At 69.8% G+C, this 57540-nt stretch carries 54 protein-coding genes and 3 pseudogenes (2 of these 57 running past the window's edge); 30 read left to right on the top strand and 27 right to left on the bottom strand.

Features of this window, described 5'->3' with window-relative positions:
- The 11 genes from ACODT5_RS41800 to ACODT5_RS41750 all read left to right on the top strand — a co-directional run.
- Positions 1-752, top strand: partial view of an anthranilate synthase family protein gene (locus ACODT5_RS41800; RefSeq protein WP_422524184.1) — the 3' portion only. The gene continues 1153 nt to the left of window position 1, outside the view; only the last 752 of its 1905 coding nucleotides appear in the window; its start codon lies off the left edge, out of view; its stop codon occupies positions 750-752.
- Positions 749-1096, top strand: a complete 348-nt coding sequence (locus ACODT5_RS41795) for a hypothetical protein (protein WP_422524183.1) — start codon at positions 749-751, stop codon at positions 1094-1096. Before ACODT5_RS41800 ends, ACODT5_RS41795 begins: the two co-directional genes overlap by 4 nt.
- Complete coding sequence (phzG, locus tag ACODT5_RS41790) at positions 1093-1713, top strand: phenazine biosynthesis FMN-dependent oxidase PhzG (protein WP_422524182.1); 621 nt, start codon at positions 1093-1095, stop codon at positions 1711-1713. Before ACODT5_RS41795 ends, phzG begins: the two co-directional genes overlap by 4 nt.
- A gap of 45 nt (positions 1714-1758) precedes the next feature.
- Positions 1759-3597, top strand: coding sequence for an asparagine synthase (glutamine-hydrolyzing) (asnB, locus tag ACODT5_RS41785; RefSeq protein WP_422524181.1), 1839 nt, complete (start codon positions 1759-1761; stop codon positions 3595-3597).
- 22 nt (positions 3598-3619) lie between these two features.
- Positions 3620-4111, top strand: coding sequence for a PhzA/PhzB family protein (locus tag ACODT5_RS41780; RefSeq protein ID WP_422524180.1), 492 nt, complete (start codon positions 3620-3622; stop codon positions 4109-4111).
- Positions 4112-4193: 82 nt separating this feature from the next.
- Positions 4194-4604 (top strand): VOC family protein, encoded by a 411-nt coding sequence (locus ACODT5_RS41775; RefSeq protein ID WP_422524179.1) that lies wholly within the window; start codon positions 4194-4196, stop codon positions 4602-4604.
- A gap of 145 nt (positions 4605-4749) precedes the next feature.
- Entirely contained in the window at positions 4750-5769 is a 1020-nt protein-coding gene (locus ACODT5_RS41770) for a methyltransferase (protein WP_422524178.1), read from the top strand.
- 15 nt (positions 5770-5784) lie between these two features.
- Positions 5785-6270: a DUF488 family protein, N3 subclade gene (locus tag ACODT5_RS41765; protein WP_422524177.1), complete on the top strand. Its 486-nt coding sequence runs from the start codon at positions 5785-5787 to the stop codon at positions 6268-6270.
- Entirely contained in the window at positions 6267-7979 is a 1713-nt protein-coding gene (locus tag ACODT5_RS41760) for an asparaginase domain-containing protein (RefSeq protein ID WP_422524176.1), read from the top strand. The genes ACODT5_RS41765 and ACODT5_RS41760 overlap by 4 nt, the downstream gene beginning before the upstream one ends.
- 38 nt (positions 7980-8017) lie before the next feature.
- Positions 8018-8869: a PhzF family phenazine biosynthesis protein gene (locus ACODT5_RS41755; protein ID WP_422524175.1), complete on the top strand. Its 852-nt coding sequence runs from the start codon at positions 8018-8020 to the stop codon at positions 8867-8869.
- 131 nt (positions 8870-9000) lie between these two features.
- Positions 9001-10356 carry a replication-associated recombination protein A gene (locus tag ACODT5_RS41750; protein WP_422524174.1) on the top strand — a complete coding sequence of 452 codons (1356 nt, stop codon included), beginning with the start codon at positions 9001-9003 and terminating at the stop codon, positions 10354-10356.
- A gap of 59 nt (positions 10357-10415) precedes the next feature.
- Here ACODT5_RS41750 and ACODT5_RS41745 read toward each other — a convergent pair whose 3' ends face one another.
- Positions 10416-10811, bottom strand: coding sequence for a RidA family protein (locus tag ACODT5_RS41745; protein WP_422524173.1), 396 nt, complete (start codon positions 10809-10811; stop codon positions 10416-10418).
- Positions 10812-10949: 138 nt separating this feature from the next.
- On the opposite strand from ACODT5_RS41745, the gene ACODT5_RS41740 reads away from it, so the two are divergent.
- Both ACODT5_RS41740 and ACODT5_RS41735 read left to right on the top strand, forming a co-directional pair.
- On the top strand, positions 10950-11933 hold the full coding sequence (locus ACODT5_RS41740; RefSeq protein WP_422524172.1) for a helix-turn-helix transcriptional regulator: 984 nt from the start codon (positions 10950-10952) through the stop codon (positions 11931-11933).
- 196 nt (positions 11934-12129) lie between these two features.
- Positions 12130-13446: a M28 family metallopeptidase gene (locus ACODT5_RS41735; protein ID WP_422524171.1), complete on the top strand. Its 1317-nt coding sequence runs from the start codon at positions 12130-12132 to the stop codon at positions 13444-13446.
- A 63-nt stretch (positions 13447-13509) separates the two neighbouring features.
- On the opposite strand, the gene ACODT5_RS41730 is transcribed toward ACODT5_RS41735, so the two are convergent.
- The 4 genes from ACODT5_RS41730 to ACODT5_RS41715 all read right to left on the bottom strand — a co-directional run bounded on the left by ACODT5_RS41730 (position 13510) and on the right by ACODT5_RS41715 (position 16780).
- The gene (locus ACODT5_RS41730) at positions 13510-13926 is read right to left on the bottom strand and encodes a hypothetical protein (RefSeq protein ID WP_422524170.1); all 417 of its coding nucleotides are present in this window, start codon (positions 13924-13926) and stop codon (positions 13510-13512) included.
- Positions 13923-14126, bottom strand: a complete 204-nt coding sequence (locus ACODT5_RS41725; protein WP_239516343.1) for a ribbon-helix-helix domain-containing protein — start codon at positions 14124-14126, stop codon at positions 13923-13925. The genes ACODT5_RS41730 and ACODT5_RS41725 overlap by 4 nt, the downstream gene beginning before the upstream one ends.
- 133 nt (positions 14127-14259) lie before the next feature.
- Positions 14260-15504, bottom strand: a complete 1245-nt coding sequence (locus ACODT5_RS41720; RefSeq protein WP_422524169.1) for a LolA family protein — start codon at positions 15502-15504, stop codon at positions 14260-14262.
- 265 nt (positions 15505-15769) lie between these two features.
- The gene (locus ACODT5_RS41715; protein WP_422524168.1) at positions 15770-16780 is read right to left on the bottom strand and encodes a polyprenyl synthetase family protein; all 1011 of its coding nucleotides are present in this window, start codon (positions 16778-16780) and stop codon (positions 15770-15772) included.
- A 223-nt stretch (positions 16781-17003) separates the two neighbouring features.
- On the opposite strand from ACODT5_RS41715, the gene ACODT5_RS41710 reads away from it, so the two are divergent.
- Together ACODT5_RS41710 and ACODT5_RS41705 are read left to right on the top strand one after the other, a co-directional pair.
- Positions 17004-18521, top strand: coding sequence for a peptide MFS transporter (locus tag ACODT5_RS41710; protein ID WP_422524167.1), 1518 nt, complete (start codon positions 17004-17006; stop codon positions 18519-18521).
- Between the two features lie 47 nt (positions 18522-18568).
- Positions 18569-20575, top strand: coding sequence for a CocE/NonD family hydrolase (locus ACODT5_RS41705; protein WP_422525195.1), 2007 nt, complete (start codon positions 18569-18571; stop codon positions 20573-20575).
- Between the two features lie 44 nt (positions 20576-20619).
- Here ACODT5_RS41705 and ACODT5_RS41700 read toward each other — a convergent pair whose 3' ends face one another.
- The 3 genes from ACODT5_RS41700 to ACODT5_RS41690 are packed head-to-tail and all read right to left on the bottom strand — an operon-like array spanning position 20620 to position 21852.
- Positions 20620-20814 (bottom strand): DUF397 domain-containing protein, encoded by a 195-nt coding sequence (locus tag ACODT5_RS41700; protein ID WP_422524166.1) that lies wholly within the window; start codon positions 20812-20814, stop codon positions 20620-20622.
- Positions 20815-20833: 19 nt separating this feature from the next.
- Entirely contained in the window at positions 20834-21028 is a 195-nt protein-coding gene (locus ACODT5_RS41695; RefSeq protein WP_422524165.1) for a DUF397 domain-containing protein, read from the bottom strand.
- Positions 21025-21852 carry a helix-turn-helix domain-containing protein gene (locus tag ACODT5_RS41690; protein ID WP_422524164.1) on the bottom strand — a complete coding sequence of 276 codons (828 nt, stop codon included), beginning with the start codon at positions 21850-21852 and terminating at the stop codon, positions 21025-21027. The genes ACODT5_RS41695 and ACODT5_RS41690 overlap by 4 nt, the downstream gene beginning before the upstream one ends.
- 106 nt (positions 21853-21958) lie before the next feature.
- Here ACODT5_RS41690 and ACODT5_RS41685 point away from each other — a divergent pair, with 106 nt between their 5' ends.
- Genes ACODT5_RS41685 through ACODT5_RS41675 form a run of 3 tightly spaced genes read left to right on the top strand, consistent with a single transcriptional unit; the run spans position 21959 to position 22754 of the window.
- Positions 21959-22192 carry a hypothetical protein gene (locus ACODT5_RS41685; protein WP_422524163.1) on the top strand — a complete coding sequence of 78 codons (234 nt, stop codon included), beginning with the start codon at positions 21959-21961 and terminating at the stop codon, positions 22190-22192.
- Entirely contained in the window at positions 22189-22431 is a 243-nt protein-coding gene (locus ACODT5_RS41680; protein ID WP_422524162.1) for a hypothetical protein, read from the top strand. The genes ACODT5_RS41685 and ACODT5_RS41680 overlap by 4 nt, the downstream gene beginning before the upstream one ends.
- On the top strand, positions 22428-22754 hold the full coding sequence (locus ACODT5_RS41675; RefSeq protein WP_422524161.1) for a hypothetical protein: 327 nt from the start codon (positions 22428-22430) through the stop codon (positions 22752-22754). Before ACODT5_RS41680 ends, ACODT5_RS41675 begins: the two co-directional genes overlap by 4 nt.
- A gap of 97 nt (positions 22755-22851) precedes the next feature.
- Here the strand turns inward: ACODT5_RS41675 and ACODT5_RS41670 are convergent, their stop codons facing one another.
- Positions 22852-23283 carry a hypothetical protein gene (locus tag ACODT5_RS41670; RefSeq protein ID WP_422524160.1) on the bottom strand — a complete coding sequence of 144 codons (432 nt, stop codon included), beginning with the start codon at positions 23281-23283 and terminating at the stop codon, positions 22852-22854.
- A 795-nt stretch (positions 23284-24078) separates the two neighbouring features.
- On the opposite strand from ACODT5_RS41670, the gene ACODT5_RS41665 reads away from it, so the two are divergent.
- Positions 24079-24345, top strand: a complete 267-nt coding sequence (locus tag ACODT5_RS41665) for a hypothetical protein (RefSeq protein ID WP_422524159.1) — start codon at positions 24079-24081, stop codon at positions 24343-24345.
- A gap of 19 nt (positions 24346-24364) precedes the next feature.
- Here the strand turns inward: ACODT5_RS41665 and ACODT5_RS41660 are convergent, their stop codons facing one another.
- Positions 24365-25174, bottom strand: a complete 810-nt coding sequence (locus ACODT5_RS41660) for a Cof-type HAD-IIB family hydrolase (protein ID WP_422524158.1) — start codon at positions 25172-25174, stop codon at positions 24365-24367.
- A gap of 141 nt (positions 25175-25315) precedes the next feature.
- Here ACODT5_RS41660 and fahA point away from each other — a divergent pair, with 141 nt between their 5' ends.
- The 9 genes and pseudogenes from fahA (at position 25316) to ACODT5_RS41615 (ending at position 37522) form a co-directional block, all read left to right on the top strand.
- Positions 25316-26551 (top strand): fumarylacetoacetase, encoded by a 1236-nt coding sequence (fahA, locus tag ACODT5_RS41655; protein ID WP_422524157.1) that lies wholly within the window; start codon positions 25316-25318, stop codon positions 26549-26551.
- A gap of 150 nt (positions 26552-26701) precedes the next feature.
- Positions 26702-27500: pseudogene (locus ACODT5_RS41650) on the top strand (GntR family transcriptional regulator).
- A gap of 208 nt (positions 27501-27708) precedes the next feature.
- Positions 27709-28920, top strand: a complete 1212-nt coding sequence (locus ACODT5_RS41645; RefSeq protein WP_422524156.1) for an IS4 family transposase — start codon at positions 27709-27711, stop codon at positions 28918-28920.
- Positions 28921-29417: 497 nt separating this feature from the next.
- On the top strand, positions 29418-31226 hold the full coding sequence (locus ACODT5_RS41640) for an FG-GAP-like repeat-containing protein (RefSeq protein ID WP_422524155.1): 1809 nt from the start codon (positions 29418-29420) through the stop codon (positions 31224-31226).
- A gap of 831 nt (positions 31227-32057) precedes the next feature.
- Positions 32058-32417 (top strand): annotated as a pseudogene (locus ACODT5_RS41635) (DUF6192 family protein); the annotation flags it as partial.
- A 4-nt stretch (positions 32418-32421) separates the two neighbouring features.
- The gene (locus ACODT5_RS41630; RefSeq protein ID WP_422524154.1) at positions 32422-32850 is read left to right on the top strand and encodes a RacP protein; all 429 of its coding nucleotides are present in this window, start codon (positions 32422-32424) and stop codon (positions 32848-32850) included.
- A 58-nt stretch (positions 32851-32908) separates the two neighbouring features.
- Positions 32909-33651 (top strand): annotated as a pseudogene (locus tag ACODT5_RS41625) (IS5 family transposase); the annotation flags it as partial.
- A gap of 77 nt (positions 33652-33728) precedes the next feature.
- On the top strand, positions 33729-35021 hold the full coding sequence (locus tag ACODT5_RS41620; protein WP_422524153.1) for a tyrosine-type recombinase/integrase: 1293 nt from the start codon (positions 33729-33731) through the stop codon (positions 35019-35021).
- A 143-nt stretch (positions 35022-35164) separates the two neighbouring features.
- Positions 35165-37522: a tyrosine-type recombinase/integrase gene (locus ACODT5_RS41615; protein ID WP_422524152.1), complete on the top strand. Its 2358-nt coding sequence runs from the start codon at positions 35165-35167 to the stop codon at positions 37520-37522.
- Between the two features lie 8 nt (positions 37523-37530).
- Here ACODT5_RS41615 and ACODT5_RS41610 read toward each other — a convergent pair whose 3' ends face one another.
- The 3 genes from ACODT5_RS41610 to ACODT5_RS41600 form a co-directional block, all read right to left on the bottom strand.
- Positions 37531-37860: a hypothetical protein gene (locus tag ACODT5_RS41610; RefSeq protein ID WP_422524151.1), complete on the bottom strand. Its 330-nt coding sequence runs from the start codon at positions 37858-37860 to the stop codon at positions 37531-37533.
- A gap of 69 nt (positions 37861-37929) precedes the next feature.
- Complete coding sequence (locus tag ACODT5_RS41605; RefSeq protein WP_422524150.1) at positions 37930-38535, bottom strand: DUF3885 domain-containing protein; 606 nt, start codon at positions 38533-38535, stop codon at positions 37930-37932.
- 349 nt (positions 38536-38884) lie between these two features.
- Complete coding sequence (locus ACODT5_RS41600; RefSeq protein WP_422524149.1) at positions 38885-39358, bottom strand: PH domain-containing protein; 474 nt, start codon at positions 39356-39358, stop codon at positions 38885-38887.
- Between the two features lie 365 nt (positions 39359-39723).
- On the opposite strand from ACODT5_RS41600, the gene ACODT5_RS41595 reads away from it, so the two are divergent.
- Entirely contained in the window at positions 39724-40323 is a 600-nt protein-coding gene (locus ACODT5_RS41595) for a hypothetical protein (protein ID WP_422524148.1), read from the top strand.
- Positions 40324-40423: 100 nt separating this feature from the next.
- Here ACODT5_RS41595 and nuoN read toward each other — a convergent pair whose 3' ends face one another.
- The 14 genes from nuoN to ACODT5_RS41525 are packed head-to-tail and all read right to left on the bottom strand — an operon-like array spanning position 40424 to position 56358.
- Positions 40424-42043 (bottom strand): NADH-quinone oxidoreductase subunit NuoN, encoded by a 1620-nt coding sequence (gene nuoN / locus ACODT5_RS41590; protein WP_422525194.1) that lies wholly within the window; start codon positions 42041-42043, stop codon positions 40424-40426.
- A gap of 38 nt (positions 42044-42081) precedes the next feature.
- On the bottom strand, positions 42082-43698 hold the full coding sequence (locus ACODT5_RS41585) for an NADH-quinone oxidoreductase subunit M (RefSeq protein ID WP_422524147.1): 1617 nt from the start codon (positions 43696-43698) through the stop codon (positions 42082-42084).
- Position 43699: 1 nt separating this feature from the next.
- Positions 43700-45640 carry an NADH-quinone oxidoreductase subunit L gene (gene nuoL / locus ACODT5_RS41580; protein WP_422524146.1) on the bottom strand — a complete coding sequence of 647 codons (1941 nt, stop codon included), beginning with the start codon at positions 45638-45640 and terminating at the stop codon, positions 43700-43702.
- Positions 45641-45649: 9 nt separating this feature from the next.
- Entirely contained in the window at positions 45650-45949 is a 300-nt protein-coding gene (gene nuoK / locus ACODT5_RS41575) for an NADH-quinone oxidoreductase subunit NuoK (RefSeq protein ID WP_112449176.1), read from the bottom strand.
- Positions 45946-46758: an NADH-quinone oxidoreductase subunit J gene (locus tag ACODT5_RS41570; RefSeq protein ID WP_422524145.1), complete on the bottom strand. Its 813-nt coding sequence runs from the start codon at positions 46756-46758 to the stop codon at positions 45946-45948. The genes nuoK and ACODT5_RS41570 overlap by 4 nt, the downstream gene beginning before the upstream one ends.
- A complete protein-coding gene (gene nuoI, locus ACODT5_RS41565; RefSeq protein ID WP_422524144.1) occupies positions 46755-47372 on the bottom strand; it encodes an NADH-quinone oxidoreductase subunit NuoI in 618 nt (205 codons plus the stop codon). Before nuoI ends, ACODT5_RS41570 begins: the two co-directional genes overlap by 4 nt.
- Positions 47365-48735 (bottom strand): NADH-quinone oxidoreductase subunit NuoH, encoded by a 1371-nt coding sequence (gene nuoH / locus ACODT5_RS41560; RefSeq protein WP_422524143.1) that lies wholly within the window; start codon positions 48733-48735, stop codon positions 47365-47367. Before nuoH ends, nuoI begins: the two co-directional genes overlap by 8 nt.
- Positions 48732-51239 (bottom strand): NADH-quinone oxidoreductase subunit G, encoded by a 2508-nt coding sequence (locus ACODT5_RS41555; protein ID WP_422524142.1) that lies wholly within the window; start codon positions 51237-51239, stop codon positions 48732-48734. The genes nuoH and ACODT5_RS41555 overlap by 4 nt, the downstream gene beginning before the upstream one ends.
- Positions 51236-52585 (bottom strand): NADH-quinone oxidoreductase subunit NuoF, encoded by a 1350-nt coding sequence (gene nuoF, locus ACODT5_RS41550; protein ID WP_422524141.1) that lies wholly within the window; start codon positions 52583-52585, stop codon positions 51236-51238. Before nuoF ends, ACODT5_RS41555 begins: the two co-directional genes overlap by 4 nt.
- Positions 52585-53340 (bottom strand): NADH-quinone oxidoreductase subunit NuoE, encoded by a 756-nt coding sequence (gene nuoE / locus ACODT5_RS41545; RefSeq protein WP_422524140.1) that lies wholly within the window; start codon positions 53338-53340, stop codon positions 52585-52587. The genes nuoF and nuoE overlap by 1 nt, the downstream gene beginning before the upstream one ends.
- Positions 53337-54692: an NADH-quinone oxidoreductase subunit D gene (locus tag ACODT5_RS41540; RefSeq protein ID WP_422524139.1), complete on the bottom strand. Its 1356-nt coding sequence runs from the start codon at positions 54690-54692 to the stop codon at positions 53337-53339. Before ACODT5_RS41540 ends, nuoE begins: the two co-directional genes overlap by 4 nt.
- On the bottom strand, positions 54692-55432 hold the full coding sequence (locus tag ACODT5_RS41535) for an NADH-quinone oxidoreductase subunit C (RefSeq protein WP_422524138.1): 741 nt from the start codon (positions 55430-55432) through the stop codon (positions 54692-54694). Before ACODT5_RS41535 ends, ACODT5_RS41540 begins: the two co-directional genes overlap by 1 nt.
- On the bottom strand, positions 55429-55983 hold the full coding sequence (locus ACODT5_RS41530) for a NuoB/complex I 20 kDa subunit family protein (protein WP_243339941.1): 555 nt from the start codon (positions 55981-55983) through the stop codon (positions 55429-55431). The genes ACODT5_RS41535 and ACODT5_RS41530 overlap by 4 nt, the downstream gene beginning before the upstream one ends.
- 15 nt (positions 55984-55998) lie before the next feature.
- Positions 55999-56358 (bottom strand): NADH-quinone oxidoreductase subunit A, encoded by a 360-nt coding sequence (locus tag ACODT5_RS41525; RefSeq protein ID WP_030010013.1) that lies wholly within the window; start codon positions 56356-56358, stop codon positions 55999-56001.
- Between the two features lie 872 nt (positions 56359-57230).
- Here ACODT5_RS41525 and ACODT5_RS41520 point away from each other — a divergent pair.
- Positions 57231-57540: the beginning of a C40 family peptidase gene (locus ACODT5_RS41520; RefSeq protein ID WP_422524137.1), read on the top strand. 557 nt of this gene lie beyond the right edge of the window; the window shows 310 of its 867 coding nt (coding positions 1-310); the start codon lies at positions 57231-57233; the stop codon falls past the right edge of the window.

Below are 57540 nucleotides of genomic sequence, written 5' to 3'. Positions count from 1 at the left end.
GTACCAAGGCCGCGGGCGTGCTCGCGGCGCTGGGCGCCGCGAACCGGCTCGTCGAGGACCCGCTGGTCCAGAAGGCCCTGGGGAGCCGCAACGAGACGATCGCGCGCTTCTGGCTCAGCGACACCGCGTCGCGGGCGCGGCCCCATCCGATGCTCGACGGCCGCCGGGCACTGATCGTCGATGCCGAGGACACCTTCAGCTCGATGCTGGCCCACCAGCTGAGCGCCATCGGGCTGACCGTCGAGATCGCCGCCTTCGACGCGGCCCACCGCTTCGACGAGCACGATCTCGTCATCATGGGCCCGGGGCCCGGCGACCCGCGGGAGGCCGGCCACCGCAGGATGGCCCACCTCACCTCGGCGATCGAGGAGTTGCTCTCCCGGCGCATCCCCTTCCTGGCCGTGTGCCTGAGCCATCAGCTGCTGTCCCGGCACCTCGGGCTCGAGCTGAGGCGCCGGGACGTCCCGAACCAGGGCACCCAGCGGGAGATCGACCTGTTCGGCTCGCGGGAGCGGGTCGGCTTCTACAACTCCTACGAGGCCCGGTCGCGGGCCGAGCAGCTGGAGTGCCCCGGCGTCGGCGAGGTGAAGGTGAGCCTCGATCCCCGCACGGGAGAGGTGCACGCCCTGCGCGGGGCGCACTTCGGGTCCGTGCAGTTCCACCTCGAATCCGTGCTCACCCAGGACAGCGAGCGCGTCCTGACCGAGCTGCTCGTCCCCCTGATGGAAGCCGCGGAGGTAGTGAAGGTATGAAAGCCGCCATCTCCTGGTGGGACCTCTCCGGGTCCGGCCAGACCATCGACTCCCTGCGCGTCTACCTGCGGGACGAGGGCGTGGATCCGTGGACCGCGATCCGCGGACTGCGACTGAAGTTCTGGATCTCCGACCGTGTCAACAACCGCTGGGGCGCGGTGATGCTGTGGGACTCCGACGCCGACCTGACGGTACCGATGCCGCCGAACCGGGCCACCGAGCTCATCGGATACCCGCCGACCGAGCGGATGACGACCGACGTCGAGGCCATCGTCGAAGGCGTCCACTCCGGCGAACTGGCCGAGCGCGGACTGGCCTTCGAAGCCGTCGGGACGGCGTCGTGAGCACGGCGTACCGGCCCCTGGCCACCGATGAGTTCGCCGCCCCGCCCGCCGAGCCGATGGACCTGCTCCGGACCTGGTTCGACAGCGCCGTCGCGAACGCCGTGCGCGAGCCGGGCGCGCTGGCACTGGCCTCGGCCGATGCCCGCGGCCGCGCCTCCAACCGGATCGTGCAGGTGCTCTCGGTGCGCGGTACGGGACTGGTGTTCACCAGTCACTCCGACAGCCGCAAAGCCCGGGACCTGGAGGAGACGGGCTGGGCGTCGGGCGTCTTCTACTGGCGCGAGGCCGGCCGGCAGGTGAGCGTGAGCGGCCCGGCCCGCCCGCTGCCCGACGGGGAGTCCGACGCCCTGTGGGCCGCCCGGCCCGCCGCCGCGCACCCGATGTCGGTGGCCTCGTACCAGAGCGCACCGCTGCTGGACGAGGACGCGCTGCGCGAGCGGGCCCGGGAATTGGCCCGGGGCGCCGCCGCGCTGACCCGCCCGGACCGCTGGCTGGGGTACCTGCTGGAGCCGGCATCGGTCGAGTTCTGGCAGGCCGACCCGGAGGACCGGCTGCACCGGAGGCTGCGGTACGAGCGCGACGGCTCCGGCTGGCGCACGGGCCGGCTCCAACCCTGACCGTGCTCCGAACCCCCATGACCCAAGTGAGAGAAAGGCAAGCCGATGTGTGGAATTACGGGCTGGATCGCGTTCGACCGTGATCTGGAGCAGCAGCGCACCCAGCTGGACGCGATGACGCAGACCATGGCCTGCCGGGGGCCGGACGCCGGTGGCGCCTGGATCGAGCGGCACGCGGCCTTCGGGCACCGGCGGCTGTCGGTCATCGACCTCGAGGGCGGCGCCCAGCCCATGGTGGTGCCGACCGACAATGGACCGGTGTCGATCACCTACAGCGGTGAGGTCTACAACTTCACCGAGCTGCGGGCCGAGTTGCTGCGCCGCGGCCACCGTTTCCGTACCGACAGCGACACCGAGGTGGTGCTCAACGGCTACGTCGAGTGGGGCGAGGCGCTCGCCGACCGCCTCAACGGCATCTACGCCTTCGCCATCTGGGACTCCCGCGTCGAGAAGCTCGTACTGATCCGCGACCGGATGGGCGTCAAGCCCCTCTACTTCTACGAGACCTCCGACGGGGTGATGTTCGGCTCCGAGCCGAAGGCGATCCTCGCCAACCCGCTGGCGGAGCGCGCGGTCGACCTCGCCGGGCTGCGCGAGCTGGTCAGCTTCACCCAGACGCCGGGGAGCTCGGTGTGGTGCGGGATGCGCGAGGTGGTCCCGGGCGGCATCGTCATCGTGGACCGCGCCGGCCTGCGCGAGCGCCGCTACTGGACGCTGCCCACCCGGCAGCACACCGATGACCTGAAGACCACCATCGGCAACGTGCGGGACCTGCTCGAGGACATCGTGGGCCGCCAGGTGGTCTCCGACGTACCCCGGTGCACCCTGCTCTCCGGCGGTCTGGACTCCAGCGTGATCACCGCACTGGCCGCCGCCAAGCTCGGCGCGTCCGGCGAGAAGGTGCGCAGCTTCGACGTGGACTTCGTCGGACGGGCGGACGACTTCGTCGCCGACGAGCTGCGCGGCACGACGGACGCCCCCTACGCCCGGGAGGTGGCCGCCCGCGTCGGAACCCAGCACCAGTCGATCGTGCTCGACCACGCTTCGATCGCCGACCCGGACGTGCGGCGGGCCGTCATCACCGCGCGGGACAGTCCGCTCAGCCTCGGCGACATGGACACCTCGCTCTACCTGCTGTTCCAGGCCATCCGCAAGCACTCCACGGTCGCCCTGTCCGGGGAGTCCGCGGACGAGGTCTTCGGCGGGTACCGGTGGTTCCACCAGCCGGAGGTCCAGGCCGCGAAGACCTTCCCCTGGATGGCGGTCTTCGTCAGCGGCGCCAAGGCCCAGGTGTCGGACCGGTTCAACCCGGGCATCACCGCCGCCCTCGACCTGCCGACGTACATCGCCGACCGGTACTCCGACGCCGTCGCGGAGGTCGAGCGGGCGGAGGGCGAGAGCGACCACGAGATGACGATGCGGGTGATGAGCCACCTGCACCTGACCCGCTTCGTGCGGATGCTCCTGGAGCGCAAGGACCGGATCAGCATGGCGGTGGGGCTGGAGGTCCGGGTCCCGTTCTGCGACCACCGGCTCGTGGAGTACGTCTACAACGCCCCGTGGTCGATGAAGACCTTCGACGGCCGGGAGAAGAGCCTGCTGCGCGCCGCGACCGCCGACCTGCTGCCCCAGTCGGTGCTGGAGCGGACGAAGGCCCCCTACCCGGCGACCCTCGACCCGCAGTACACGAGCTCGTTGCTGCAGCAGTCCAAGGAACTGCTCGGTACCGACGACCCGGTCTTCGACATGGTCGACCGCAGCTGGCTCGAGGACATCATCCGGCAGGACCCGGCCTCCATGCCGCTCGACGTCCGCAACGGCATGGAGCGCGTGCTCGACCTGAGCACCTGGCTGGACGTCTACCGCCCCGAACTGCGTCTCTGAAACGGGAATTGAGGAAATCGAGATGGAAACCACCCACGCCCAGCCCGAGGTGCTCGAGGCCGACTCCGACCTGCGCGCCCGCCACCGTGCCGTCGTAGCCGACTACATGAGCCGCAAGGGCGAGACCCGTAAGACGCGCTACCAGCTCTTCGCCGAGGACGGCAGCGCCGGCCTGTGGACCAGCGACACCGGCCGGCCGATCACCTCCCAGGGGCACGAGAAGCTCAAGGCGCACGGCGAGTGGTCGCTGCGCATGTTCCCCGACTGGGAATGGACCAACGTCGAGATCTTCGAGACGCAGGACCCGAACAGGTTCTGGGTCGAGTGCGACGGGGAGGGCCAGATCCTCTACCCGGAGTATCCGCCCGGCCACTACAGCAACCACTTCATCCACTCTTTCCTGCTCGAAGACGGAAAGATCAAGCAGAACCGCGAGTTCATGAACCCGCTCCAGCAGCTGCGAGCGCTGGGCATCGAGGTGCCGAAGGTCAACCGCGGCGGGATCCCCACCTAGGAAGCACCGCCTTCGGCTCCCCTGCCAGATCCGGGCCGTTCAGGCCGTTCAGGCCGTCCACACTCACGACAAGGAGAATCCCGTGGGATCTCAGCTCAACCCCTACATCGCCTTCGACGGGAACGCCCGCCAGGCGCTGGAGTTCTACCACGACATCTTCGGCGGAAAGCTGGAGCTGGGCACGTTCGGCGACTTCGGCAATCCGGAGTCACCCGACGCCGACAAGATCATGCACGCCACGCTCAGCACCGCGGACGGTTTCACGGTGATGGCGTGGGACGTCCCGGAGCGGGTCCCCTTCAACCCGGGCACCAACGTCGCGCTCTACCTCGGCGGCGACGACGCCCACCTGCGCGACCACTTCGAGAAGCTCTCCGCCGGCGGCACCGTGGCGATGCCCCTCGAGCAGCAGGTCTGGGGCGACGAGGCGGGCACCCTCGTCGACAAGTTCGGGATCACCTGGATGTTCAACATCACCCAGGGCCGGTCCTGACCCGACCGGACTGCCGGGGCGCGGGGCGGAGCCGTCCGACGGCTCCGCCCCGCGCCGGGAGCACACAGATTCATGTCCTGCCGCGGAAGACCGCGGCGCAGCGGTCCGGCCGGCAGCGGCCGGGAGTGGGGATGGTGAGGGATCCATGACAGTCGACGTGCAGGCCACCCGGAACGTGGTCGACCTGATCACCGGCGGATGGAGGGCGCAGGCGCTCTACACCGCGGTCAAACTCGAACTGCCCGACCACATAGCGGCCGGACGTGTCTCCGGCGCCGAGCTCGCGAAGGCGACCGGGGCCAACGAGCAGGGCATCCACCGCCTGATGCGCCTCCTGGTGGCCATGGGCGTGTTCGAGGGCAGCGAGGCCACCGGCTACCGCGGCACCCCGGTGAGCGCGGCGCTGCTCGAGGGCCCGCAGTCCCTGCGCGACATGTGCCTGCTGTACGGCGAGGAGTTCTACTCGGCGTGGGGCCACGCGCACCACGCCATCAGCACGGAGAGCTCGGGATTCGAGGTCGCCTACGGCCGGCCGCTCTACGAGTACCTCGGTGAGGACGCGGCCACCGCCAGGCGGTTCCAGCACACCATGAACGCCGCGAGCATGTTCTTCCACCAGGTGCCCGAGGCCTTCGACTTCGGGGGCAAGACGGTCGTGGACGTGGGCGGAGGCGGCGGGCACCTGCTCGCCACCATCCTCGGCGCCGTGCCGGACGCCCGGGGCGTGCTCTTCGACCGCGAGCACATGATGCCGAAGGCGCGCGAGCACCTGGCCGCCACCGTCGGGCTGGACCGCGCCGAGCTGGTCGGCGGCGACATGTTCGAGGACGTCCCGGCGGGCGGGGACGTCTACGTCCTGTGCCGCGTGCTGGCCGGCCACGACGACGAAGCCGTCGTCGGCCTTCTCGAGAGCATCCGCCGGGCCATGGCCGACTCCTCGTCGCGGCTGCTGATCCTCGACCGTTTCGTCGAGGACGAGGACCCCACCGTGCTGCCCGCCCTGTGGGACCTGCACCTCCTGGTGACGACGGGCGGCGAACACCGCACCCTCGACAGGATCACGCGGCTGCTGGACCGGGCCGGCCTGGAGATCGCCGGGACCGCGGAGCTGCCCAGCGAGACGACCGCCCTGATCATCGCGCCGCGCACCCCCTCGCACTCCTAGGGAAGGAGATCTCCGGTGCTCAAGTTGGCAACGATCGGCGTCTACGGCTTCGACGTCGATTCCTACCTGCAACGACTCCACCAGGCCGGTGTGCGCCTGGTGCTCGACGTACGCCAGCGCCGCGGCGTCCGCGGCCCCGACTACGCCTGGGCGAACTCGCTGCGGCTGCAGGCGGCCCTCGCCGAGGCCGGGATCGCCTACGAGCACCACCGTGAACTCGCCCCGACCACCGAGCTGCGCCACCTCCAGTACGCCGAGGACGACCGCCAGGGCGTAGGCAAGCGCTCCCGCAACGAGCTCGCCGCCGAGTACACCCGCCGCTACACCGCAGAGATCCTCGACCCCGTCGACCTCGACCCGATCGTGTCGCGGCTGCCGGGCGACGGGACCGCGGCGCTGTTCTGCGTCGAGCGCGACGCGGAGGCCTGCCACCGGTCGCTGGTGGCACGGCGCCTGGCCGAGCAGCACCACGTGGCGATCGAACACCTGAGGCCGCTGTGACGGACGATGTGACGGACGCGGTGACGGACGCGGTGACGGACGAGACGCTTCCGCGCGGCGCGCGGCGACCGCGGATCGCGGTGTTCGCCGGACCGACGGCGACGATCCTGAACACACCGGACCTGGTCACCTCGAACAAGGCGCGGGTGCGCCACGGTCTGCCGCTGCTCCCCTCCCGCTTCGACGTCCTGCGTTCCCAGCGGCTCGCGGCGCCCGTGACCTTGTACGTCGAGGCGTTCAGCGCGCACCCGCTCGAACGGGAGTCGGCCGACCTGTACGCCCCGCCGGACGGCTGGCTCGACAAGGAGGGAACGTTCCACCAGGAGCAGCCGTTCGACGACGCCACCCCGGTGTACGTCGTCGAACTCGATCCGGCCGACGGCCTCTACCCCCTCCCCTACATGGGCAGGCAGGCGGACGGGTCCGCCTGGGAGGAGACCGCGGCGGCGCCCTTCGCACCGGCGGCAGCGGCCCGGCAGACGTTCTACCCCGACGCCCGGCGCCTGTACGAGGAGATCGAGCGGTACGGACTCGCCGACCTCGGAACCACCGTCGCGCTCGGTGCGATCGCCGACTTCGACTTCTTCCGCGCCGCTCCGTCGGGCGGATACACCACGGGCCCCGATGCCGAACGCCTCGGGCAGGACTTCTTCGTCTACTACCCGTACCACCTCCAGAGCGAGCCGGGCCTGGCGAACCTGGCCGAGGCCACCAACCAGGTCCAGGCCGTCCTCGACACGGGCCGGTTCACCGGCGTCCAGTGGCTCGAGGGGAGCCCGACCGTCGACGAGACCCTGTACTGGCTCGGACTGGTGATCGACACCACGGTGCCGCTCGTCGGGCACGCGGCCCAGCGCCGCCACCAGTCCCTGAGCGCCGACGGCGACCGCAACGTGGTGGACGGCGTGAAGTTCATCGCGTCGGGCGTCGCCCTGGACGAAACGGGCGCGGACCGCATCGGCGCCTGCGTGATCGTCGACGAACTCGTCTACTCGGCCCGCGACGTGACCAAGGTCGACGCCCGGCCCGGAGGGTACGAGGTCACCGGCGGGCACGGAGGAGTGGTCGCCGACATGGGCGGCTACGGTCCCCCGCAGCTCACCTACCTCCCGGCGCGCAGGCACACCCACCGCTCGGAGCTGCGCCTGAGCGCGCTCCCCGACCGGGTGGCCGGCGTCACCGGGGCCCTGGGCACCGGCGTGTCCCTGATCGACGTGGAGACCAAGGACGCCGGCGGGCTCGTGCCCGCCGCCATGCCGCACGTCTCGATCACCAAGTACAGCCGGTACGCGGCCACGGGCGCGAGCGCCGGCCACCCGTCCCCCTCCGACGACGAGGTCGAGATCCTCGCCCGGATCGACGCCGGCCTCGCGGGCGCGCCGCTGACCGGATTCGTCTGTGAGGGCATGTCACCGTTCGGGATGGCCGACCCGGCCAAGAACGCGGCGCTGGGCGTCGCCGTCTTCGCCGGCATGCCGGTGGTCCGTACGGGTCGCGGCAACACCGGGGGCATGGCGTACCGGACGGATCCGGCGTTCATCTCGGGCAACAACCTCACGGCAACCAAGGCGCGCCTGCTCCTCATGGCCGCGCTGCTCAAGTTCGGCGCCCTGCCCCCGGCCGCGGATCCGTTCGCCCCGACGCCCGCCGAGTACGCGGCCACGGTACGGGCGGTCGCCCGGTACCAGGCCCTGTTCGACACGCATTGACACCCACCCACACTGACACCGCTTCTGGGACGGAACGCATGGATACGTACGAGTACGTGGTGGCCGACGTCTTCACCAAGGTCCCGCTGGAAGGAAATCCGACCGCGGTCTTCCTGGACTCCTCCGGTCTGTCCACCGAGCGCATGCAGCAGATCGCGCAGGAGATGCACCTGTCGGAGACGGTCTTCGTCCTCCCCGCGGAGGACGACGGCGATGTGCGGGTCCGCATCTTCACCCCCGTCAACGAGCTTCCGTTCGCCGGGCATCCGACCCTGGGCACGGCCATCGTGCTCGGCGAGTCGCACGACTCGAAGGAGCTGCTGATGGAGACCGCCATGGGCACCGTCGCGTTCGAACTCGAGCGTGACGACGAGGGCCGGGCCGGCGCGGCCGGCATGTGGCAGCCCGTCCCGACGTGGGAGGACTACGACCGCACGGACGAACTGCTCGCCGCCCTCGGCCTCGCGGCCACCGGCAGTACGCTGCCGGTCGAGGTCTACCACAACGGCCCGCGGCACGTGTTCGTCGGCCTGGACGGCGTGGCCGCGCTCTCCGCCCTGGAGCCGGAGCACAGGAGTCTGGCGAGGCTGCCCGACATGGCCGCCAACTGCTTCGCCGGCTCGGGCACCCACTGGAGACTGCGGATGTTCTCGCCCGCCTACGGCGTGGTGGAGGACGCGGCCACGGGCTCGGCCGCCGGGTCGCTCGCCGTACACTTGGCCCGGCACGGCCTGATCCCCTTCGGGGAGTGGATCAGCATCCGCCAGGGGGTCGAGATGGGCCGTCCTTCGACGATGCACGCCCGGGCCATGGGGACGCCGGAGCGGATCGATTCGGTCTACGTGGCGGGATCCGCCGTGGTCATCGCACGGGGAACGCTGTACGCGTAGCCGCCCGCCCACGGCCTCCGATGGCCGCTGACGGCCGCTGACCGGCCGCGGATGGCCTCCGACGGCCGCCGAGAACGACGAGTGACCGATCCACAGAGGAAGGGCCGCCGCACGTGTCCGAGGGTGACGGGTTGTTCGAGTTACCGCTGTCCGAAGCCGCCCCGCCGCCCACGGAGACCGGGGCCGTGGGGGCCACCGCGCCGCTCGCGGTGCGGATGCGGCCGCGGACGCTCGCCGAGGTCGTCGGCCAGGCGCACCTGCTGGGTCCCGGCGCGCCGCTGCGCCGGCTGGCGGAGGGCGGGGAGGCCTCGTCCGTGCTGCTCTACGGGCCCCCCGGGACCGGGAAGACCACGATCGCGCGCCTGCTCGCCGCCGTCGACACCCGCCATTTCGTGGCCCTGTCGGCGCTCTCCAGCGGGGTCAGGGAACTGCGCGAGGTGATGAACGAGGCCCGTCTTCGCCGGGACCGCCAGAGCCGGCGGACCGTGCTGTTCATCGACGAGGTGCACCGCTTCTCCAAGAACCAGCAGGACGCCCTGCTCGGAGCCGTCGAGGACCGGCTCGTCCTGCTGGTCGCCGCCACCACGGAGAACCCGTCGTTCTCGGTGGTGACGCCGCTGCTCTCGCGGATGCTGGTGCTCCAGCTCCGGTCCCTGGACGAGGAGGACCTGCGCGCACTGGTGCGGCGGGCGGTGAAGGAGGAGCGCGGCCTCGGCGGTTCGGTCTCGCTGTCCCCCGAGGCCGAGGACGTCCTGGTGCGCCTCGCCGCCGGCGACGCCCGCAGCGCGCTGACCGCGCTGGAGGCGAGTGCCGACGGGGTGACCGACACCGGCGGCACCGTGATCGACGTAGCGGCCGTGGAACGGGCCGTCGCCGGGACCACCGTGCGCTACGACCGGCAGGGCGACCAGCACTACGACGTCATCAGCGCGTTCATCAAGTCGATCCGCGGCTCGGACCCCGACGCCGCGCTGCACTACCTGGCCCGCATGCTCGTGGCCGGGGAGGATCCGCGGTTCATCGCGCGACGGCTGCTGGTGCACGCCAGCGAGGACGTCGGACTGGCCGACCCCACGGCGCTGCAGGCGGCCGTCGCGGCGGCGCAGACGGTCCAGCTGATCGGGATGCCCGAAGCGCGCCTCGCCCTGGCGCAGGCCACCGTGCACCTGGCCACGGCGCCGAAGTCGAACGCCCTGATCACCGGGATCGACGAGGCCATGGCCGACGTCCGGGCGGGTGCCGTCGGCGAGATCCCCGCCCACCTGCGGTACGGCCGCTACGCGGGCGCCCGGGAGCTGGGCAACGCGATCGGCTACCGGTACCCCCACAAGGCCACGGACGGGGTCCAGGAGCAGCAGTACCCACCGGACGAGCTCGTGGGGAAGGACTACTACCGCCCCACTCGGCACGGCGGGGAGCACGTCCTGCACGAGCGCCTCGCCAGGCTCCGCCGTGTGGTCCGGGGGGACCGGGGGGACCAGGGGTAAGCCCACCCACTGCCCGTGCCGGTTCGAGGGGCACGAGCAGCGGCACGGACACGGTCGCGTTACGCGACGGCGGTGCCCTCGAGCTCGACCAGCTGGCCGGGGATCGCCAGACGCGAGACCCCGAGCATCGTGGTGGTCGGCGCGACCTGGGCGGCGCCGAGCTTTCCCGCCAGCAGACCGTAGTGCTGGAAGAGCAGGTCGACGTCGGTCGTGTAGACGTTGAGCCGGACGAGGTTCGCGAGGGTCATGCCGGCCTCGGCGAGCACCGCCTCAAGGTTGGCGATGCTCAGCGCCAGCTGCGCCGCCAGGTCACCGTCGTGCTCGGGCTTGCCCTCGCTGCTCATCGCGGTCTGTCCCGAGATGTACAGGGTGCGCGAGTGTCCGGAGACGACCTCGCCCTGGTTGAAGCCCATCTCTACCGACCACGACACCGGGTTGACCGCAGTTCGTTCCATGTCGCACAAGCTCCATTCGATTCACGTGAAGGTACGGACGCCCATCGGCTCGGCAGCCGCCCAGCTCTGACGTCGTGTGAAGGAGCCTTGCAACTAAATACGACACCTTCGGTCATGTATTTTCGTTAACATTTCTATATGCGCGCCGACCGATTAGTCTCGTTAGTGCTCCTTCTGCGCCAGCGCGGCCGGATGACGGCGGACGCCCTGGCCCGCGAGCTTCGCGTGTCCACCCGTACGGTGCTGCGCGACGTGGAGGCACTGTCCGCGGCCGGCCTGCCGGTCTACGCGGAACGCGGCCGGCACGGCGGTTTCACGCTGTTGCCCGATTTCCAGACAGCGCTCACGGGACTGAACCACGACGAGGCGCTCGCCCTGGTGGTCGCCGGATCACGACGCGGATCGCAGCTGTTCGGCCTCGGCTCGGCGCTCGCCTCGGCCATGCTCAAACTGGTCGACGCGCTGCCCGAGAACCTCCGGGACTCCGCGGCCGGCGCCGCACAGCGGTTGCTCATCGACCCGGAGACCGACCTCCTCTCGCGCCGGGTGGCCGCGGACGAGGTGTCCGACGCCGTCGTGGCGGAGATCCGCCACGCGGTGTTCGCCGGACGCAAGCTGAGGCTCGGTTACGCGGCGGCGGGCCAGGTCCCGAAGTGGCGCACGGTGGACCCGATCGGCCTGGTCACCGTACGCGGGCAGGGCTATCTGCTGGCCACCAGGTACGGCGCGGACCGCACCTACCGGCTGTCCCTGGTGCTGGCCGCCGAGGCGCTCGACGAACCCGCGCAGCGGCCGGACACCGTCGACCTGGACCGGACCTGGCAGGAGCACAACGCGCAGTTGCGGGCCGGGGGCGACCAGCTCACCGTGCTGGTCCGGGTGGACCCGGCGCGGCGGGACCAGCTGGTGGACACCGCACTGGCCGTCCGCGACGAAGAGGCCCACGCGGACGGCTGGTTGAGGATGAGCGTGGTGTTCCAGGACGCGCGGCACGCCGAATGGGCCCTGTGGCAGCACGCCGCGTACGCGGAGGTCCTGGCCCCGCAGGGACTGCGCACCTCCCTGCACAACCGCGCCGCCACGATCGCCGTCCGCTACGGGGGCGGGAGCGCCCCCCAGTAGGGCCCTGTCCGGTTTCCGAACAGGGTTGACCGAATTACGTTCTTGACGGACAGTCACCCTCTCGCCCAACATCAGGCTCGCACTGACGCACGACGCACTGTCGTACCCACGCAGTAGCGCCGGCGCCCAGGCACGCTCACCCGCGCCACCCGCACGTTCCGCACACATCCCCAGTACGGAATCCCGGAGCCCCCACATGAGCCTGTCCGTCTCCCGGCGCATCGCCACCGTGACCGCCCTCGCGGTCGCCGGCCTGTTCGCCGCCACCGCCCCCGCCGCGCTCGCCTCGCCGACCTCGGTCGCCGCCGCGCCCACGCCGCCCGACATCCCGCTCGCCAACGTCAAGGCACACCTGACGCAGCTGCAGTCGATAGCCACCGCCAACGGCGGCAACCGCGCCCACGGCAGGACCGGTTACAAGGCCTCGATCGACTACGTCAAGGCCAAGCTGGACGCGGCCGGCTTCACGACCACCCTGCAGACCTTCACCTCCAGCGGTGCCACCGGCTACAACCTGATCGCCGACTGGCCGGGCGGCGACCCCAACTCGGTCCTGATGTCCGGCGCCCACCTCGACTCGGTGACCTCCGGCGCGGGCATCAACGACAACGGCTCCGGCAGCGCGGCCGTCCTGGAGACCGCCCTCGCCGTCTCCCGGGCCGGCCTCACGCCCACGAAGCACCTGCGCTTCGGCTGGTGGGGCGCGGAGGAGCTGGGCCTGGTCGGCTCGAAGTACTACGTCACCAACCTGCCGACCGCCGAGCGGGCGAAGTTCGCCGGGTACCTGAACTTCGACATGATCGGCTCGCCGAACCCGGGCTACTTCGTCTACGACGACGACCCGACGATCGAGCAGACCTTCAAGAACTACTACGCGGGCCTCGGCGTCCCGACCGAGATCGAGACCGAGGGCGACGGCCGCTCCGACCACGCGTCCTTCAAGAACGTCGGCATCCCCGTCGGCGGCCTCTTCACCGGCGCCAGCAACACCAAGACGGCGGCGCAGGCGACGAAGTGGGGCGGCACCTCCGGTCAGGCCTTCGACCGCTGCTACCACTCCTCCTGCGACAACACGTCGAACATCAACGACACCGCCCTGGACCGCAACTCCGACGCCATCGCCTACGCGATCTGGAACCTCGGGTACGCCGTCCCGGTCCCGCCGGGCCCGTCCTTCGAGAACACCGCGGACGTGACCATCCCGGACTCCCCGGCCGCCGCGGTGAACTCGCCGATCACGGTCTCGGGCGTCACGGGCAACGCGCCGGCCACCACCAAGGTCGACGTGAACATCGTCCACACCTACATCGGTGACCTGGTGGTCGACCTCGTCGCCCCCGACGGCACCCTGTACAACCTGCACAACCGCACCGGCGGCAGCGCGGACAACATCGTCAAGTCCGTCACGGTCAACGCCTCCTCCGAGGTCGCCAACGGCGTGTGGAAGCTCCAGGTCAAGGACGTGGCGGCGCAGGACGTCGGCTACATCAACAGCTGGAAGATCACCTTCTGATACGTCGGTCCCCCGGGGCTCCGGCGCGATCCCGACCGGATCGCGCCGGAGCCCCCGGCCGTGCTACGAGTCCTGCGCGGGCCCCCGGAGCGACGCCGACAGCGGCTCCTGGATCCGGGCCCGCAGTTCCTCCGCGACCGCCGCGACATCGGCGTGGCCCAGCTTCGCGGCCTCCACCAGGTCGCCGAGTTCCTCGGGCGAGGGCAGCTGCTTGGCCCCGGCGACCCGCAGGTACGAGCGGGTGGCGGCGGCGGCGTAGAACTCGTTCATCGGGGATTCCAGCGCCGGGCAGACGGCGAGGGTGTGCAGAAACGCGGCGGCCCGCCACGCGGTGTCCGGGGCGGGCTGTTCGGGGACCAGGACGAGGTCGTTCTGGTGACGGGCCACGGCGGCGGCCACTCCGGAGGGATCCCACACGGCGGGATCGGACGGGAGATGGTGGGCCAGAGCGGTCCAGGCCCACTCCATGGTGATCTTCAATGCCCGAACCGCTCCTGGAAGTAGCCCCAGTGGTCGGCGAACTCCTCGATCCCGGACAGGAAGTTCTTCCGGTCCTCGTCGAGCTCGCGTTCCGTGACTTCGGTGATCAGAGCGGTGACCGTCGTGCCCAGGGCCGCCGCACGCGCCTTGAGGCGTTCGTGGAACTCTTCTTCCAGGCGGATGGTGACGTGTCTCGACATGCTTTTCACGGTACAGCGGGCCCGCTGTACGCAGGGCCGGAACGGCCCAAGGGTGGGCAGGGACACAGTCCCCTGCCCACCCTTGACTGCCGGTACCGCCTACGTGACGGCGTCGGCTACTCGTTCGCGTCGGCTACTTGTTCGCGTCGGCCGCCTTCACCAGCTCGGCCTTGGTGACCGCGCCGACGTAGACCTTGCCGTCGTCCGTGATCAGCGCGTTGACCACGCGGGTCTTCAGGACGCGGCCCTCGCCGAACTTCCCGGAGACCTTCTCCCCGAGGGAGTCGAGGAACTGCGAGGCGCCCTTGGGCGCGTTCTTGTCCTTCGCCGCGTCGTCCAGGCCCTTGAGGGTGTTGGTCGCGCCGGTCTCGATCCGGGCGATCGAGGTCCAGCCCTCGCCGAGGACCTTCGGCTCGCCCTTGGCGCCCGCGGCGCCGCCGGTCAGGCCGTCCAGACCGGGGATGGCCCCCAGCGCGTCCAGGCCCTTGTCCGTGCCGTCCTTGCCGTCCTTGCCGCCCTTGCCGTGCTCGCCGGCCGCGCCCTCGGTCACCTTGGCGCCCTTGGGCGGGGTGAAGGCGAAGGTGTCGGCGGCGGGCTTGGCGAAGTCCACCTTGGTGAAGCCGGCGTCCACGATCGGCTTGCCGCCGTCGGTGGAGAGCAGCTGCACGCGCAGCGGCATGCCGTTCTTCGCGTCCACCGAGATCTTCACCGAGGAGACCGTCGAACCGGTCCCCTTCGGCTTCAGGACCAGCTGGTAGGCGTCGCGCCCGGCCACCTGGGCCGTGTCGCCGACGCTGATGTCGGTGGTCGGCCCGGCGGCCTTCAGGACCTCCTGGGCGATCTCCTGCGGGGTGCCCGGCAGGCCCTCGCCGGTCTTTCGCTCGGAGCTCTTGCCGCCCTTGTCGCCCTTGTCGGTGGGGGCCTTCTCGTGGAAGACCTCCTTCGACTTGGAGTCGTATCCCCAGACGTCGTCGCCGTTGTGGACGAGGCTGTACTCGTCCTTGCCGTCGACGAAGGTGAGCTTCTGGCGGTCCGGGCCGTCGGCGGCCACGCGGAAGGTGTGGGTGCCGCTCACCAGCTGGGAGAGCTTCTCCTGCGGGTCCGCGGAGCCGCCGGTCACGCCGCCACCGCCGCCCAGCAGGCCGGCCGGCAGGCTCGGCAGTCCCAGGTCCGTGCTGATCTTGGCGCTGCCGGACAGCTGCTGCACGTCCGAGGCCGCGATCTTCTCGATGAGCTGCTGGGCCGTCACCTTCGGAAGGTCCGGTCCCCCGGCGTTCGCGAAGGCCGGAACCATCGCGATCGTGCCGGCGACCACACCGAACACCGCGACCGGTACGGCGTACCGAGCGGCCTTGCGGGTCTTTGCGTTCGTTGCCATGTCTGTCTGCCCTACCTCTGTGTGTACGGCGGCGACCTACCCGTTTCGTATGTGGTCGACCATGCGACCACGTCCACCCCTCGCCGCCACTCTCACCCGATCTGGTGGGGATGTGCCTCTATCTGACCAAAGAAGAGGGGGGCGGGGCGTCAGCCCCCGGAGCCAACTGTGCGTACGCCCCAGGGATGACATGACGAGGGCCCGGCATCCCCCACCCGTAGGGGTTGCCGGGCCCTCGCCCCTGACTTCGGTGGGTGTGCCCGGGTCAGCCCGCGCGGTGGACCACCGCGTCGCAGAGCTCCACCAGCGCCGACTTCGCGAAGCAGTCGGGCAGCGGGGCCAGCGTGGCCCGCGCCTCCTCCGCGTACCGCACGGTGTCCTTGCGCGCCTGCTCCAGGGCCGGGTGGACCCGCAGCCGGGCCAGCACCTCGGCGTGCCGGGCGTCGTCCGTCAGATCGCCGTCCAGGAGCCGTACGAGCTCCAGGTCGTCGGGGTCGCCGCCCTGCTCCGCCATCTCCCGCAGCCGCAGGACCGGCAGCGTGGGGATGCCCTCGCGCAGGTCGGTGCCGGGGGTCTTGCCGGACTCGTGCGAGTCGGAGGCGATGTCCAGGACGTCGTCGGCGAGCTGGAAGGCGGTGCCGAGCCGCTCGCCGTACTGGGTCAGGATGTCGACGACCGACTCGTCGGCGCCGGACATCATCGCGCCGAAGCGGCCGGAGACCGCGATCAGCGAGCCGGTCTTGCCGGCGATGACGTCGAGGTAGTGCTCGACCGGGTCGCGGCCGTCGCGCGGGCCGGCCGTCTCCAGGATCTGGCCCGTCACCAGCCGCTCGAACGCCTCGGCCTGGACCCGTACGGCCTCGGGGCCGAGGTCCGCCAGGATGTGCGAGGCCCGGGCGAACAGGAAGTCACCCGTCAGGACGGCCACGGAGTTGCCCCAGCGGGCGTTGGCGCTCTCCACGCCGCGGCGCACGTCCGCCTCGTCCATGACGTCGTCGTGGTAGAGCGTCGCCAGGTGGGTGAGCTCCACGACCACGGCGGAGGGGACGATCCCGGGCGCGTAGGGATCGCCGAACCGGGACGCGAGCATCACCAGCAGCGGCCGGAACCGCTTGCCGCCTGCGCGGACCAGGTGCTGTGCGGCCTCGGTGATGAAGGGGACTTCGCTCTTGGTGGCTTCCAGCAGACCCGCCTCGACGGCGGCCAGTCCGGCCTGGACATCCGTCTCAAGAGCCTGGTCCCGCACGCTCAGTCCGAACGGCCCGACGACGGTCACGAGGGGTACTCCTGTCTGCTGACGATCACCTTGACGATCACACGGATTGTCGATGTGTCGCTGCCATCACTCAAGCCAGCGTATCGGGTCTGTTTTCGATCACCCAGGGCGCCTGTCCGGCCACGGGCCGCGCACCGGTCGCACACCGGCCGCGCACCGGCCAGGCGGCGCCCCATGCGCCCCGGTATGTTCTAGAGCAGCCGAAACAACCGGAGAATGCGTTTTGTCCAGAACTTCTACCGATATAGACGAGCCTTCCGACCCGGAGGCCGACCAGCCGCCGCCCGGCGACGACCACGCCTTCCTCGGGCACCCCAGGGGCCTTGCCACGCTCTCCGGACTGGAGGTCTGGGAGCGCTTCTCGTTCCTGGGCATGCAGGCCATCCTCGTCCTCTACTTCGCGGACACGGTGGCCAACGGCGGCCTGGGGATGAACCCGGGCACCGCGGCCTCCGTCTCGGCGGCCTACGGGACCATGGTCTACCTCGTCTCCGTCGCCGGCGGGTGGCTCGCCGACCGGATCCTCGGTTCGTACCGCGCCGTGCTCTGGGGCGGCATCCTGATCGCCTGCGGCCACTACGCCATGGCCGTGCCCACCGCCGCCATGACCTGGGTGGGCCTCGGCCTGATCAGCGCCGGCACCGGCCTGCTGAAGCCGAACGTGGCCAGCATGGTCGGCAAGCTGTACAAGACGGACGACGACCGGCGCGACGCCGGCTTCGCCCTCTACTACATGGGCATCAACATCGGCGCCTTCGCCGGCCCCCTGATCACCGCCTGGCTCGGCGAGCACCAGGGCTGGCACTGGGGCTTCTCGGCCGCAGCGATCGGCATGACCGCGGGCCTGATCCAGTACGTGGCCGGCCGCCGCCATCTGGCGGGACGCAAACACTCGGCCGAGTTCGCCCTCGCACCCGACGCGATGCGCTCCGCTGTGATGAAGATCATCGGCGGAATCCTGCTCTTCGCCGCGCTCGCCACTCTTCTGGCCCTGCTGGGCTGGCTGACGATGGACCGCTTCGTCGACCTGCTCACCCTGGTCTCGGTGATCGCACCCATCGTCTACTTCGCGATCATGTTCCGCAGCGACCGGGTGACGCCCGCCGAACGGGGCCGCCTGCGCCCGTACGTGGTCCTCTTCCTCGCCTCGGTGGCCTTCAACTTCATCCTCTTCCAGGCCTACTCGACGATGATGCTGCTCGCGTCGACGAACGCCCGCACCGAGATCCTCGGCTTCACCTTCCCGGCCGGCTGGTACGCCTCCGCGCTCGGCGCGTTCGAGGTGCTCCTGGCCCCGGTCGTCGCCGCGCTGTGGGTCCGGATGGGCCACAAGCAGCCGCACGCCTCCAACAAGATCGCCATCGGCGTGATCCTGGGCGGCCTGTCCTTCCTCCTGATGGTCATCCCGACCTCGGGGCACAGCGGCGACACGTACAAGATGGCCGCCTGGTGGATCATCGGCTCCTACCTGCTGCTCGGACTCGGCGACATCCTCCTCGAAACCTCGGGCATGTCGGCCACCACGAAGCTCGCCCCGAAGGCGTTCGCCAGCCAGACGATGGCCCTGTGGTTCCTGTCCCTGGCCCTGGCCAACGGCATCCAGGCGCAGGTGGTCAAGCTCTACGACCAGGTCTCCCACCCCGCCTACTTCGGCGTGAACGGCGCCATCGCGGTGGCGGTGGGGCTCGCGGTGATCGCGGCCGCGCCGTGGCTGAAGCGCACGATGCACCCGGTCCACTGACTTCCACCGTCCGCCGGCCCTCCGAGGAGATGGGTGAGAGACCCCCGATGATCATCCGTACCGATTTCCCCTACGGGACCACCCGCGAGGACGTCCGGATCCCCCTCCCGGACGGCACCGACCTCTACGCCCGCATCTGGCGCCCGGTCACCGACGAGCCCGTCCCGGCGCTGCTGGAGTACCTCCCGTACCGCCTCACCGACTGGACCGCCCCGCGCGACTGGCAGCGCCACCCCTGGTACGCGGGCCACGGCTACGCCTCCGTACGCGTCGACGTGCGCGGCCACGGCAACAGCGGCGGCGACCCGGGCGACGAGTACGACGCCCAGGAGCTGGCCGACGGCGTCGCGGTCGTCGAATGGCTGGCGGCCCAGCCCTGGTGCACGGGGTCGGTCGGCATGTTCGGCATCTCCTGGGGCGGCTTCAACAGCCTCCAGATCGCCGCCCTGGCCCCCGAACCCCTCAAGGCGATCGTCACGGTCTGCTCCACGGACGACCGCTTCGACAACGACGTGCACTACATGGGCGGCTCCCTGCTCGCCGTGGACATGCACGCGTGGGCGGCGACCATGCTCGCCTTCGCCTCCCGCCCGCCGGACCCGCTGTACGCGGGCGAGGGCTGGCGCGACCAGTGGCTCTCCCGCCTCGGCGCGGTGGAACCCCTCGTCCACACCTGGCTCTCCCACCAGACCCGCGACGCGTACTGGCGCCACGGCTCCGTCTGCGAGGACTACGGCGCGATCGGCGCGGCCGTCCTGGCGGTCGGCGGCTGGCACGACCCGTACCGCGACACGGTGCTCCGCCTGGTCGCGGCCCTGCCCGCCGACCGGGTCCGCGGCCTGATCGGCCCCTGGTCGCACCAGTACCCCGACCGGGGACTGCCCCCCGGCCCCGCGATCGGCTTCCTCCAGGAGACCCTGCGCTGGTGGGACCACTGGCTCAAGGGCAAGGACACCGGGGTCATGTCCGAACCCCTCCTCCGCTCCTGGATCTCCGAGTCGCACCCGCCCGCGACCACCTACCCGACCCTCCCCGGCCGCTGGGTGGGCGACCCGTCCTGGCCCTCCCCGAACGTCGACCCGGTGACGTACGCCTTCCAGGGCGCGCCGGTCGTGGTGGCCTCCCCGCAGCACACGGGCCTGGACGCCGGCCGCTTCTTCCCCTTCGGCAACGACGCCGACCTGCCGCCCGACCAGCGCGAGGAGGACGCGAAGTCGGCCTGCTTCGAGTTCCCGGTGGGCGAAGGCTCCGGCCCGGTGGAGATCCTGGGCCGCCCGGTGGTCCGCCTGCGCCTGCGGATGGACGTCCCGTACGGCCAGGTGGTGGCCCGCCTCTGCGACGTGGCCCCGGACGGCTCCTCCACGCTGGTCACCCGTGGCGTACTGAACCTGTCCTCCCGGCAGGGCCGGGACAAGGCGGCGCCGTGGCCGGTCGGCTCGTACGAGGACGTGCACTTCGAGCTGAACGGCATCGGCCACTCCTTCCCCCCGGGGCACCGGATCCGCGTCGCCCTGTCCTCGGCCTACTGGCCGTGGATCTGGCCGCGCGCCGGCTCGGAGGCGGGCTGGACCCTGGACCCGGCGGGCAGCGCGCTGGAACTCCCGATCCGCGATGCCTCCGCCGACGAGGAGCCGATCCTCTTCGAGGCTCCCGAGCAGTCGGAGGGGTTGGGCGTCTCCTACCCGGCGACCCTGGACGCCCCTCGCCCGGAACGGCTGGTCGTACGGGACGTCGCGCGCGGTGTGTGGCGCCTGGAGGTGGACCCCCGCTACGGCGGCACCCGCGTCTACCCCGACGGCCTGGAGTTCAGCGAGGACGCGCTGGAGGTGTACGAGATCCAGGAGGCGGACCCGTTGTCCGCCCGGACCCACTCCACCTGGACGGTACGACTGCACCGCCCGGAGCTGGGATGGGACGTCTCGGTGGTGACCCGCTCGGAAATCACCTGCGACGAGGGCGGCTTCCTGACCTCGAACGAGGTGGTGTGCCGCGAGGGCGACGAGGTCCTCTTCCACCGCACGTGGGAGCGCCGCCTGCCACGAGCGGCGGTCTAGCCGCCTCCGGGGCCCCGGGCGACCGCCCGGGGCCCGGCCGACTGTCAGACGGCCTTGACGCCGCCGACGAAGGCCGCGAAGGCGGCGGCGGAAATGTCCAGCACCGGGCTGTCGGCCCGCTTGGAGTCCCGAACGGGGACGACACCGCGCGAGGCGACGAGGTTGGTGGCGACCTCGACGCATTGACCGCCGTTGTTGCTGTAGGAGGAGGTGAACCAGCGGGGGAATTCGGTTGTCACTGGATGCCCTTTCTCGAAGTCAGACGGCCGTGACGCCGTCCAGGAAGACCGCGAAGGCGGCAGCGGAAACGCCCAGTACGGGGCTGTCAGAGAGCTTGGAGTCCCGCACCGGCACGACACCGCGCGAGGCGACGAGGTTGGTGGCGACCTCGACGCACGCGCCACCGTTCTCGCTGTAGGAGGACGTGAACCAGCGGGGGGTTTCGGTCGTCACGAGGTGCCCTTTCGTAGCTGATGGATCAAGGCCACCGATTCGGCTTGCGACGTGGCCTCGGCCTGAAGCTGATGGTAGGCCGTCAGCAAGGGCACAACAGAGGCGCTGTCCCGTTCGAGTTGACCCCGCTGGGCGGACTCCGCATAGGAAACCAGGGAGCGGTTCTGCATGGTCAGGATGTAGAGCGGCAAGCTGAGTGGACGGCGGTCCCCCATGCTGAACCGTGCGATCTGGAGCACCGTGTTCGGCAGCGCAGCGAAGTCGATCAGCTTGGCCAACTGGGCATCCATGGTGTCCGGGTCGCCCACGGGTCGTAGCAGGCAACTCTCGTCCAGCACCACAAAGACCAGCGGCAGCGGAGTCCGGAGAAGTGCCGCCTGCCTCGCCGCTACGAGCGAGATCCGTTCCTCCGCCTGCTCTGCAGTGCTCGCGCCGCGCTCGACGGCCCGTTCGTTGAGGGCTGTCGCGTACTGCGGAGTCTGAAGGATCCCCGGCATGACGCCGACCTCGTAGAGCCTGATCTCCGCAGCCCGCGCCTCGTGCGTGACGTACTCCGGGAACCCCTCCAGGAGCGCCGTACTCCGCACGGCCCGACTCTGGCGTTCGAGCCGATCGCCGGTCCCGAACACCCTGTCACCACTTGCCGCAAAGCGATGAGTTGGGGAACGCCGACCGGTTTCCACCGCGGAAATATGCGATCCGGAGCACCCCATCCGCTCGGCGAGCTCGTCCTGCGTCCAACCGCGTTCGTCCCGCAGCGCGCGCAGGCGCTGGCCAAACGCCGCTCCCGGGGATTTTTCGGGGTCCAGCTCTTTCCGATTCAACGAAGATCACCCAACTCCCCGGACAGATTGCGCAAGTTGAAGACCATCCGACTCTAAGTCACGCTGAACTCGCTTGGTAGTGGAACAGCTACGGAGAGGCACCGACATGCACGAAGCGGACTACCCTCCTGCCCCCGGAACCCTCGTGGTGGACACCAGCCGCGACGACCTGGTCGGGGAGTTCCGCGGGCTCGCCGGCCCGTACTGGGCGCTGCGGCCCGTGCGCGGCGGGCCGGAGTGGGAGGCGGAGCCTCGCCACGTACGGCCCGCCGACCCGATGGAGCGACTCCGCGCGGAGACCGCCCGGCGCAACGCACGCAGCACCGAGGGTCTGCTGTGAGCGAGAGCCCGCTCGCGGAGCTGCGGCGCATCGAGTCGGACCCGGCCTACCGGGAGCGGTTCCGCGCACTGCTGGACGCGGCGCTGGTCCGGCGGGCCGTCGCGGATGCCCTACGGGCACTGCGGGGGCTGCTGGCATCCCGTACAGCCGACGAGGCCTCGGCCCTGGCCGTGACCCTCGGGGCGGTCGCCTGGACCTGCTGCCTGGCGTTCGCCGCGGCCCGGGGCGGGATCACGTGACCGGCGTGTGCGGCGCCTCCGGCGCGCTGTCCGCCGTACACCTGGACGCGCTGGCGGGACGACCCCGCGTGCTCCGGGCGGTACTCGACGCCGGACCGGAGCTGCGGTGCTCCCTGGAGCGGCACACCGGCCCGCACATGGACGTCCTCCACGAGGGCCCGACCCCGGGGACCGCGCTATGGGCCCGCTGGCCCGGGGATGCGGTCCTCCCCCTCCCCGACTGCCCGGCGACCGGCGGCGCCGAGGGCTGCGGCCAGTACCTCTCCCACCCCGGCGGCCACACCTGGCAGGTCAGGGACCCCGCTCCCGCTGCGCGGGCGTGATCACGAACCGTTGATGACGTCCCGGCATTGACCCTGTCGGTCGTCGTCCGCGCGAGACAGGGGCCGGTTCCCGCGCACGTCCCGGGGATGGATGGGCTCAGTGCGGGGCCTCGCTCCGTACGTACGCGTGCCCCGGACCGGCGGTCCGGTTGCCCTCGTCGGCGACCGTGAAGTCGAACCTGCACGTTCGGCCCGGCTCGGCGCCCGGGAGTTCCACGGACACCATCCGCGGATCGTCGACGTCACCGAAGGCCCACCTGGCCTTCGCCACCTGGCCCTCAGGCCACATCAACACACCGCACTCTCTGATCTGCGCATCCTTCGAAACCTCCACCGACCCGTCCGCGCGTATGAGAAGGCGGGCTCCGGTGCCGTCCTCGAAGGTCCACGTCCCTTGCACGTCGGCCACGTGGAGGGGGGCCTTGCCCTCACCGCCGGCGATCCCATGGACGAAGCTCGCGAGCACCGCGACGACGGCCACCCCCACGAGGCCCGCCACCAACAGCGACGTGCGCGTTCGGTCGTCCATGGGCGTCCTCGTCCGTCGGGCAGCTGGTCGATCGGCCGATCGGCCGATCGGCAAGAGGTGATCATCCGATGGGGGCGCCATCGTGCCCCCGCCGTCCGGAACGTGTCCAGTGCCGGGGCGCCGGATCAGCCAACCACCACCGTCAGCCGAACAGCCGCACCCTGAGCGGGGGTCGGAGCCCGGGCCCTTGTCAGTGGCGTGCGGTTTCCTGTCCGTCATGGACCTCACACAACCGATGCTCAGCGAGCTCCTGGAACGGATCGACACCCCGGGCGGATCTCTGCACCTGCCGCTGGACATCGACCCGCACCTGCTCGTGGACAGGCTTGCCGAGCGTTACGGGGCACCACGGACCCTGGTCCTGGACGGCTTCACGGACCCGACCGTGGACGAGTCCCGTGGCGCGGCCCTCCTCGCCGTCCTCGAAGGCCGGGGCGAGACGATTCGGGCGTGGGCCTACGGAGGTCAGTGGATCGGCGGCGGGACCGCCAGGGACGCGCAAGGCGTCGTCCGGCCGGTGCTGGCGGCCGCGCCGCGGCGTGTGGAGGTGCCGGCCCCAGCGGGGACCAGCCGGGACGAGGACTGGGCCGGGTACTGGGACGGGGACGGGGACGGGGACTGGGTCGAGCGGCTCATGGCCGTCACCGCCTGGGCCTCGCCCCCGCGGCGGCCGGACGTCGACTGGGCGCGGATCGAGGCAGAGGTGGGTACGCGCCTTCCCGGCGACTACAAGCGCATGGTGGAGACGTTCGGGGAAGGCGCCTTCGACGGGTTTCTCGCTCTGAACCAGGAGCCGTGGACCCACCTCCGCGAGGAAGGCTGCTCATCTGGGCGGGCACCGAGCACGAGAACCTGTACTGCTGGCAGACCGACGACAGCACCGACCCGGACCGCTGGCCCGTCGCCATCCGGACCTTCGACACCTTCGACGACGACTTGGCCGTCTTCGACTGCTCGGCGGCGGAGTTCGTCTGCCGCGTCCTCCTCGACCCGGACCACCCGTTCACGATGGCCCACTACTTCGACACCCACTGGTACATGAACTACCGCGACAGGCAATGACCCGACCTGCCGCCATCGGTCAGGCGGGGAACAGCCGCTCCAGCACCACCGCGATGCCGTCCGCCTCGTTCGAGAGGGTGACCTCGTCCGCGACGGCCAAGAGCTCCCGGTGGGCCCCCGCCATCGCGACCCCGTGCGCCGCCCACGCGAACATCGGGATGTCGTTCGGCATGTCGCCGAAGGCGATCGTCGAGGACCCGGTGACGTCCAGGAGTTCCGCCGCCACCGCCAGGCCGCTCGCCTTGTCGATGCCCGGAGGCTGCAGCTCCACCGTGTGCTCCCCCGCCATCGTGACGTTGACCAGGTCCCCGACCACGCCCCGGGCGATCTCCGTCAGCTCGTCGTCCGAGAGGCGGGGGTGCTGGAGCAGGACCTTGTTGATGGGGGAGGTCCAGAGGTCGGCGCGCCGGGCCACCGCCACCGTCGGCAGGTGCGGGTGCCACATCCGGTAGCCCGGCCCTATCAGCATCTCCGCGTCGACGCCCTCCTGGTTGACCGCCGCGTAGACCTCGCCGACCTCCGCTTCGATCTTGCCGAGGGCGACTTCCGCCAGCTCCCGGTCCAGCGGTACGGAGTGCAGCAGCAGCCCGGCCGCCGCGTCGTAGACCTGCGCTCCCTGCCCGCACACCGCGAGCCCCGTGTAGCCGAGGCCGTCCAGGACGTGGCGGACCTGCGGGACGGGGCGGCCTGTCACGATGATGTGCCGGGCGCCGGCCGCGCGGGCGGCGGCGAGGGCCGCGTGGGAGCGGGCCGAGACGGTGTCTCCGGCGCGCAGCAGAGTCCCGTCCAGGTCGGTGGCCACGAGTGCATAGGGGAGGGCGGAAGTCACGTGTCCAAGGATACGGACCTCCTCGGACAAATCTTACAAATACTGCCCGAATCCGGCCTCCCGCACGCCCCACCAGCCCCTTAACCTGTCAAGCAGCTCCCGGGACACCCCCGGGCCGCGTCGAAAGCGAGGCAGCACCCCATGCCCCAGCAGAGCCCCCTCGATGTGCCCGAGGGCGACCCGTTCGGGCCGCACAACCTCCCCTACGGCGTGTTCTCCACGGCCACCGCGACCGCCGGGGAGGAGCGGCGCCGGATCGGTGTCCGCATCGGCGGTTACGTGCTCGACGCCGGGGCGGCCGCGGCCGCGCTCGGATCCCCGTACGCCGGACTGCTCGGGCAGCCCTCGCTCAATCCGCTGCTCGCGGCGGGCCGCACCGCCTGGAAGGACGTGCGGCGCGCGCTGACCGCCTGGGTCACCGACCCCGGCCACCGGCCCTCCGTGGAGCCGCACCTGCTGCCGCTGGAAGAGGTCACGCTGCACCTCCCGTACGAGGTCGCCGACTACGTCGACTTCTACGCGAGCGAGCACCACGCCACGAACGTCGGCAAGATCTTCCGGCCGGACGGGGACGCACTGACCCCCAACTGGAAGCACCTGCCCATCGGTTACCACGGCCGCGCCGGGACGATCGTCGTCTCCGGCACCAACGTCGTACGGCCCTCCGGCCAGCGCAAGGCCCCCGCCGACCCGGCGCCCGTCTTCGGGCCCTCCGTGAAGCTCGACATCGAGGCCGAGGTCGGCTTCGTCGTCGGCACCCCCTCGCAGCAGGGCCGCCCCGTGGCCCTCGCCGACTTCGAGGAGCACGTCTTCGGGCTGTTCCTGCTCAACGACTGGTCGGCGCGCGACATCCAGGCCTGGGAGTACGTGCCGCTCGGCCCCTTCCTCGGCAAGTCCTTCGCCACCTCCGTCTCCGCCTGGGTCACCCCGCTGGAGGCCCTGGACGCGGCCCGGGTCGCCCCGCCGGCCCGGGACTTCCCGCTCCTGCCCTACCTCGAGGACTCCGCCGCCGACCGCCCCGGCGGCTTCGACCTGCGCATCACCGTCTCCATCAACGGGCAGGAGGTGGCGCAGCCGCCGTTCGCCTCGATGTACTGGACCGCCGCCCAGCAGCTCGCGCACATGACCGTCAACGGCGCCTCCCTGCGCACCGGCGACGTGTACGGCTCGGGCACCGTCAGCGGCCCGGAGACCGGCCAGCGCGGCTCGCTGCTGGAGCTCACCTGGAACGGCCGCGACGCCATCGAGCTCACCGACGGCAAGCGCACCTTCCTGGAGGACGGGGACACCGTCACCCTCACCGCGTGGGCACCGGGCACCGACGGCACCCGCGTGGGCCTCGGCGAGGTCACCGGCCGCATCGTGGGCACCCTCTAGTCCACATCTCGGGACCGCGGCTGACGGCGGGGTGGCGGATCTTTCCGCCACCCCGCCGTCTGCGCAGGTCACAGCGGTACGCCGGCACCCACCGGTGGCGCAACACTGCGGCAACACCACCGGCCCGGCCCCCTCGGTATGTTCCGTGCCATGCCAGCCGAACGCACCCGCGAACACACCGTCCCGGTCGCCGCCGCGCGCCGCCGGCGGCTGCGCGCGGACCAGGCGCGACAGCTCGCCGACCTGCTGCGCCACCAGATCCTGGCGGGCGGCTACCCCACCGGCGTCCTCCCCCTGGAGGACACCCTCGCCGCCGACTACGGCGCCGGCCGCAACACCGTGCGCCAGGCCCTGGACCTGCTGCGCGGCGAACAGCTCGTCGAGCGCCGCCCCGGCGTCGGCACCGTCATCGTCTGCGCCAAGTACCCGCACGGCCTCGACCGGCTCCAGGGCCTCGCCGAAACCCTCCACGAACACGGCCGGGTCACCAACGAGGTCCGCACCGTCGGCCCCGTCCGCGCCCCGGCCCCCGTCGCCGGCCGGCTGCGCCTGCCCGAACACTCCGACGTGCTCTACATCGAGCGGCTGCGCCGCCTGAACGGGCTGCCGCTCTCGCTCGACCTCACGTACGTCCCCCTGGACATCGGCGCGGACCTGATCGGCTGCGACCTGGAGAACACCGACGTGTTCCGGCTGCTGGAGTCCCTGACCGGGCAGCCGCTCGGCCACGCCGAGATCACCCTCGAAGCCGTCAACGCCGACGCGCACTCCGCGGCCGTCCTGCAGGCCCCGCGCGGGGCCGCCGTCCTGATGCTGGAGCGCCTCACCCACCTCGGCGACGGCCGGCCCGTGGACCTGGAGTTCATCCATCCCCCATAGCTACGCATGGGGGGACCCCCAGCGCGGCGACCGGATCACCATGAGCGGCCTGCTGCACCGCGGCGCGTAAGCCCCCGTAGCCCCCTCGTCCTCGTAGCCCCCACCCCCCCGGCGCCAAGAAAAAACACCGGGCACCCCGCTACGACGTCGGCAAAACCGTCAAACGCCCCGAGACCCTGAAGGCCATCGGCAAGCCCGGAAGACCTTGGTAGATAAAGACAATGCCGTTGACATAGAGGTGACTTGGCGGTTCAACGGATACCAGGGGGTGGCGTCCGATGACTGCTCGACTGGTGGACCGGATCGGGCTGGGGGATCTGACCGAGGTGTTCCCGCCGGAGCTGGTGGACGCGGTGCTTGCGAAGTCCCGGAGCCGTGAGGTGCGGGTGCGGCTGCTGCCGCCGAGGCTGATGGTGTACTTCGTGCTCGCGCAGGCGTTGTTCTCCGGTGAGCCGTACCGGGAGGTCCTGCGGACGCTGGCCGAGGCGGTCCGGCGTGAGGATGGGTGGGGTGCCTGGCGGGTCCCGGACAAGGCGGCCGTTTTCCGTGCCCGCCAGAATCTCGGGGTGGAGGTGCTGCGTGAGCTGCTGGTTCATGCCGGGGCGGCGGTGGCCGACGAGCGGACGCCGGGGGCGTTCTGGCGGGGTTTCCGGCTGATGGCGATGGACGGGACGACGCTGCAGGCTGCGGACACGGAGGCCAATGAGGCCGGGCTGGGGCGACTTCGGACCAAGGCCGGCAAGGGACCCACCGGATATCCGCTGGCCCGGGTCATGGTTCTGGTCGAGTCCGGAACCCACGTGGTCTGCGACGCCGCGGTCGATTCCTACCGGGTCAAGGAACGGGTCCTGGCCGAACGGCTTGCCGGCTCGCTCCGGCCGGGCATGCTGGTCCTGGCCGATCGAGGCCTGCCCGGAGCCCATATCTGGCAGCACCTGGCCGCCACCGGAGCTGACCTGCTGTGGCGGATCCCCGGTATCTGGAAACTGCCCGTCGAGGAGGTTCTTCCCGACGGTTCGTGGACCTCCACCGTCCGCGGCGGGCGGGGGCGAAGCGTCCGGCTGCCCCAGGACATCCGAGTCCGCGTGATCGAGTACAGCCTGGACATCCCGGGCCGTGACCAGGCTGAACGCTACCGGCTCATCACCACCCTCATGGATCCCGAAACGGCGCCCGCCGCCGAACTGGCCTCCCTCTACGGCGAGCGGTGGGAGGTGGAGAACACCCTCGCCGAACTGAAAACCACCCAGATCGGCACCCGCACCGTCATGCCGAGCAAGAGCCCTGACCTGGTGTTCCAGGAGATCTACGCACACCTGGTGCTCTACACCGGCCTGAGAGTCCTGATGCACAGAGCAGCGGTGAACCGCAGTGAACCACTTGATCCGGACCGGCTCTCCTTCTCCGCGGCCCTGCGGGCAGCCCGCCGGAGCATCACCTCGCTGAACAGGGATTTTTCCCCCTCAGTACCTGTCCACGGTGGCCCGTGAACTCGAGGAAGAGATCAACCCGCCCCGCAGACTCCGGGCCGTGATCCGTCAGGCGAAGCGCAAGATGTCCCGCTTCCTTTCCTGGAACCCCGACCGGCCACGACCGCTACAGCCAACCCGTCGTCCGGCAGAAACACTGCAGGTCATCGCGGCCGTCACACCTCCACCAGACCCCTAAATCAACGGCATTGTAGATAAAGAACAAGCTAAGTACCTGTTCCTGAGCCGTCCATGACAGGAGCGCTCGCAGGGCCGGGTGGCTGTCGACCAGTTCAACGGGAGCGGCGGGGTGCGGTACCGCCCAAAGGGGGCCGGAGGGCTACACGTACTCTGATCAAGATCCAGGAAGAGCGCTGCGCAAGCAGCCGCCTGGAGGACCACTTCCCGCCTCCGGCATGGACCGGGCAGGGCTCTTCAAAGTGGTCGGGAACGATACGGGGTGGATTTTGAAGCGTTTTACCGGATGGATACCGTGGCGCGGGGCCAGTGGGGTGGTCGTGGCGCTGGCCGCCGCCGCAGCCCTGCTGCCGGCCGGACAGGCCCAGGCCGAGGCCACGGTGCCCCCGCAGGCGAACGGTCTGCGGGTGATCTCGTGGAACATCTGCGGTGACGGGGGTGGCAAGCGGGACGGCTCAGATACCGGCTACTGCGCGTACCGCAACGCACCGGAGAAGAAGGTCGACGCGATCGTCGCCCTCGCGAACAAGCACCAGGCCAACGTGCTGATGCTTCAGGAGGCTTGCGGGTACACCGAAGGCTCCACGCCGGCATCGACGCAGCCCGAGATCAGCCACATGCGGAAGCTGGCCGACAAGTTCGCCGAGCTCGGACAGCAGTGGAAACTGGTCCACGCGGCCACCCCCCGGCCCGACGGAACGGCGCACTGCAACCGGATCGCTGGTACGGACCCGGTCGGCGGCGAAGTGGGCGTCCTGCTCGCCGTCAAGGGCGAAATATCGGACCTTGATGTCGACGACCTCCTCCCCGACGACCTGACCGTCGAGGACTTCCGCGGGACGGGGTTCGAGGAGCTGACGCCGGAGCAGGCGAAGGAGCTCGGGAAGGTGCAGAGGCCACTCCTGTGTGCCCGTCTCGCAGGCTGGCAGGACAAGCTGTGCACCACTCACCTGACTGCTGGGAGCAGCGGGATCAACAAGAGCAGGGACGAGGCACTCAGGACGATCGAGTCGCGTGAGATCGCCTCCCTCCTCGCCGCCGACATCGGCACGGGGCTCGTCCTCGGTGGGGATCTCAACGCCACCGCGGCATCGGCGACCTTGGAGCCGTTCGCGGGGAAGCTCGACCGTTGCGCGACTGACGCCCATACCCATCAGACCTGGCCGCCGGACCAGGCCGCCCCCAACAAGTACTGGCTGGACCACGTCTTCACCACCAGGCGAACGGCTCCCCGTTTCACCAGCTGCCAGGTCGAGCACGAGTCGCTGATGGACACGACGCAGCTGGGAGGAACCGAACTGTCCGATCCTCCCAACGGGGTCTCGGACCACGCTCCGGTCATCAGCTACCTGGGAACGCCCGGTGACCTCAGCGGCGATGCGCTGCCCGATCTTCTCGGCGTCAAGGACGGGACGCTGCGCCTCTACCCGGGCGACGGCAAGGGTGGTGTGGGAGCCCCTGCGGTCATCGGTCAGGTCGGCTGGTCCGGCGCCTCGGTGACCCACCGCGGGGACTGGACCGACGACGGCCAGGAGGACATCGTCGCCCGGGTCGGCAGCGAACTCAGGCTCTTCCGGAACCACGGCGGCGGCACCATCGTCGGCCACTTCAAGCTCGCCACCGGAGTGCCGGACGACACCAGGATCATAGGCACCGGCGATATCTCCGGCGACGGATACCCCGACCTGGTCGCCGTGTCTGGGGACAAGCTGTACCGCTACGACGGCGTGCGCGGAACGGCGCCGTCCGTGAAGGCGGCGGTGGAGATCGGTACCGGGGGCTGGAAGGACATGATGACTGCCTCCCCCGGCGATTCCGACCGCGACGGCCGGCCCGATCTCCTGGCCCGCGACGAGGGTGACGGCATGCTGTGGCTGTACCGGGGCAGCGGCACGGGCACCTTCCCGTTCGCGGCTCGGGTCGAGTACGGCCACGGCTACTCCAAGGCCGCCCGCCCGTTGATCGCGAGCGGCGGTGACGCGAACCTCGACGGCAAGGCCGACATGTGGGCGACCACCGGCGACGGGGCGCTGCTCTTCTACTCGGGCACCACGCAGGGCACCACCGACGGAGCCAGGGCCGAGGTGGCCCCGAGTGGCTGGGCCACCGGCATCCAGTCGATGAGCTGAACGCCGGACGGGCAGTGAACGGCGTACGGATGTTGGATGCCGCGTGCCCGATCGGCGGCGCATGAACCGACGGTACGACGGCGATGGCCACAGGGCGGAAGTCCTGTGGCCATCGCCGTCGACACCGCAAGACCTGAACGAGTTCGCTGATTCTCTCGACCGGCTCGGATCACGTCTGGGGTCGGGAACAGTCGACGAGAGCGCCAGCGGCAGGTTCATCCTCGACTGGGACGTCACTCGCAGGCTCGCTCACGCCCGGCGCGTCATCGTCGTTGCGCTCGACGCGCAGCTGAGTACCTGATCCATAAGCCGCTTTTTGACGGGCTTGGGGTTCTAGGCTGGGGAGGTGTTCGAGAGATCCGGGCGGCGCCGTGAGCGGGTGTGCAGGGGTTGCGGTGACCGGCTTGGGCCAGCCGCGCGGTCGGATGCGGTGTTTTGCTCAACGACGTGTCGTGCCAGGTCGTGGCGGCGGGAGCGCCGGTTGCGGCGGCGGGTGCAGTCGGAGTTGAGCGGGTCGGGCAGGGTGGTGTGTCCCGTGTGCGGGACGGCCTGGGTGGCCGGGGTGGATCGGCGGTCAGACGCCGTGTTCTGCTCGCGGCGGTGCCTGATGAGGGATTGGCGCTCCCGAAGCGAATCGTTCGACGAACGGTCACAGTGACCGCTGGGCGAACGCATCTGAATCGGATTTTCGGTCAGATTCTGGCTCTTGTGGTCGATCGTTGCGATCTTTCCCGGCCGGGTCCGAGCCTCGGTTGTGAGAGCGGGCCGTGTTCTGTCACGGTCGAGGGGCCGTGCCCGGCCCGCCGCGGGTGGTGATCGTTGCCATGACCCGTTGCCTTCCGAGCGATGTCGGATGACCGGGCCCGCCACGAGGTCAACCACGCCCAAGTCGAACGTGGCCGCCAGGCCCGTGAGGACTTCGAGCGGACCAGCCCCGTCGCCCCGGCGGTGAAGCGGATCGAGCGGACGGTGAAGTTCCTGGACCTGGTCACCGCCTGCCATGCCTTCGTCGCAGCCTGCGGCCGGGCCGTCCCTGGGCTGCGTGACCGGCAGCTGTCCGAGTACGAGAAGGCGATCGTCCACGAGAACATCGCCCGTTCACGGGCGACGCTCGACTGGGTTGAGACGGCAGTGGACACCGGGAAGGTCGACATCGACGGCGAGCTCGCCCGCCTGCTGCAAGGCGAGTAGTGCGATGCCGCCCGCCTCCCGGCGCCGGTCCCCGGCCGCCCAGCGGCACGCCGACACCCTCCGGTTCGTGCTCTTCGAGGCACGGCCCGCCGGGCTGGCCTTCAAACAGCTGATCAGATCCAGCGAACTCTCAACCTCACAAGCCCGCTCAGGCCTGGCATGCCTGCGGGACACCATCTCCGAACAGGGCTGGCCACCACTGATCTGGACGAAAGCGGATGGCTACAAGTTCTGCTCCGACCCCAACGAGCTCCAGTCCTACGAGGTCGCGGTCATCCGCGAGAAACTCATCGAGATCCGCCGGTTCATCACCGGCGTCGTCGCCCCGCACGCAGCCCTGCAGCCCAAGGGCCGCTGGGTCAGGCATCTGCACACCCAGCTCAACTCCGTCGAGTCCACCCTCGACGTGATCGCCGACTACATCGACGCATAACCCCGGTGGGGGCCGCCGCAAAGCGGCCGGCCCCCACCACTCGTGAAGGGAGCAGACCTTGGCCCGGAGCCGCTGCTACCCCTCGGACACCTATGACGACGAGTGGGCCCTCATCGAACCCCTGCTGCCGATCCCGGCCTGCGAGACCCCGCGCGGCGGCCGCCCGGAGAAGCATCCGCGGCGCGAGATCGTGGACGCGATTCGCTACGTCGTCGACACGGGCTGCAAGTGGAGGGCCCTGCCGAAGGACTATCCGCCATGGCGGACCTGCTACAACGCCATGGCCCGCTGGGCCGCCGCCGGGGTGATCGGACAGCTCCGCGACCAGCTCCGCAGACGTGTCCGCCGGGACATGGGGCGTTCACCCGGAGCGGTCGCCACCATCATCGACTCGCAGTCCGTCAAGGCCGCCGAGACCGCCGGCAAAGACTCGCGCGGCTACGACGCCGCCAAAAAGATCAACGGCAGGAAGCGGCATCTCGTCGTGGACACGAAAGGCCTGCCGCTGTTCGTCATGGTCACCCCAGCCGACATGACCGACCGCGACGCGGCGAAGGAAGTCCTGTTCAGGCTGAGGCTCATGCACCCCGAGATCACGATCGTCTGGGCCGACTCCGCCTACGCCGGACAGCTCGTCGGCTGGGCGAAGAAGTACCTGGACCTGACGGTGAAGACCGTCAGCCGGCCGAAGAACGCCGTTGGGTTCGTCGTCCTGCCCGCCGATGGGTGGTCGAGAGGTCACTGGCCTGGGTCATGCATGCCCGCAGACACGCCCGCGACTACGAGCGCCTCGTCCAGCACTTCCTGTTGACTGAACTAACTTGGGAGTTTTCCCAGTTCAGGCGCGGTATGGAGGATGCTGCTGCTAGCTTCCGGGCATGCCTGAGAACGAGGGGCCCGAGCGTGATCTGTCTGCTCTGGAGCTGCCGCAGTGGGGCCGCTTACGAGAGACCGGTGATCCCTGGGATCCGTACCAGCTGATCGACAGGCACGGGCAGGTCTGCGCGGAGGTCCAGGCGTTCTTCAAGGACCTCCAGGCCGCAGGCCGCGAAGACACGACCCTGCGCTCCTACGCGCTGGACCTGCTGCGCTGGCTGCGATTCCTCTCGATGCTCGACATCAGGTGGGACCGGGCGACCACCGTCGAGGCGAGGGACTTCATGCGCTGGATGCTGCTGGCCGACAAGCCCGTGCGCGTGCACTGGCGCCTCCAGCTCCGACCACAGACGGCAGCACCGAAGGGGCCTGGCGTCGCGGGGGCGGCACCGGGGACACCGAATCCTGTGACGGGTAAGTCGTCGCCGGGCGTCAAGTACGCGGCGACGACGAGGGCTCACTGCGAAACGGTCATGCGGACCTTCTACGACTTCCACCTCCGCGAGGGCACCGGACCGATCATCAACCCGTTCCCACTGGACCGCTCCCGCCAAGCCGGCCGGGCGAACGCCCACCACAATCCGATGGAACGGTTCAAGCACGAGCGGACCGGCCGCTACCGACCCAAGGTCGCGAAGCGGATCCCGCGACGGATCCCGGACGAGATGTTCAACGCGATCTTTGCCTCGCTGAAGTACAACCGGGACCGCGCGATGCTCGCCTTCTGGGTCTCCACGGGCGTACGCGCGGAAGAGCTGCTGACCAGCACGAACCGCGACGCCCTGCCCGGCGAGCAGGTCATCGGCGTGATCCGCAAGGGAACCCGCGACTACCAGCGTGTGCCGGCCTCGCCGGACGCGTTCGTCTGGCTACGGCTCGCCCAGGAGGAAGCCTGGCGCCGAGGGGTGCCGCGGGGACGCAACGCCCCGCTCTGGTGGACGCTCCGGCGCCCCTGGAGACCGCTGGAGTACCCGGCGGCCAGGGCGATGTTCATCCGCGTCCAGGAGCTCCTCGGGTCGAACTGGTCGCTGCACGATCTCCGCCACACAGCGACCTACCGCATGACCAGTGATCCCCTCGTCTCCCTCACTGACGTGCAATGGGTCCTCGCCCACAAGCAGCTGACCACCCTTCAGATCTACCTCACCCCCGACTCCGACGAGATCGTCGGGCACATGCTCGCCCACCACGCCCGTCAGGAGAAGAAGGCCACCAAACAGCCGAGACCAGCGCTGCCCGCCCCCGGCTACGACCCCGCTTCGCTGGACATCCTGTTCGGAAGGCCCAACTCGTGACCACCGTTGAGCACACCCTGCCAGTTTTGAAGACCGCGGAACGAGGACGATTCGGGGAAGCACAATCGGCGCTGAGAGAGAAGTTCCCCGCTCGGACTCCGGTCGCCTCCTGGCCAGCCACCCAGGCGCCCAGGGATGAGGTCGTGCACCGCTTGGCACAGCACCCCTTCACCGCGCAGAACGAGGCCACGACGAGGTCCCGGTGTCGCGGCGTCCGCTACGTACTGGCCTGGCTGGAGGCCCAATCCGGGGCCACCTGGCAGGAGCGCTGGACCTCTACCGGGGCCGAGAGCCTGCCGAAGGAGAACTGGCTCGACCTGCCCCGGCAGTGGTTCACCCGAACGCAAGGAGTGGTCCTGCGCGACTCGCAGTTGTCGCCGGGGCTCCTGATGCTGATCTGCGGAGACGTCATCCGTCCCACGTCGGCATGGCTCCTCAGCCGCACCTCGCAACACCTCGCACGGGCGATGGCATCGGTCCGTGACCCGGATGGCTTCGACCTGCTGAGTGCCCAAGCGGCCTCCGACAAGGTGCCGCCGGCCGTCTTGCGCATCGCCCGGCATCGGATCTCGGTCGTCCTCGCACGCAACGGCGGCTCCATCAGCGACATCACCGTCGGGGACTGCGTGGACGTCCTGGAGGCCCAGGACGTCACCCACGCAGCGACCGGCGACCGGACCGCGTTCTACCGGCTGCTGCACAGGGCTGGTGTCTTCCCTCCGGAAGCACCCTCAACAATCCGCGCCTTCACCGGCGGACAAGGCCAGCTCAGCGTCACGGAGATGATCGACCGCTACGAGATCGCCTGCAAGCCGGTACGCGACCTGCTCGTGGACTACCTCCGCGAACGCCAGCCCGCCCTGGACTACACGTCTCTCTCGGCCGTCTCCCGTGTGCTGGGGGGTCTGTTCTGGAAGAACCTGGAAACCCACCACCCGGGCATCGACTCCCTTCGCCTGCCACCGGAGGTTGCCTCCGCCTGGAAGACGCGGCACCGGACGAAGACGACGACAACCCGCAGGCCCGATGGCAGCACGGTCTCGGTCACCAGTCCGCGGGAGAGCGCGCAATCGGATCTGACGACAGTGCGGGCGTTCTACCTCGACCTCGCGCAATGGGCCGCCGAGGACCCCGCGCGATGGGGCCCCTGGGCGACCCCCAGCCCCGTCACCAGCGCGGAAGCCAACCAGAAGAAGCACCAGCGCCGCGTCAAGGCCAAGATGGACCAGCGCACACGGGAACGACTGCCCGTGCTTCCACTCCTCGTCAGCACCAGCCAACGCAACCGCCTCCAGGCCGCCGCGATCCTCGCGGCCGCGCGACAGGCCGAGCCCGGCACCGTCTTCAGTGTCGACGGCCAGACGCTCTTCCGGCCGGTGCTGAAGTCCGCGTCCGGCGCCAAGATCTGGGCCCAGGAGCTTGAAGCGCCCAGGACCGCGGCCCGGGCCGCTCGGCGCGACCTCACCCACGAGGACCATAAGGCGTTCTGGGCCTGGGCCGCGATCGAAGTCCTGCGTCACACCGGCATCCGGATCGAGGAACTGTGCGAGCTGAGCCACCACTCCCTCATCCAGTACCGGCTGCCGACCACCGGCGAGCTCGTCCCACTCCTGCAGATCGCTCCGTCGAAGACTGATCAAGAGCGCCTGATCCTGGTGACCCCCGAGCTGGCCGACGTCCTGAGCCGCATCATCATGCGGGTCCGCGACAGCAACGGCATCGTCGCATCGGTTGCCGCTTACGACCCCCACGAACGCGTCTGGAACCCGCCGATGCCGCTGCTGTTCCAGCATCGCATCGGCATCGAGAACCGGGCGATGCACCCGACCTGCCTCCGAAAGTACCTCGGTCAGGCCCTGGTCAGCGCAGGTCTGACCGACGCGAGCGGCGAGCCGCTGACCATGCAGCCGCACGACTTCCGAAGAATCTTCATCACGGACGCGGTGATGAACGGGATGCCACCGCACATCGCGCAGCTCGTCGCCGGCCATCGCGTGATCGAAACGACCATGGGCTACCTCGCGGTCTACCCCCGTGAAGTCATCGAAGCGCACCGGGCCTTCATCGCCCGCCGCCGGGCCACCCGGCCCGGCGAGGAATACCGCACGCCCACCGATGAGGAATGGGACTCCTTCCTCGGCCACTTCGAGAAGCGCAAACTCTCCATCGGCACCTGCGGCCGGGCTTTCTCCACCCCTTGCGTTCATGAGCACGCCTGTTTGAGATGCGCCATGCTCCGGCCTGACCCCGCCGAGCGTCCCCGGCTCGTCGAGATCCGCGGCAACCTCATCGACCGCATCGCCGAAGCCAAGCGTGAAGGCTGGCTTGGCGAAGTCGAAGGCCTCGAAACCAGCCTCGCCGGGGCCGAGGACAAGCTCTCCCAGATGGACGCCGCCACAGCCCGCACGGCCACGGCGGTCGATCTCGGGATGCCTACCTTCACCCAGATCGCTGGACGCGCCACCGACACCCGAAGGCGGCCGCCACCGTCCGCTCCATGAGCGACGCGTCAGAAGGGCACGTCCACGCCAGCTTCGCGGAGATAGGACAAAGCGCGGGACAAGCACTCGTGGGCGGTGGCTCCGTCGGCCCGCATCGGGTGGCTCAACGGGCCGCCACCAGCAGTGAACGTCCATGCGGGCTTCTGATCCCGCAACCGCTCAGCGTCCACCCTGATCGCGGCGCCCACACCTTGCTCGCCCAACCACTCCAGGATGAGCAACACCGCGTCATCGACGCCGCTGTCCTGATCGATCTTCGGCCACCGGCCTCGACTCATTGTCACCGGCATGACTGTACCGACGGCCCGGCAGTTGTAGGCGCCCAGCCGGCTCGCCATCAAGAGCGCCCGGTTGGCTGCCGGACGACCAGTCAGATCTTCCTAGGTCCGGAATCAGAGAAGCAACCATCACATGCCGGTCGGGTGGGTGGAAAGCCAGTCAGGATGTGCTGCCTTGAGGGCGTCCCTGACGCTGGTGCTTGGGGCGAATACATCCCCGCCTCCGTCATAGGGGTGGTAGAGCCAGCGAAGATCGAGCGGAGCCAGGGTGACTCCTGCGATCACATCGTCAGCTACCAGCCGCAGAAGGGGGTCCAAGGCATGCCTGCTGCGGGGGCGGAGGCTGATGTATTCATGCTGGTAGAGGATGTCATCAGGGAAATCATCGTCGTGGACATGGCTGCCCCAGTGCCGCGCGTCCGGATCAACTTGCCGGAGCTGGGGCATGCGCACGGTGGGTTCCGCGTCTCCGTTCCATTCGCGGGTCACCACATACAGCTCGGCTTCGTTCGGCCCCAGCTCGTCCAACAGGGTGTGATGCCGATCGAGCATGACTGCGTACTCGTCGTCGCTGTCGGGGTACCGCTTGGACTCAGGGAGGCTATGAAAGCGCACCCATCGGTCGGGATAGGCATAGCGCATCTGAAGATCGCCCGGTGGAGCAGGCCATCGCTGTTCCCATAGGGCCGACAGGGCCTCCAGGCTCAGGTCCTGCCGGGGAAGAATCTCGCTCATCGCTCCATGATCGAGCATGCGGCAGACTGCGACGGCCGAATACACCACCGTCAACGAGGGGCAGCAGCGACCCGCAACCGCTGGTTGGTCGCTAGTTCAGAGAATCCGAATCGCTGATCACATGGGCTGCGATCACCCTGATGACCAGGCGCATCACCCGCCGGCAGTCCCGCCGGACCAGCCAGCCCGCCTCTCGCGAACACACACGGGACTGACCGCGGTCACGACCGCGACCGCCAACCACACTCCCCGACAAAACCATCCTCGCACCGAGCCGCGCAGCCCGTCAGCTTCTCCGACACACGTGACGGCGACGAATGCCGACGAGTCGACGACCCTGCCCCTGCAGTCACTCGCAGCTGGGGCAGTCGGTGACGTGGCTGGCATGCACGGACTTGATCAGAGCGAAGTCGGCCTCGACCACTCGACTGGAGTACGAGGCGAGGGCGCCGAGTCCTACCTGCTCACCGTTCTTGAGGACCAGTCCGGGAGCCTGCGCCGGGGCCAGTCCGGGGCCATCACCGGTGCTGACCGCGCCGATCGCACACCACGGAACGACTTTCGATCGCCCCAAGCCGCGTTCGGTCAGACCCGTGGGGTCGATCCTCACTCCCATGACGCAACTGCGGAACACAATCCAGAGACCGCCCGCGCCAATGACGGCGTAGAGCACCAAGCCAAAAGGATCTCCGGCGACCGACCCGCTGATCAGCATCCCAGCGGCCAACAGTGCGAACACAGACCCCACCATGAACAGGACCACCTGCTGCCCCGGCCTGTTGAGGATCCGGGTGGGTACCGGGCTCGGTGACATGGGCTCCATGACCTCGACCCTAAGCCGCAGCTGTACACCGCGTACTTCAGATCGCAAGATCAGCGACGGAGCCCACCGACATGCGAGCCGGCAGAGAAGCACCGCAGAGGATATGGATCAGGCACTAAATCATGCAGTCCAGGCCGACACCCCACCCCGCCCCCGGCACCGGCCCCACCCGCAGCCAAACCGGCGCCCACCACACCCCAGCCCCGCCGGCGTTTGAGGCGCAGGGGCCCGGGGACCGGTCCCCGGCAACGGCGCCGCACCGCGCGGGCCACCCCGCCGCCCCCCGTTCGGAGCCCCGCCACGTGCAGCCCCGCCACCACGCCGGGATGGTGGACGAAAGCCCCCGAACGGCAGGAGTCGTCCCCATGCCCCTCCGCCCCCGCAAGGCCTTCCTGACCTGCGCGGCCGCGATATCCCTCGGCTTGGCCGCCACCGCCACCGCCGTCCCGGCCCACGGTGTGGAGGGGCCCGCTCCCGATCCGAGGAACGCGCAGGCGATGCGCGACATGGCCACGGCGATCCGGGTGACGGCCAAGTACGTGGACGAGCGCGAGGCCCTCAAGGACGGCTACGTCCCGCACGGCACGGAGTGCATGACCAACCCGTTCGGGGTCGGCACGATGGGCTACCACTACGTGAAGCAGGCCAACTGGGGTTCGACGGACCCGAGCAAGCCGGCCGCCCTGCTCTACAGCACCGAGAAGGACGAGAACGGCCGCCGCAAGCTCCAGACGGTGGAGTGGATGTCCACCGACCGGGACCAGGACCTGAAGACCACCGACGACCGGCCGAGCATGTTCGGCCTGCCCTTCGACGGGCCGATGCCGGGCCACTGGACGGGCATGCCCAAGCACTACGACCTGCACATGTGGGCGTACGAGAACAACCCGGCGGGCCGCTTCCACAACTGGAACCCCGCCCTGACCTGCCCGAAGACCAGCACCCCGGCCCCGCACCCGCACTGACCCCCCGGCCGCGCACACCGCACACGCCGCGCACACCGCACACAGCGAAGGGCCCGGCCCCCACAACGGGAAGCCGGGCCCCAGGCCGTACTCCGTACGGTCAGCGCACGAACGTGCTCGCACTCCCCGCCAGGTCCAGGAAGTACTGCGGGGCCACACCCAGCACCACCGTGACCGCGACGCCCACCGCGATGGTCGTCATCGTCAGCGGGGACGGGACGGCGACTGTGGGGCCGTCCGCCTTCGGCTCGCTGAAGAACATCAGGACGATCACCCGGATGTAGAAGAACGCGGCGATCGCGGACGAGATGACACCGACCACGACCAGCGCTCCCGCGCCGCCCTCCGCCGCCGCCTTGAACACGGCGAACTTGCCGGAGAAGCCTGAGGTCAGCGGGATGCCCGCGAAGGCGAGCAGGAAGACCGCGAAGACCGCCGCCGTCAGCGGCGAACGACGGCCGAGCCCCGCCCACTTGGACAGGTGCGTGGCCTCGCCGCCCGCGTCGCGCACCAGCGTGACCACCGCGAAGGCGCCGATCGTCACGAAGGAGTACGCGGCCAGGTAGAAGAGGACGGACTGGATGCCCTCCGCCGAGGTGGCGATCACACCGGCCAGGATGAAGCCGGCGTGCGCGATCGAGGAGTAGGCGAGGAGCCGCTTGACGTCGGTCTGGGTGACCGCGATGACGGCTCCCGCCAGCATCGTGACGATCGCGACGCCCCACATGACCGGCCGCCAGTCCCAGCGCAGGCCCGGGAGGACGACGTACAGCAGGCGCAGGAGCGCGCCGAACGCCGCCACCTTCGTCGCCGCCGCCATGAAGCCGGTGACCGGGGTGGGGGCGCCCTGGTAGACGTCCGGGGTCCACATGTGGAAGGGGACCGCGCCGACCTTGAAGAGCAGGCCCATCAGGATCAGCGCGCCGCCGATCAGCAGCAGCGCGTCGTTGCCCATGGTGTCGGCGAGCGCCGGGTCGATGTTGGCGACGGTGCCGTCGACGACCTCCGCGATCGTCGCGTACGAGACGGATCCCGCGTAGCCGTAGACGAGCGCGATGCCGAAGAGGAGGAAGGCGGAGGAGAAGGCGCCGAGCAGGAAGTACTTGACGGCCGCCTCCTGCGACATCAGCCGCTGGCGGCGGGCGAGGGCGCAGAGCAGGTACAGCGGGAGGGAGAAGACCTCCAGGGCCACGAACAGCGTCAGCAGGTCGTTGGCCGCGGGGAAGATCAGCATGCCGGCGACCGCGAACAGCGCGAGCGGGAAGACCTCGGTGGTGGCGAAGCCCGCCTTGACGGCTTCCTTCTCGCTCTCGCTGCCCGGTACGGACGCCGCCTGTGCGGCGAAGGAGTCCACCCGGTTGCCGTGAGCGGCCGGGTCCAGGCGCCGCTCGGCGAAGGTGAAGATGGCCACGACCGAGGCCAGGATGATCGTGCCCTGCAGGAAGAGGGCCGGCCCGTCCACGGCGATGGCGCCCATGGCCGCGATGTGCGCCTTGGTGCTGCCGTACCCGCCGGCGGCGAGTCCGACGACCGCCGCGAAGGCCGAGGCCAGCGCGGCGACGGCGAGGAACACCTGCGTGTAGTAACGGGCCTTGCGCGGTACGAAGGCCTCGACGAGGACTCCGATGATCGCCGCGCCCAGCACGATGAGCGTGGGCGACAGCTGGGCGTACTCGATCTGCGGGGCCGGGATCTTGTCGATCGGCGCCGCGGCCGCCAGGTTCGGCAGCAGGTTCTGGGCTGCGGCAGTCAGGGTGCTCACTTCGCCCCCTCCCCGTTCTTGGCCTCGACAGCCACCTCGGGCTTCGGGTCCGTCTGCTTGACGTCCGACATGGTGTGCTCCACCGCCGGGTTGACGATGTCGGTCAGGACCTTCGGGTAGACGCCCAGTCCGATCAGCAGCGCGATCAGCGGGGCGACCACCAGGACCTCCCGCAGGCGCAGGTCCGGCATGGTGCGGACCTCCTCCTTGACCGGGCCGGTCATGGTGCGCTGGTAGAGGACCAGCGTGTAGAGCGCCGCCAGCACGATGCCGAAGGTGGCGATGATGCCGACGACCGGGTACCGGGCGAACGTGCCGACCAGGACCAGGAACTCACTGACGAACGGGGCGAGGCCCGGGAGCGACAGGGTCGCGAGGCCTCCGATGAGGAAGGTGCCGGCCAGGACCGGGGCCACCTTCTGCACGCCGCCGTAGTCGGCGATGAGCCGGGAGCCGCGCCGCGAGATCAGGAAGCCGGCGACCAGCATGAGCGCCGCCGTCGAGAGCCCGTGGTTGACCATGTACAGCGTCGCGCCCGACTGGCCCTGGGAGGTCATCGCGAAGATGCCCAGGATGATGAAGCCGAAGTGCGAGATGGACGCGTACGCCACCAGCCGCTTGATGTCCCGCTGCCCGCAGGCGACCAGCGCGCCGTAGATGATGCTGATCAGGGCCAGGACCAGGATCACCGGCGTGGCCCACTTGCTGGCCTCGGGGAAGAGCCCGAGGCAGAAGCGGAGCATCGCGAAGGTGCCGACCTTGTCGACGACGGCGGTGATCAGGACGGCGACCGGGGCCGTGGCCTCGCCCATCGCGTTCGGCAGCCAGGTGTGCAGCGGCCAGAGCGGGGCCTTCACCGCGAAGGCGAAGAAGAAGCCGAGGAACAGCCACCGCTCGGTGTTGGTCGCCATGTCGAGCGTGCCCGCGGCGCGGGCGGCGGCGATCTCCTGGAGCGAGAAGTTCCCGGCGACCACGTACAGCCCGATGACGGCGGCCAGCATGATCAGGCCGCCGACCAGGTTGTAGAGGAGGAACTTGACCGCCGCGTACGAGCGCTGCGCGGCCGCGTTCTCGTCGGACCCGGAGTGTGCCCGGTCTCCGAAGCCGCCGATGAGGAAGTACATCGGGATGAGCATGGCTTCGAAGAAGATGTAGAAGAGGAAGACGTCGGTGGCCTCGAAGGAGATGATCACCATCGCCTCGACCAGCAGGATCAGGGCGAAGAAGCCCTGGGTCGGCCGCCAGCGGGAACCCGCAGCGAAGCTGCTATTGGACGCTTCGGTCTCCAGCGGGTCGGCGTCGTGCCAGCCGGCCGCGATCACGAAGGGGATGAGCAGCGCGGTGAGAGCGATCAGCACCACCCCGATGCCGTCGACGCCCAGTTCGTAGCGGACGCCGAAGTCGGCGATCCAGGAGCGCGATTCGGTGAGCTGGTAGCGGTCGCCACCGGGCTCGAAGCGGACCGCGACGAGCACGGCCAGCGCCAGGGTCGCCAGCGAGAAGAACAGGGCGAGCCATTTGGCGGCGGTCCGGCGGGCGGCCGGGACGGCCGCCGTCAGGATCGCTCCGACCGCGGGGACCGCGGCCGTCACCGTCAGAAGCGGGAAACTCATCTCACACCGCCCTCATCAGCAGGGTCGCGGCGATCAGGATCGCCGTGCCTGCGAACATCGAGACCGCGTAGCTGCGGGCGTAGCCGTTCTGCAGCTTGCGCAGCCGGCCCGACAGCCCGCCGACTCCGGCGGCCGTCCCGTTGACCACGCCGTCGACCAGGGTGTGGTCGACGTAGACGAGGGAGCGGGTCAGGTGCTCCCCGCCGCGGACCAGGACCACGTGGTTGAAGTCGTCCTGGTAGAGGTCCCGCCGGGCCGCCCGGGTGAGGAGCGAGCCGCGCGGGGCGACGACCGGGACGGGCTTCCTGCCGTACATCACCCAGGCGATGGCGACGCCGATGACGAGGACCACCATGGTGGCCAGCGTCACCGTCAGCGCGCTGATCGGCGGGTGTCCGTGCTGGTGTCCGGTGACGGGCTCCAGCCAGTGCAGGAAGCGGTCGCCGATCCCGAAGAACCCGCCGGCGAAGACCGAGCCGAAGGCCAGGATGATCATCGGGATGGTCATGGACTTCGGGGACTCGTGCGGGTGCGGCATCTCGCCGGGGTGCGCCTCGACGCCGGGCTCCACGCCGGGCGTCGTCTCCGGGTCGGGCGCCGGCTGCCAGCGCTTCTCGCCGAAGAAGGTGAGGAGCATGACCCGGGTCATGTAGAAGGCGGTGATCGCCGCGCCGAGCAGGGTCACCCCGCCGAGGATCCAGCCCTGGGTGCCGCCCTTCGCGAAGGCCGCCTCGATGATCATGTCCTTGGAGAAGAAGCCCGACAGACCCGGGAACCCGATGATGGCGAGGTACCCCAGCCCGAAGGTCACGAAAGTCACCGGCATGTACTTGCGCAGGCCGCCGTACTTGCGCATGTCGACCTCGTCGTTCATCCCGTGCATCACGGAACCGGCGCCGAGGAAGAGGCCCGCCTTGAAGAAGCCGTGCGTGACCAGGTGCATGATCGCGAACACGTATCCGATGGGGCCGAGGCCGGCCGCCAGGATCATGTAGCCGATCTGCGACATCGTCGAGCCCGCGAGGGCCTTCTTGATGTCGTCCTTCGCGCAACCGACGATCGCACCGAAGAGGAGCGTGACGGCGCCGACCACGACGACCGCGGTCTGCGCGTCCGGGGCGCCGTTGAAGATGGCTCCCGAGCGGACGATCAGGTAGACGCCGGCGGTGACCATGGTCGCCGCGTGGATGAGGGCCGAGACCGGGGTCGGGCCCTCCATCGCGTCGCCGAGCCAGGACTGCAGCGGCACCTGGGCCGACTTGCCGCACGCGGCAAGCAGCAGCATCAGGGCGATCGCCGTCAGCTTGCCCTCGCCGGCCTCGGACACCGAGCCGAGGACCGGGCCGAAGGCGAAGGTTCCGAAGGTGGTGAACATCAGCATGATGGCGATCGAAAGGCCCATGTCGCCGACCCGGTTGACCAGGAAGGCCTTCTTCGCGGCGGTGGCCGCGCTGGGCTTGTGCTGCCAGAAGCCGATGAGGAGGTACGAGGCGAGGCCCACGCCCTCCCAGCCGACGTACAGCAGGAGGTAGTTGTCGGCGATGACCAGGAGCAGCATCGCGGCGACGAAGAGGTTGAGGTATCCGAAGAAGCGGCGGCGGCGCTCGTCGTGCTCCATGTACCCGATGGAGTACACGTGGATGAGCGTGCCCACCCCGGAGATCAGCAGGACGAAGGTCATCGACAGCTGGTCGAGCTGGAAGCCGACGTCGGCCTGGAAGCCCTCCACCGGGATCCAGCTGAACAGCCGCTGGTGGAAGGTCCGGTCCTCGGCGCCCTTGCCGAGCATGTCGGCGAAGAGGGCGAGTCCGATGCCGAAGGAGACGGCGGCGAACAGCGTGCCGATCCAGTGGCCGGTCTTGTCGAGACGGCGGCCGCCGCAGAGCAGCACCACCGCTCCGAGCAGGGGCGCTGCTACCAGCAGCGCGATCATGTTCTCCACAGCGACCCCTTACAGCTTCATCAGGCTGGCGTCGTCGACCGAGGCCGAGTGGCGGGTACGGAACAGCGACACGATGATCGCGAGGCCCACCACGACCTCGGCGGCGGCGACGACCATCGTGAAGAACGCGATGATCTGGCCGTCGAGGTTGCCGTGCATCCGGGAGAAGGTGACGAAGGCGAGGTTGCAGGCGTTGAGCATGAGCTCGACGCACATGAACAGCACGATCGCGTTCTTCCGGATCAGGACGCCCGCCGCGCCGATGGTGAACAGCAGCGCGGACAGGTACAGGTAGTTGACCGGGTTCACTTCGAGGCCTCCTCACGGCCGAGCCGCTCGGACGACCGCTGCTCCAGGGCCTTCAGGTCGTCCAGGGCCTTGCCGGAGACGTCCCTGATCTGGCCGCGGGCGCGCAGCGTCTGGTTGACGGTGAGCTCGGAGGGGGTGCCGTCCGGCAGCAGGCCCGCTACGTCCACGGCGTTGTGCCGGGCGTAGACGCCGGGTGCGGGCAGCGGCGGGAGCTGGACGCCCTCGCGTACGCGGCGCTCGGCGAGCTCGCGCTGGGTGGCGGCCCGCTCGGTGCGCTCGCGGTGGGTGAGCACCATCGCGCCGACGGCCGCCGTGATCAGCAGGGCGCCGGTGAGCTCGAAGGCGAACACGTACTTGGTGAAGATCAGCGTGGCCAGGCCCTCGACGTGCCCGCCGGAGTTGATCCGGCCGAGTCCGTTGAAGTGGGTGAGCTTGGCGTTGCCGATGCCCGCGATGAGCAGGATGCCGAAGCCGAGTCCGCACAGGACCGCCAGCCAGCGCTGCCCCTTGATGGTCTCGGTCAGCGAGTCCGCGGCGGTGACGCCGACGAGCATGACGATGAAGAGGAAGAGCATCATGATCGCGCCGGTGTAGACGACGACCTGGACGATGCCGAGGAAGTACGCCCCGTTGGCGAGGTAGAAGACCGCCAGGATGATCATCGTCCCGGCCAGGCTCAGGGCGCTGTGCATGGCCTTCTTCATCAGGATCGTGGCCAGCGCGCCGATGACGGCGACCGTGCCGAGGACCCAGAACTGGACCGCCTCACCGGTGGAGGTGAGGGTGGCGGCCGCGGCGAGGGCGCTCATGCCCCCACCCCCTCGGACGCGTCTTCGGAGGCCGCGGTCTCGCCCTTGGAGACGGCGCGCTGGCGGACCGTGCCGGGAGCCGCCCCGGTCACCAGCCCGCGGTAGTAGTCCGTGTCCTCGGCGCCCGGGAAGATCGAGTGCGGGGCCTCGACCATGCCCTCGGTCAGCCCGGAGAGCAGCTGCTCCTTGGTGTAGATGAGCGCTTCGCGGCTGGAGTCGGCCAGTTCGAACTCGTTCGTCATGGTCAGCGCCCTGGTCGGGCACGCCTCGACGCACAGCCCGCACAGGATGCAGCGGGCGTAGTTGATCTGGTAGACCGCGCCGTACCGCTCACCCGGGGAGTAGCGCTCCTCCTCGGTGTTGTCCGCGCCCTCGACGTAGATCGCGTCGGCGGGACAGGCCCAGGCGCACAGCTCGCACCCGATGCACTTCTCCAGACCGTCCGGGTGGCGGTTGAGCTGGTGCCGCCCGTGGAAGCGGGGTGCGGTGGTCTTTTCCTGCTCCGGGTACTGCTCGGTGAGGCGCTTCTTGAACATGGCCTTGAAGGTCACGCCGAAGCCGGCCACCGGGTTCTGCCACTTCTCGCCCTGCTCGGCGTCAGACTTGTCAGACATTCTCAGCACCCTCCTCTCGGTCACTGTCAGTATTCGCCGCGCCACTGACAATGAGCTCCCGCTCACTGCGGGGCCGCCTGCGCGGTACGGGTGCCAGGTGCTGGCCGGGCTTGGGCGGTACGGGGAATCCGCCCGCCAGGGGGTCGAAGGGTTCGGCGGCCGCGGCCAGTTCGGCGTCCGCGAGGGCCGTCTTCTCCTTCTTGTCGCGGAACAGGTCCGCGACGAAGGACAGCAGCAGGAGCGCGATGACCCCGCCGCCGACGTAGAGCACGATCTCCTGGAAGTCGTAGTTCTCGTTGCGCAGCGCCCGGACGGTGGCGACCAGCATCAGCCACACCAGCGAGACCGGGATCAGCACCTTCCAGCCGAGCTTCATCAGCTGGTCGTAGCGCACGCGTGGGAGCGTGCCGCGGAGCCAGATGAAGAAGAACAGCAGCAGCTGGACCTTGAGGACGAACCAGAGCATCGGCCACCAGCCGTGGTTCGCGCCCTCCCAGTACGTGGAGATCGGCGCCGGGGCCCGCCAGCCGCCCAGGAAGAGGGTGACGGAGACCGCGGAGACGGTGACCATGTTGACGTACTCGGCGAGCATGAACAGCGCGAACTTGATGGAGGAGTACTCGGTGTTGAAGCCGCCGACCAGGTCGCCCTCGGACTCCGGCATGTCGAAGGGGGCGCGGTTCGTCTCGCCGACCATCGTGATGACGTAGATGATGAAGGAGACCGGCAGCAGGATGATGTACCAGCGGTCGGCCTGGGCTTCGACGATCGCCGAGGTCGACATCGACCCGGAGTAGAGGAAGACCGAGGCGAAGGCCGCGCCCATCGCGATCTCGTACGAGATCATCTGCGCGCAGGAGCGCAGGCCGCCGAGGAGCGGGTACGTGGAGCCGGACGACCAGCCCGCCAGCACGATGCCGTAGATGCCGACCGAGGCCACCGCGAGGATGTAGAGCATCGCGATCGGCAGGTCGGTCAGCTGCATCGTGGTGCGCTGGCCGAAGATGGAGACCTCGTTGCCCGAGGGGCCGAAGGGGATCACCGCGATGGCCATGAAGGCCGGGATCGCCGCGATGATCGGGGCAAGGACGTAGACAACCTTGTCGGCCCGCTTGACGATCAGGTCTTCCTTCAGCATCAGCTTCACGCCGTCGGCGAGCGACTGGAGCATGCCCCAGGGGCCGTGCCGGTTGGGGCCGATGCGCAGCTGCATCCAGGCGACGACCTTGCGCTCCCACACGATGGAGAAGAGCACGGTCACCATCAGGAAGGCGAAGCAGAACACCGCCTTGACGACGACGAGCCACCAGACGTCCCTGCCGAACAGGGAGAGGTCTTCGGCGGCGATCTGAACGGTGTTCACGCGCCCACCTCCGCAGGGGAGTCGCTGGTGTCGGCGGGGGTGGCCGGGCCGATGCGGACCAGGGCCCCCGGGCGGGCTCCGGTGTCGGCGAGGACCCCGGAGCCGGTGGAGTTCATCGGGAGCCAGACCACCCGGTCGGGCATCTCGGTGATGCGCAGCGGCAGTTCCACGGAGCCGGCGGGGCCGGTCACCGCGAGGACATCGCCGTTCTTGACGCCGGTTTCGGCGGCCGTGGCGGCCGAGAGGCGGGCACTGGCCTCGTGCCGGGTGCCGGCCAGGGCCTCGTCGCCGTCCTGCAGCAGCCCCTGGTCGAGGAGGAGCCGGTGGCCGGCGAGGACGGCCTCGCCCGCGCCGGGACGGGGCAGCAGCTCCCTGTCCCCGGACTGTCCGGCGGCGCGCTCCCCGGCCCACGGGCCGAGCCGGTCGATCTCCCGCCGTACGGCGTGTACGTCGGCCAGGGCGATCGGGCGGTCGGCCGCGTCGGCCAGCATGTGCAGCACGCGGGAGTCGGCGGGGGCCAGGCGGCGGGTCATCTGCTCGGGCTTGAGCGCGGCCTCGAACGGCCGGACCCTGCCCTCCCAGTTGATGAACGCGCCGGGCTTCTCGGCGACGGCCGCGACCGGGAAGACGACGTCCGCGTGGTCGGTGACCTCGCTGGGCCGCAGTTCCAGGGAGACCACGAAGGCCTCCTGGAGCGCGGCCCTGGCGCGGGCCGGGTCCGGCAGGTCGGTGAGCTCGACGCCCGCGACCAGCAGGGCGGAGAGCTCCCGGGTGGCGGCGGCCTCGACGATCTGGCCGGTGTCGCGGCCGTAGCGGTGCGGCAGCTCGTCCAGGCCCCAGGCGGCGGCGACCTCGTCGCGGGCCCGCGGGTCGGTGGCCGGGCGGGCGCCCGGCAGCAGGGACGGCAGCGCGCCCGCCTCGACGGCGGCCCGCTCTCCGGCCCGGCGCGGGATCCACACCAGGGTGGCGCCGGTGGCGCCCGCGACCCGTACGGCCGCGGTCAGCGCGCCGGGCACGCCCGCGAGGCGCTCCCCCACGACGATGACCGCGCCGGGCAGGCGCAGCGCGTCGGAGGCGGCCTGGCCGCCGTCCTCCAGGCCGGTGTCGGAGGCCAGGGCGTTCAGCCACTCGGGCTCGGTGCCGGGGGCGGCGGCCAGCAGGGTGCCGCCCGCCTTCTCCAGGCCGCGTGTGGCGAACGGGGCGAGGGCGAAGGTCCGCTGCTTGTGCTTGCGGTGGGCCTTGCGCAGCCGCAGGAAGACCCCGGGGGCCTCCTCCTCGGCCTCGATGCCGACGAGGAGCACGGCCGGGGCCGCCTCCAGCGAGGCGTTGGTGACGCCGTGCCCGTCGAGGTCCTTGCCGATGCCGGCGACGGAGGCGGCCAGGAACTCGGTCTCCTCCGCGCTGTGCACCCGGGCCCGGAAGTCGATGTCGTTGGTGTCGAGCACGACGCGGGCGAACTTGGCGTACGCGTAGGCGTCCTCGACGGTGAGCCGGCCGCCGGTCAGCACTCCGGCCCGGCCGCGCGCGGCGGCCAGTCCGTTCGCCGCGGCCTCCAGGGCCTCGGGCCAGCTCGCCGGGGCGAGGACCCCGTCGGTGCCGCGCACCAGCGGGGTGGTGAGCCGGTCGGGGCGCTGCGCGTAGCGGAACCCGAAGCGGCCCTTGTCGCAGATCCACTCCTCGTTGACCTCGGGGTCCTCCGCGGCCAGCCGGCGCAGCACCTTGCCGCGGCGGTGGTCGGTGCGCGTGGCGCAGCCGCCCGCGCAGTGCTCGCACACGCTCGGGGAGGAGACGAGGTCGAAGGGGCGGGATTGGAACCGGTAGGCGGCCGAGGTGAGGGCGCCGACCGGGCAGATCTGGATGGTGTTGCCGGAGAAGTACGACTCGAAGGGGTCGTCCTCGCCGGTGCCGACCTGCTGGAGCGCGCCGCGCTCGAGGAGTTCGATCATCGGGTCGCCGGCGATCTCGTTGGAGAAGCGGGTGCAGCGGGCGCAGAGCACGCACCGCTCGCGGTCCAGCAGCACCTGCGTGGAGATCGGGACCGGCTTCTCGTAGGTGCGCTTCTTGCCCTCGAAACGCGATTCGGCGTTGCCGTGGGACATCGCCTGGTTCTGCAGCGGGCACTCGCCGCCCTTGTCGCAGACCGGGCAGTCCAGCGGGTGGTTGATGAGCAGCAGCTCCATCACCCCGCGCTGGGCCTTCTCGGCGACCGGGGAGGTCAGCTGGGTCTTGACGACCATGCCGTCGGTGCAGGTGATGGTGCAGGAGGCCATCGGCTTGCGCTGGCCCTCGACCTCGACGATGCACTGGCGGCAGGCGCCGACCGGGGAGAGGAGGGGGTGGTCGCAGAACCGGGGGATCTCGATGCCGAGCTGTTCGGCGGCCCGGATGACCAGGGTCCCCTTGGGCACCGACAGTTCGATGCCGTCGATGGTCAGGGAGATCTGGTCCACCGGGGGAACCGCCGCTTCCCCGCCGCCGGAGGCCGCTGTGGTGGTCACGGTCATGCGGTCACCTCCGTGTCGGCCCAGAGGGTCGACTTCTTGGGGTCGAAGGGGCAGCCCTTGCCCGTGATGTGCTGCTCGTACTCCGCGCGGAAGTACTTGAGCGAGGAGAAGATGGGGCTGGCGGCGCCGTCACCCAGCGCGCAGAACGACTTGCCGTTGATGTTGTCGGCGATGTCGTTCAGCTTGTCGAGGTCGGACATGACCCCGTGGCCCGCTTCGATGTCGCGCAGCAACTGGACGAGCCAGTACGTGCCTTCGCGGCAGGGCGTGCACTTGCCGCAGGACTCGTGGGCGTAGAACTCGGTCCAGCGGGTCACCGCCCGCACCACGCAGGTCGTCTCGTCGAAGCACTGCAGGGCCTTGGTGCCGAGCATGGAGCCGGCCGCGCCGACGCCCTCGTAGTCCAGGGGGACGTCGAGGTGCTCCTCGGTGAACATCGGGGTGGAGGAGCCGCCCGGGGTCCAGAACTTCAGCCGGTGCCCGGGGCGCATGCCGCCGCTCATGTCGAGGAGCTGGCGCAGGGTGATCCCGAGCGGGGCCTCGTACTGGCCGGGGCCGACCACGTGCCCGGAGAGCGAGTACAGGGTGAAGCCGGGGGACTTCTCGGTCCCCATCGACTTGAACCAGTCCTTGCCCTTGTTCAGGATCGCGGGAACCGAGGCGATGGACTCCACGTTGTTCACCACGGTGGGGCAGGCGTAGAGCCCCTCGACCGCGGGGAAGGGCGGACGCAGCCGGGGCTGGCCGCGCCGGCCTTCGAGGGAGTCGAGGAGGGCCGTTTCCTCGCCGCAGATGTAGGCGCCCGCGCCCGCGTGCACGGTGATGTCGAGCTTCAGCCCGCTCCCGAGGACGTTTTCCCCGAGGTAGCCGGCCTCGTACGCCTCGCGGACCGCCTCGTGCAGGCGCCGCAGGACCGGCACGGTCTCGCCGCGCAGGTAGATGAAGGCGTGCTCCGAGCGGATCGCGTAGCAGGCGATGATCATTCCCTCGATGAGGGAATGCGGGTTGGCGAAGAGGAGGGGGATGTCCTTGCAGGTTCCCGGCTCCGACTCGTCCGCGTTCACCACGAGGTAGTGCGGCTTGCCGTCGCCCTGCGGGATGAACTGCCACTTCATGCCGGTGGGGAAGCCCGCGCCGCCGCGTCCGCGCAGGCCCGAGTCCTTCACGTAGGCGATCAGGTCGTCGGGGGTCATGGCGAGCGCCTTGCGCAGGCCCTCGTACCCCTCGTGACGCCGGTAGGTCTCCAGCGTCCACGACCGCGGCTCGTCCCAGAACGCCGACAGGACGGGCGCGAGGAGCTTCTCCGGACTCGTGCCGTTCTTGCTCAGTTCGGTGGACACGGTCATCACTCCCCTCCCTCGATGGTGGCCTCGCCGCGCGGGTGCACGATCGGGGTGTGCGGGACTTCGCCGCGCGCGATGCGCAGGCCGATCAGGGACGCGTGACCCGCGCCGCCACTGGCCTCGACGGCGCCCTCGCGCTCGTCGGGGAAGCCCGCCAGGATCCGGGCGGTCTCCTTGTACGTGCACAGCGGCGCGCCCCGGGTCGGCTCGACGGTGCGGCCGGCCAGCAGGTCGTCCACCATCGCCTTGGCGGACTCGGGGGTCTGGTTGTCGAAGAACTCCCAGTTGACCATCACCACGGGGGCGTAGTCGCAGGCCGCGTTGCACTCGATGTGCTCGAGGGTGACCTTGCCGTCGGGGGTGGTCTCGTTGTTGCCGACCCCGAGGTGGTCCTTGAGCTCCTCGAAGATGGCGTCGCCGCCCATGACCGCGCACAGGGTGTTCGTACAGACACCGACCTGGTAGTCGCCGGAGGGCTTGCGCCGGTACATCGTGTAGAAGGTCGCCACCGCCGTGACCTCTGCGGTCGTCAGGCCCAGCACCTCGGCGCAGAACCGGATGCCGGTGCGCGAGACGTAGCCCTCCTCCGACTGGATGAGGTGGAGCAGCGGCAGCAGCGCGGAGCGGCTGTCGGGGTAGCGGGCGATGACCTCCTTCGCGTCCGCTTCGAGCCGGGCGCGCACGTCCGCCGCGAAGTCGGGTGCCGGAAGCTGGGGCATGCCCAGGCTCACCCCTGATACGGGCTGATTGGCCGTCATCGGTCGACGCCTCCCATCACGGGGTCGATGGAGGCGACGGCCACGATGACGTCGGCGATCTGGCCGCCCTCGCACATCGCCGCCATGGCCTGCAGGTTGGTGAAGGACGGGTCGCGGAAGTGGACCCGGTAGGGGCGGGTGCCGCCGTCGGAGACGACGTGCACGCCGAGCTCGCCCTTGGGCGACTCCACGGCCGCGTAGGCCTGGCCGGCCGGTACCCGGAAGCCCTCGGTCACCAGCTTGAAGTGGTGGATGAGGGACTCCATGGAGGTGCCCATGATCTGCTTGATGTGGTCGAGCGAGTTGCCGAGGCCGTCGGGGCCCATGGCGAGCTGCGCCGGCCAGGCGATCTTCTTGTCGGCGACCATGACCGGGCCCGGCTCGAGGCGGTCCAGGCACTGCTCGACGATCCGCAGGGACTGGCGCATCTCCTCCAGGCGGATCAGGAACCGCCCGTAGGAGTCGCAGGACTCGGTGGTCGGCACGTCGAACTCGTAGTTCTCGTAGCCGCAGTACGGGTCCGTCTTGCGCAGGTCGTGCGGGAGGCCGGCGGAGCGCAGGACCGGGCCGGTGGCGCCGAGCGCCATGCAGCCGGTGAGGTCGAGGTAGCCGACGTCCTGCATGCGGGCCTTGAAGATGGGGTTGCCGGTGGCGAGGCTGTCGTACTCCGGCAGGTTCTTCTTCATGGTCTTCACGAACTCGCGGAGCTGGTCCACGGCGCCCGGGGGCAGGTCCTGCGCGAGGCCGCCGGGGCGGATGAACGCGTGGTTCATGCGCAGGCCGGTGATCAGCTCGAACACGTCGAGGATCAGCTCGCGGTCGCGGAACCCGTAGATCATGATCGTGGTCGCGCCCAGCTCCATGCCGCCGGTGGCGATGCACACCAGGTGGGAGGAGAGCCGGTTGAGCTCCATCAGCAGGACGCGGATGACGGAGGCGCGGTCCGGGATCTGATCGGTGATGCCAAGCAGCTTCTCGACGCCCAGGCAGTACGCCGTCTCGTTGAAGAACGGCGTCAGGTAGTCCATGCGCGTGACGAAGGTGGTGCCCTGCGTCCAGTTCCGGTATTCGAGGTTCTTCTCGATGCCGGTGTGGAGGTAGCCGATGCCGCAGCGGGCCTCGGTGACCGTCTCGCCGTCGATCTCCAGGATCAGGCGGAGCACCCCGTGGGTGGAGGGGTGCTGGGGGCCCATGTTGACGACGATCCGCTCGTCGTCGGCACGGGCCGCCGACTGGACGATCTCGTCCCAGTCGCCACCGGTGACGGTGTAGACGGTGCCCTCGGTCGTTTCGCGCGCCGAAGCATGGTCGGCGGAGGCGTGGTTGGACGCGCTGTTCGATGTAGGGGACATCAGCTGTACGACCTCCGCTGGTCGGGAGCCGGGATCTGGGCGCCCTTGTACTCGATGGCGATGCCGCCGAGCGGGTAGTCCTTGCGCTGCGGGAAGCCCTGCCAGTCGTCCGGCATCATGATCCGGGTGAGGGCCGGGTGCCCGTCGAAGATCAGGCCGAAGAAGTCGTACGTCTCGCGCTCGTGCCAGTCGTTCGTCGGGTAGACGGAGACGATCGAGGGGACGTGCGGGTCGGCGTCCGGGGCGGTGACCTCCAGCCGCACGATCCGGCCGTGGGTGAGCGAGCGCAGGTGGTAGACGGCGTGCAGCTCGCGACCCTTGTCGGCGGGGAAGTGCACCCCGCTGACGCCGGTGCAGAGCTCGAAGCGCAGGGCCGGGTCGTCGCGCAGGGTCTTCGCCACGAGGAGGAGGTGCTCGCGCGCGATGTGGAGGGTCAGCTCCCCGCGGTCCACGACGACCTTCTCAATCGCGTTCTCGGGAAGCAGGTCCTGCTCCTCCAGCGCCCCCTCCAGCTCGTCGACGACCTCGTCGAAGTACGAGCCGTACGGGCGGGCGCTCGCGCCGGGCAGGGCCACGGTGCGCACGAGGCCGCCGTAGCCGCTGGTGTCACCGCCGCCCGAGGCGCCGAACATGCCCTTGCGGACGCCGATCACCTCGGGGCCGGCCGCGCCCCGGGGCGCGGGCACGTTGTCGCCGTTGCCGGCATGGGGGCCGTTCTGCACGGCCGGGTCCTCGCTCACCGCAGGAGCCCCTTCATCTCAATGGTGGGGAGCGCCTTGAGGGCCGCCTCCTCCGCCTCGCGGGCCGCCTCTTCCCGGTTCACGCCGAGCTTGCCGCCCTGGATCTTCTGGTGGAGCTTGAGGATCGCGTCGAGCAGCATCTCGGGGCGGGGCGGGCAGCCGGGCAGGTAGATGTCCACGGGGACGATGTGGTCGACGCCCTGGACGATCGCGTAGTTGTTGAACATTCCGCCCGAAGACGCACAAACACCCATAGAGATGACCCACTTGGGAGCGGGCATCTGGTCGTACACCTGCCGCAGCACCGGCGCCATCTTCTGGCTGACCCGGCCCGCCACGATCATCAGGTCGGCCTGGCGCGGGGATCCGCGGAAGACCTCCATGCCGAAGCGGGCCAGGTCGTACCGGCCCGCTCCGGTCGTCATCATCTCGATGGCGCAGCAGGCCAGGCCGAAGGTGGCCGGGAAGACGGACGCCTTGCGCACCCATCCCGCGGCCTGTTCGACGGTGGTCAGCAGAAAGCCGCTCGGCAGCTTCTCTTCCAGTCCCATGGAAAATTCAGCCCCTCAGTCCCATTCCAGGCCGCCGCGGCGCCATACGTAGGCGTAGGCGACGAAGACGGTGAGCACGAAGAGGAGCATCTCGACGAGCCCGAAGATCCCCAGCGAGTCGAAGGTGACCGCCCAGGGGTAGAGGAAGACAACCTCGATGTCGAAGACGATGAAGAGCATCGCCGTCAGGTAGTACTTGATGGGGAAGCGGCCGCCGCCGGCGGGCATGGGAGTGGGCTCGATGCCGCACTCGTACGCTTCAAGTTTTGCCCGGTTGTACCGTTTTGGGCCGATCAGCGTGGCCATGACCACGGAGAAGATCGCAAACCCTGCGCCGAGGGCGCCGAGCACGAGGATGGGCGCGTACGCATTCACGCTCCTCGCTCCTTCCAGTCGTCCTTGACCGTTGGACCGCTGCTCCGGCGCCGCGCGCCCCGCCTCGCATGTCTCGCATGTGAGGCAGTTCACAAGCCGGACTGGTGCGCATCTTATGCCCGCCCATCTGTGATCTGCGACACGGGTTGCAACAACGAGTTTGTGATCTCCACCACCCGACGAACGATCATGAAGCCCAATGAGTAGTGATCTTCATACGTGAAGCATCCACATGATCACCAAAGGTGACATCCGCATCTGTCGTCGCAGGTGGAAGGCCTGCTGCACTATCAAATCGTGGCCTCTGCATGCAAATTGGCGAGGTGGTGCGCGTGATGATAAAGGGATCGGCGTCCCCCGGCCGGGGGACCCCGCGCGGACGGGAGTGGACGCGTGCATGCGTTCACGAAGTCGGGGCAGAGGAGGGGGCGGGGGTCGAGTGGAGGCCGGACGGAGATCGGACGGAAGTCGGACGCGGGTCCGCCGGAGGCCGCCCGGAGGCGGCCCCGGAGCGGGCCGGCCGCCCCCTCGCAGTGGATCAAGGACCGGTCCCGACCCGGCGGTGGCTTCACGGTTCGGTCACAGGAGGGCCACAGCGTCCGCATGGCGTGACGCTTCTGTGACCTGCGCCACTCGGAATTCGCGGTACCGAAAGAGGGCTTGGCCATCAGTGCGGGTGGATGGTAGGCCCGGGATCAATTCGGACTTATTGCGGAAACCCCATGATCACAGCCTTACGGACGGCTGTCCGATTCGCCCGTTACGGCGTCAATAAGAGGTACGACGCGCCCGGTTAGCCCGCTTCGCGCACAACTGTGGCGCAGACCACGTTTCTTGAAGGGAACCGTCGCGCCCTGATAGCGGTTGTACCCATGTCCCTCACCGCTCACATACCCAGCCACCGGAAGCCCCGCCGCAGCGCCTCGAAGCTCGCGGTCCGCGCCGGAGTTGCCGGTGGCGTCCTCAGCACCCTGGCCATGGCCGGCACGGCGAGCGCCACCCCCTCCGCCGAGCCCGCGCACGAGACCACGCTCGAAATGCCGGTCCTCGACCTGGACCTGAGCGCCGAGGTGTCCTCGCACGTGGCCAAGGCCGCGGAGAACACCCGTGCCGCCGCCGTCGACGGCGAGCTCCACGCCCTGGAAGAGACGGCCCGCACCGGCGCCGCCGCCGAGGCCAAGC

The organism is Streptomyces tatrensis (assembly GCF_049310065.1).
GTDB lineage: Bacteria > Actinomycetota > Actinomycetes > Streptomycetales > Streptomycetaceae > Streptomyces.
This window is presented reverse-complemented; position numbering and strand designations above follow the sequence as displayed.

Excerpts from the sequence above, each read along its gene's own strand:
- ACODT5_RS41795 (WP_422524183.1), top strand. The coding sequence starts at position 749 with ATGAAAGCCGCCATCTCCTGGTGGGACCTCTCCGGGTCCGGCCAGACC.
- asnB (WP_422524181.1), top strand. The coding sequence starts at position 1,759 with ATGTGTGGAATTACGGGCTGGATCGCGTTCGACCGTGATCTGGAGCAG.
- ACODT5_RS41780 (WP_422524180.1), top strand. The coding sequence starts at position 3,620 with ATGGAAACCACCCACGCCCAGCCCGAGGTGCTCGAGGCCGACTCCGAC.
- ACODT5_RS41770 (WP_422524178.1), top strand. The coding sequence starts at position 4,750 with ATGACAGTCGACGTGCAGGCCACCCGGAACGTGGTCGACCTGATCACC.
- ACODT5_RS41755 (WP_422524175.1), top strand. The coding sequence starts at position 8,018 with ATGGATACGTACGAGTACGTGGTGGCCGACGTCTTCACCAAGGTCCCG.
- ACODT5_RS41745 (WP_422524173.1), bottom strand. The coding sequence starts at position 10,811 with ATGGAACGAACTGCGGTCAACCCGGTGTCGTGGTCGGTAGAGATGGGC.
- ACODT5_RS41740 (WP_422524172.1), top strand. The coding sequence starts at position 10,950 with ATGCGCGCCGACCGATTAGTCTCGTTAGTGCTCCTTCTGCGCCAGCGC.
- ACODT5_RS41735 (WP_422524171.1), top strand. The coding sequence starts at position 12,130 with ATGAGCCTGTCCGTCTCCCGGCGCATCGCCACCGTGACCGCCCTCGCG.
- ACODT5_RS41725 (WP_239516343.1), bottom strand. The coding sequence starts at position 14,126 with ATGTCGAGACACGTCACCATCCGCCTGGAAGAAGAGTTCCACGAACGC.
- ACODT5_RS41720 (WP_422524169.1), bottom strand. The coding sequence starts at position 15,504 with ATGGCAACGAACGCAAAGACCCGCAAGGCCGCTCGGTACGCCGTACCG.
- ACODT5_RS41705 (WP_422525195.1), top strand. The coding sequence starts at position 18,569 with ATGATCATCCGTACCGATTTCCCCTACGGGACCACCCGCGAGGACGTC.
- ACODT5_RS41685 (WP_422524163.1), top strand. The coding sequence starts at position 21,959 with ATGCACGAAGCGGACTACCCTCCTGCCCCCGGAACCCTCGTGGTGGAC.
- ACODT5_RS41670 (WP_422524160.1), bottom strand. The coding sequence starts at position 23,283 with ATGGACGACCGAACGCGCACGTCGCTGTTGGTGGCGGGCCTCGTGGGG.
- fahA (WP_422524157.1), top strand. The coding sequence starts at position 25,316 with ATGCCCCAGCAGAGCCCCCTCGATGTGCCCGAGGGCGACCCGTTCGGG.
- ACODT5_RS41645 (WP_422524156.1), top strand. The coding sequence starts at position 27,709 with ATGACTGCTCGACTGGTGGACCGGATCGGGCTGGGGGATCTGACCGAG.
- ACODT5_RS41630 (WP_422524154.1), top strand. The coding sequence starts at position 32,422 with ATGCCGCCCGCCTCCCGGCGCCGGTCCCCGGCCGCCCAGCGGCACGCC.
- ACODT5_RS41620 (WP_422524153.1), top strand. The coding sequence starts at position 33,729 with ATGCCTGAGAACGAGGGGCCCGAGCGTGATCTGTCTGCTCTGGAGCTG.
- ACODT5_RS41610 (WP_422524151.1), bottom strand. The coding sequence starts at position 37,860 with ATGGCGAGCCGGCTGGGCGCCTACAACTGCCGGGCCGTCGGTACAGTC.
- ACODT5_RS41605 (WP_422524150.1), bottom strand. The coding sequence starts at position 38,535 with ATGAGCGAGATTCTTCCCCGGCAGGACCTGAGCCTGGAGGCCCTGTCG.
- ACODT5_RS41600 (WP_422524149.1), bottom strand. The coding sequence starts at position 39,358 with ATGGAGCCCATGTCACCGAGCCCGGTACCCACCCGGATCCTCAACAGG.
- ACODT5_RS41595 (WP_422524148.1), top strand. The coding sequence starts at position 39,724 with ATGCCCCTCCGCCCCCGCAAGGCCTTCCTGACCTGCGCGGCCGCGATA.
- ACODT5_RS41585 (WP_422524147.1), bottom strand. The coding sequence starts at position 43,698 with ATGAGTTTCCCGCTTCTGACGGTGACGGCCGCGGTCCCCGCGGTCGGA.
- ACODT5_RS41570 (WP_422524145.1), bottom strand. The coding sequence starts at position 46,758 with ATGAGCGCCCTCGCCGCGGCCGCCACCCTCACCTCCACCGGTGAGGCG.
- nuoI (WP_422524144.1), bottom strand. The coding sequence starts at position 47,372 with ATGTCTGACAAGTCTGACGCCGAGCAGGGCGAGAAGTGGCAGAACCCG.
- ACODT5_RS41555 (WP_422524142.1), bottom strand. The coding sequence starts at position 51,239 with ATGACCGTGACCACCACAGCGGCCTCCGGCGGCGGGGAAGCGGCGGTT.
- nuoF (WP_422524141.1), bottom strand. The coding sequence starts at position 52,585 with ATGACCGTGTCCACCGAACTGAGCAAGAACGGCACGAGTCCGGAGAAG.
- nuoE (WP_422524140.1), bottom strand. The coding sequence starts at position 53,340 with ATGACGGCCAATCAGCCCGTATCAGGGGTGAGCCTGGGCATGCCCCAG.
- ACODT5_RS41540 (WP_422524139.1), bottom strand. The coding sequence starts at position 54,692 with ATGTCCCCTACATCGAACAGCGCGTCCAACCACGCCTCCGCCGACCAT.
- ACODT5_RS41530 (WP_243339941.1), bottom strand. The coding sequence starts at position 55,983 with ATGGGACTGGAAGAGAAGCTGCCGAGCGGCTTTCTGCTGACCACCGTC.